The following is a 57,671-nucleotide window of genomic DNA, read 5'->3' as shown; positions in this document are numbered from 1 at the left end:
GGGCCATCGTGTGCTGGACGATCTTGGCCTCGGCGCCGGCCGACTCGACCTTCTCCTTGGCGTCCTGGTCCGTGACGTTGACGACGAGCTTCTTGGCCTTCGCGTCGTAGTACGAGCCCGCGTCGCCCTTGATGTCCGAGGTGAGCTTCGTGGCGAGCTTCGAAGCAGACACGGTGGAGAGCGTCTTGAGGCTCGGCGCGCTGTCCTCGGCGGCATTGGCCGTCGACAGGGTCAGCGATCCGGCGACGAGCGCTGCGACACCCGCGCCCGCGATGACCATCTGGCGCTTCGATATCTTCATGAACTCTGAACCTCCAGTGGGGGGTTGAGGCCGCCCTGCTTTTTTGGGGGAGGCCCCGGAGGAAGTACGGACACGTCCTCCCTTCCGCGAAGGAGTCGCGTCCATGCCAACTCGTACCCATGAGTATTACGAGAACGACTGTTTCCGCACAAGGCCGAGTCGGCGTCACCCTGTGAAAGTCGGGCCCGTTGCAGGTCGACCGTACACATCACAACTCACAACGTCGATCCCTTGTTTGAGCGCAAGGGAGGACAACGGAAGATCATGGCGTCAACTGCCGCAACAAGCGCACTTGTCCGCTTCTGTCCGGCGATTCCTGTTCTATCCGCGGGATTTCGTCCCATTCTTCAAGCGGTGACCGGGGAAACGTCATGCGGGACAAGGGGTCCGGCGTTCTCTCCGTCCGCCGTAGCGCTTTTCCGCGATACGGGGCGGGGCCGCCGCGACAGTTCTCCCGAACGCCCCAACCGGCCGCGAACGTGGGCGACATGGACGGGAACACGGGCCACAGTGCCCGACGGAGAACCCGAACACCCCTTCTCCGCCTCCCTGTTGACCCCTCGCACAGTGTTTCGCACGCGTCGCACGGCGGCATCACAAGGACGGCAGGACACCATGGTCCGCGGGGCGACCCGCACCCGTCCGCCTCCCGGCCGGCACCCGGCAGGAGGTGCACAACCTGCACACCGTCACCACGAATGCCCCACAAGTTCCTTGACCCGGCGCCATATGTTCTGCACCAGTACCGTCACGAAACCGGTTCTGAGCATGTATCCACTTGGCGCAACATCCGCATCATGGACGACCATAGAGATGCGGACTCCCGGGGGGGGAGCTGCTCGACATGACTGCGGACGACCGCGCAGAGGAGAGGAGGCGTCCATGGGATCGGTGCGCAAGGCGAGTGCCTGGCTGGGCCTCGTCGACGACAGCGAAATGCGTTACTACGACGACGACTACGCCGAAGGGCCGGAGCCCGGCGACGCCGCCCAGGAGCCCTGGGTCACTGACCCGCGGATCCGGGTGACGGCCGAGGCCGCTCAGGACCAGGGCACCCGCATCGCGACGGTCACGCCCGACGGCTTCCGCGACGCACGCGGCATCGGTGAGCTGTTCCGGGACGGCGTGCCCGTCATCATCAACCTCACGATGATGGAGTCCGCGGACGCCAAGCGCGTCGTGGACTTCGCGGCAGGACTCACCTTCGGGCTGCGGGGATCGATCGAACGGGTCGCCACACGCGTGTTCCTGCTGACGCCGGACGACTACAAGATCGTCGGCAATGAGAACCGCCGCGCCTCGGAGGGCGGCTTCTTCAACCAGAGCTGACCGGTGCCGGACGGCGAAGTCGCCCCTCCGGCGAAGTCGCCCCTCTCCCCCGGGATTTCGGCGCCGGTGGGCGGCAGGGCCGGGCATGCGCGCTGCGGCGGCGCCGCGTGCCGGACGGCCGGGCGCGTACGGCGTCACGCCCAAGTGCCCTGGATCCGCTGGCAATTGTGAAATTACCGACCGGCGACCGCCTACCGCGGACGAGGGCTTCGGACTTCCGGCTGCCCGAGTGACCCGCCGCCCCCGCGATCACGGACCGGCGATGCGATCACAGCCCGGCGATCATCACCCCCGGCGGTCACGCCGATCACGGGTTGCGGGTTGCGGGTTGCGGGTTGCGGGTTGCGGGTTGCGGGTTGCGGGTTGCGGGTTGCGGGTTGCGGGTTGCGGGTTGCGGGTTGCGGGTTGCGGACCTTCGTCAGGGCCGGGTGGTGCCGCTCGGCAGGAGGCCGCTGCCGCCGCGCCCCGCCTCACGGCCGGTCCCGTGACCGCGTCCGTCGCCCTCTCGCCGGCCACCGCCGCGGCCGTCTCCCTTCGCCTTCGGGCGGCCGTCGCCGTTCGCGTGGCCGTCTCCGTTGGCGTGGCCGCTGCCGTCGCTGTTCCCGGACTCTGCGGAAGCCGCCGGAGAGGCCGTCACGGGCCGCTCCTGGCTGCGGTCGGCCTGGCGCGGGAGCCGTCCGTGCGCGGACGCGGGCACCGGAGCGCGCCGCTCGTCGGTGCCCTGGACGCCGGAAGGTTCCGCATCCAGGCCGCCGTTCCGGCCGCTCTCGCGGTCCTCGCCCGTGCCGTCCGCGGTGGCCTCTTCCGACTCGGCGGCTTCCGACTTGACGGCTTCCGGCTCGGCGGCCTCCGGCTCGGCGGCACGGGCGCCCTGTTCGGCCTCGTCGGCGCAGCTCCCGTTCTCCATCGTGCGCGGCAGCCTCAGCGCGGCCAGCGCGCCGAACAGCAGCAGCACGGCGCTGGCGATCAGCGTGACGTGCATTCCGTGCAGGAACGCCTCGCGCGCCGCCGAGCGGAGCGCGTCCCCGGCCGAGCCGCCGAGCCGCCGGGCGGTTCCGTACGCCTCGCCCAGTGAGTGGCTCGCGTCGACGCTCGCCGCGGCCGAGACCCCCCGCACACCGCGCACGCCGGGCGCGTACGCCGCGTTCATCACGCTGCCGAGCACCGCGATGCCCATGCCGGCTCCCAGCTGGTACGCCGTCTCGCCGATCGCGGCGGCGCCGCCAGAACGGGACGGAGGCGCCTCGTTGAGCATCGACTCGTAACAGCCGAAGAGCGTGGTCTCCAGTCCGAAGCCGAGGAGCACGAACCCGCCGACGAGCAGCCCGGGCCGGTCCTCCTGGCCGAGCCCCGTCAGGCAGAGCACGGCGGCGATGGTGAGCAGGAAGCCGAGTACGACCATGCGCCGCGGTCCCAGCAGCCCCAGCAGCCGGGAGCCCGCGAGCCCGGCGGCGATCGCCGCGAGCGAGAGCGGCAGCAGCCGCAGGCCGGTCTGCAACGGCGAGAGGCCCAGCACCAGTTGGAGGTACTGCGCGGCGATCAGCGCGAGACCCACGAGGGCCAGCACCGTGAGCACGATGCAGCCCACGGACGTACCGAAGGCGCGGCGCGCGACCGTGCGGACGTCGATGAGCGGATACCTGCGGCGCCGCTGCCTGCGTACGAACACCCCGAGCAGCACCGCTCCGGTCAGCAGCGGCACGACCGTGCCCGGGGAGAGCGGTTCGCCCCCGCCGGCGTGCTTGACGCCGAGGATGACGCCGAAGAGGCCGCCCGCGCCCACGAGCGCGCCGAGCACGTCCCACGGGCCTTCGCGGGAACCGGTCGACTCGGGCAGCAGCCAGCGCCCCACGAGGAGCCCGGCGGCCATCAGCGGCAGGTTGACGAGGAAGACCGAACCCCACCAGAAGTGCTCGAGCAGCAGCCCGCCGACGAGCGGGCCGACCGCGGCGCCGACGGCGGCGACGGCGCTCCAGATGCCGATCGCCAGGGCGCGCTCACGGCGGTCGGGGAAGACGTGCCGGAGGATCGAGAGCGTCGCGGGCATGATCATCGCGCCGCCGACGCCCAGCAGGGCACGCGCCCCTATGAGCATGCCCGGTGTCTGTGAGTAGGCGGCCAGGGCCGAGGCGGCCGCGAAGAAGGCGTAGCCGAAGAGCAGCACCCTGCGCCGTCCGACGCGGTCGCCCAGCGTGCCGAAGAGGATCAGCAGGGACGCGCAGACCAGCGGGTAGGCGTCCACGATCCACAGCAGCTGCACGGAGCCGGGCCGCAGCTGCTCGGAGACGGCCGGCACCGCCACGTGCAGCACGGTGGCGTCGATGGCGACCAGCAGAAGGCTCGCGCAGAGGACGACGAGGACGGTCCACCGGCCGGCGCGGGGCACCGCTGCGGAGGCGGTCCGTGCGGCCCCGTGCGCGGGAACGTCCGCCGCCTCTCCGGCCGCGGGCGTGGGCGTCCCGGGCATCTGCGCACCTCCTCTCGCGCTCGCTCCTTCGGTACGTGGGGGGATCTCCGGGGCCGCTCGCAGGCGCTCTCCCGTGAGCGGGGCGGAACGCGGAGCGGCCCGGAAAGAAGGACGAGTGGCCGTCAGGGTACGCGAGTCTGCCAGGCGACCGCGTGGCGCATCTCACCCGGGCTCCGGCCTGCACCGTCGCCGCACCCGCCTCACGCGCCCCAGCGGTGGCGCGAGCGCCCGCCGTACGACGGCCCCCGGGGGGCGGACCGGGCACGCACCGACGAGCCCCGGTGGAGACGGTTACGGTGTGGGCCGAGCCGCGCCGGACGACCGGGGAGCAACGGAGCCGCCGTCAGCTCCCGCTCAACTCCCGGGCACGGCAGGCGAATCCGCCGGGAAAAGAGGAAACGAATTCCGCACCGACCGGCGGTGAACAGAAATTGCTCGGCGATCCGCACGACACCGCGCGGCACGCCATCCGGAATGCGGTGTCTAAACCCCGGATAAGCTGCGGGAATTCACCGTCACAAAGGCCGGGTGAGACACACTCCACATCACATCGTCATCACGAACGCCCGTCACGTGTGCGGTTACCTCACAGAGCCGTTGTAACGTCGACTGGGTGCGTACCGACCGACTACTCGCCCGGCTGGAACAGGAGCCCGAGCGACCGAGCAACCGCGATGTCCCGCGGATGAGCCGAACACGCAAGCTGTTGTTCGGCGTTACTTCGGTGCTCTATGCGGTGATTGTCATCGCCGTCCTGGTCCGGGCAGATCTGGTGCGGCTCGACTGGCAGGTGATGCTCTTCCGGCCCTACAAGCAGTGGCCGCAAGTGCACGAGTTCCTCGACTACTTCGTGGTGCTGGGTCAACGTGGCCCCACGGCCGTGCTCGTCGCGGCCTGGCTGGGCTGGCGCTCCTGGCGGCAGCGCACGCTGCGCCCGCTCCTGGTGCTCGGCGGCGCGCTGCTCGCCCTCAACGCCACCGTCGGCGCCGTGAAAATCGGCCTGGGAAGACTCGGGCCGCACTACGCCACCACCGTCGGATCCGCCGAACTCTTCGCCGGCGGAGACATATTCCCCTCGGGTCACACGGCCAACGCCGTTGTGACCTGGGGGATTCTGGCGTATCTGGCCACCACGCCGCGGGCCCGCAGGGTGCTGTCGGTGGTCGCCGCGAACTTCGCCCTCGGCGTCGGCGCGACCACCGTCTATCTCGGTACGCACTGGGTCAGCGACGTGCTGCTCGGCTGGGCGGCCGGCCTGCTGATCCTGCTCGGGCTGCCGTGGGGCGAGCCCGCCATCGCCTGGGCCGAGGACCGTATCCAGGCATGGAGGGACCGCCGACGCAGCCCGACTCCGGGCCGCCGCCTCGTGCCCTCGCCGCTCTCCCCCGTCACCCGGGGGTCGCTGGTGCCGTCGCGTCGGGGCCTCGCGGCCGAGGAGATGGCCACGGCACAGGACGAGGCCCAGCACGGCGAGACCGCCGTCATCGGCGGCCGCGCCGCCTCGTCCTCGGGTACGGGCATAGGCGCCGCCAGGCTCCACCACCCGCCCGTGCGCCAGCACCCGCTGCGTGCGGAACGGGCGCCGGTCAGCCCTCAGCCGCCCGTCGGCCCGCGCCGTCCCTACTCGGACCGCTCACAGCCGCGTACGGCATATCCCGTACCGCGCAGCAACTAGCCGGGCGGGAGCCTCCGGCCGTCACGGCGGGCCCGAGCGGCACGACCGGATCGACCGGATCGACCGGATCGACCGGCAGGACGCACGACCGGCACGACCGGGCGGATGAGCAGCCGCGAGCCGGACGCGGAGCGGCCCCGGTGCCCCTGAAGGCGGGCACCGGGGCCGCTCGCTTTGCGCCGCCGTGCGGCCTGCGCCTCGCAGGCCTTCCGCAGGCCGGCCGGGATCAGCCCTTCCAGCAGCGCACCACGTTCCCCGTGCTCTTCTCGACGGCGAAGTTCAGCCGCCCGCTCAGATACTCCATGGTGATGATCGCGTCCGGCGGCAGCGACCGCACGCTGGTCCAGCCACGTGCGTACGCGCGTTCCTCGGCCGCTTCCGCCGTGAGCCCGACGTAGCTCTCCGGGTCGTCCTGCGGGGTGTCCTGGGCTGAAGATTCCGGTGCCATGCCGCCACCGTACCGCCGGAAGTCCGGGCCGTATCGTCAGCTGGTCACACTCTTGTCACAGGCATCGCGGCGTCGTTCCCCGTTCACCGTGTCACTCGTACGTGGCCTCTTCGGCGGCCCGTATTCCGCCCTTCGCCCGGTCCGGATTCGTTCGCCGGAATTCGTCCGCGGACCTGGCGCCTGGAATTGCGTGGCACCCCGGAATTCTTCCGTGGGCACTGTGATCCGGTAACGCTGCGGAGCCGTACGGGACTTGTGTGTCGCAACCGCTTGCACAATTCCGGGCGTAACGAGCCTTCCCGCCCCTGCGGAGACGCGGGGAAGAGAGAGCGGCGGGGAAGTGACGCGGGGCACGGAGAACGAGAAGAGGAGAACCAAGGGAAGGGGGAGATGGGCGAAGGGACGGAGACCGCGAAGAAGAGGAAGCGGGTCCTCAACTTCCGCCAAGGGCCCGGTCGAGCCTGTCGCGCAACGCCCTGACCTGGCTGAACAGCCCTTCAGGCGCTCGTACTTCGAAGTCGAATCCGAGCATCAGGATGTACGGAAGGACCACTTCGAGCGACGGGCCTCCGGTGCGCAGCAGACAGCTGTGCTCGTCGACCGCCTCCAGCGTGCCCGTCGAGATCGTGACCACCTCGGCCGCCCGCTCGATCGGTACCCGAAGCAGCACGGTCACCTGCGCCGGGTACACCCTGACGGCCACGCCCTCCGACACCCACGCCGCCAAGTCCTCGGCGGGCGGGCGGCGCGGGGCGAAGCGCGGGCCGTGCGGCGGTGTGAGCGTGATGCGGTCGATCCGGAAGGTGCGCCAGTCCTCGCGCTCGGTGTCCCAGCCGACGAGATACCACCGCCGGTAGGTGCTGACGAGCCGGTGCGGCTCGACGGTGCGCCGGGTGACGGTGCCGTCGTGTGTCTCGTACGAGAAGCGCAGCTGCTGCTGATCGCGGCAGGCGTGCGCGAGTTCGGTGATGACGGACGCCTCGACGGAAGGCCCGTGGTGTGCCCGCGTCATCGGGACGGTGTAGGCGTTCAGCGCGTTGACGCGGCGGCGCAGCCGGTGCGGCAGCACCTGTTCGAGCTTGGCCAGCGCACGCGCGGACGACTCCTCGATGCCCTGCACGCCGTCGCTCGCGGCGCCCCGCAGGCCGACCGCGACGGCCACGGCCTCCTCGTCGTCCAGCAGCAGCGGGGGCAGTTCGGCCCCCGCGCCCAGCTGATAGCCGCCCGCGGTGCCGGTGCTGGAGTGCACGGGGTAGCCGAGGCCGCGGAGCCGGTCGATGTCCCTGCGGACCGTGCGCGTGGTGACGCCGAGCCGCTCGGCCAGCTGCGCGCCGGACCATTCACGCGGGGACTGGAGAAGCGAGAGCAGACGCAGCAGCCGTGCCGAGGTCTCGACCATGAACGTGAGTCTGCCACCCGTCGCGGACACCTTCTGTCCGCGACGGGTGGCAGTAGGGGCAGTTCAGAGACAGCCGTCGTGACCTCGCTCGAAGCGGGGCCCCGGACCGGCCGCCCGGCTCGCTACCAGCGGTACCAGCGCGCCCTCTTCCCGCCGGCACCGGTGCTGCGCAGCAGGAAGCCGAGCAGCCAGATCACCAGAACCGCTATGGCGATCCACCACAGCGCCTTCAGGGCGAAGCCGGCGCCGAAAAGTATCAGCGCGAGAAGCAGTACGAGCAGTACAGGAACCATCGGGACAACACCTCCTGGCGCAACGGGTGGCCCCTTTGCGGGTTTTCACACCGGCTCCGCACAAGTCACACGCACGGACAGGTCGTTGTCGCGCGTGTAGTACGGCCTGACCGAGGTCACCGCACCGCACGGAGCCGTCACACGCTGCGGCGGATAGCTGAAGATCTGCTTCTTGTCCGGTACGTCGTCCAGAATCCGGGCGAGGCGCACCGGCTCCTCCTCCGCGGACGGGCGCACCCACAGGTTCCACACGCGGTCCCCGTACGGCAGGAGTTCGAGGGGCAGCCGGGCGGTGAAGCCGGGGGGCGGGCCGCCTTCGCCCTCCGTACGGTCACCGTCCGTCCGATCGCCGTCCGCTCGATCGCGGTCCGTACGGCCGCCTTCCGTGCGACCGCCTTCCGCGGTCTGGCCGTCGGCGCCGCCGCGTTCATGACCGGGCTCCCGCCCGTATCCGTGCCCGTGCCCGCCCCCGTGTCCGTGGTCGTCGCGGAGCAGCGGCACGCTGACTGGCGCCTCCCCGCCGCCGCGCGGGCGCGCCTCCAGGGTCGCCGTGTCCGAGAGCCGGGCGCCGTAGAGCCTGCCGCGCAGAGCCACTCCGCCGTCCCCGACCTCCAGCGGACCGGCCTCCGCGTGCGGCCAGCGCAGCCATGAACGGACCGTGAGATTCCCGTACTTGGTGGCGTACGGGATGCGCACGCCCAGCCACGTACGTCCCTCACGCGGCACCCGGTCGATGAGGGAACGCAGATCGTGCACGCCCGGCAGCAGCCGCCGCGGTTCGTCGCCGCCGAGGACCAGATAGGCGTCCCAGCGGCCCTCCGGAAGGCTCATGATGCTGGGCAGCACCGCGCGCAGGACGCCCTCCGCCTCGGCAGGGCCCAGCGGCAGCCGCACGGTACCGGACGGGCCTTCGCCACGGCGCAACCGCAGCAGCAGCGCACCGTCGCCCCGCAGCGGCGACGCGGGCGCACCGTCGTCGAGGCGTATGTCGAAGGTCAGCCCGCCCGCGCTGTCGGCTGTGCAGTCGGCGCGGGGGCGAGTACGCACTGCGGTGGCCGGCGACGACGAGGCGTGCGCGGCCCCCGCCGTACGGAGACCTTTCCTCACCGCATCCGTGACGGGGCCCAACGGCCCCTGCGCACCGGTCACATACGCGGTCATGCGCGTCCTCCCTGGAGTACCGGTCTCACGGCCTTGACGGCGTCCTTCGCCGCGTATGCCCCGCCGAGCAGCAGACCGCGGGCCCTGTGCACGGCGCCGCCGGGCCGCTTGGCGAGAGCCCTGAGCAGGTCGTCGTAGCGCGCGCCCACCTTGGACGGGTCGAAGCGGGCCGAGGAGGCCACCGCGGCCTGTCCCATGCGCCGGCGCAGATCGTCGTCGTTCATGAGCCGCAGCAGCGCACCCGAGACCGCCGGTATGTCGTTCGTGGGTGCGAGGAACCCGTCGACGCCGTCGCGGATGATCTCGCCCGGCCCGTGCGGGCAGTCGGTCGCCACGACCGGCAGCCCGCACCGCATCGCTTCGACGATCGTCATGCCGAAGGACTCCAGGCTCGAAGTGACGGCGCCGATCGCGCCCTTGGCCCACTCGGCCTCGATGGGGTGCGCGGGCCCCATGAGGAACACGTGGTTGTAGAGGCCGAGTTCGTCGATGAGGGCACGGAGCCGGTCGCGCTCCCGCCCGTTCCCGTAGATGCGCAGGCCCCAGTCGGGCCGTTCGGCCACGGCCTCGCCGAAGGCGCGTATCAGCACGTCGTACCGCTTGGCGGGCGCGAGCCGTCCGGCTGCGACGACCCACTTCCCCGTGCCGTCCGCGGGCCTGACGTCCGGCACGGGCACGCTGTTGGGCAGCGCCTCGATCCGTACGCCGGGCAGCCGCAGGATCCTGCGGTAGTCGCGGGCGTCCGCCTCGGTGACGGTGGTGACCGCGTCCAGCCGCGGATAGGTGGCACGGAGGATCAGCTTCAGGCGCGCCGGATGTGTGGCGAGCGTGAGGTGCTCCTGGCCCAGCCGTGCCGGGCCGCGGCGGGTCTGGCGGGCTATGTGCGCGTTGAGCCCGGGGCGGGTGCCGATGACGACGTCCGCCGTGGTGCTTCCCAGATGCTCGCCGATACGGCGGTCGGTCAATGCGCTGTACAGCGGATACCGCCCGTCGCCGCGCGGGAACACCCGGGCGGGCAGGGCGTGTTCGGGATCGTCGCCCTCGTAGCCCGGGCTGTGCCGGCGCATGTCGACCAGCGAACGCAGGCGCACCCCCGGCCCCGGGTCGAAGAACGGCGTGTCCCTGTAACGGAACACCGACACGACCTCCACGTCGTGATGTTCGGCAAGCGTCCGCGCCAGATTGAACGTGGTGCGGATGGTTCCCCCCATGCCGTACGCGCTGCTGATCAGAAAAGAGATGTGCATTCTGCACCGACTCCCACGCATATAGAGCGTTCGTTCCCCCAACTCCCCGTCTGTCACCGGTTAGACGGCCTTGTGCCGGTGATGGTTGGACGACCGGTGGATGCCATGGCGGTTTTGTTCCAGAAGAGTTCCGACATCGTGAAGAAAGTTCTGGAACTCCGGTGGGGACAGCGCCGTTTCGCACTCCGCACGTCTCCCCGAGGGCCGGAGCGCCGACGGCGCCCGCCGCCGGACTCCCTCGTCGGCCGCCGCGATTACGCGTCCGCTCACGCGTGACCGGTGCCACGGCTCCCCCGTTGTTCATACGGACAAGAACCGAACGCCCAGGGAGCCCCCGTGTCCCCCATGCTCGATGTCAGCGACGACGTACGCGCCGAGATCGGCGACGATGAAGCCAACCGGCTGCTCACGGGCGACAACGCCCCGGGCGGCTACGACTGCACCTCGTGCCGCGCCCCGGGCGACACGGGCCAAGTCCCCACCAGCACCGTCCTGTTCGTGGGCGACGAGACCGCGGTGCTCGCCTTCGCGCACGCCGCGTGCGTCCCCTCGCAGGTGATCAGGGTCTCGGAGGAGGAGGTGCAGGGCGCCGTCCGTACGATCACCGCCGACGCCGCGGCCGCGGGACAGGCGGCACAGCAGGGACCGATCGCACCGCAGGGACCGATGACGCCGCAGGGTCCGATCGCACCGGGGCCCGCCCCGGCTCCGGCCCCCGCCCCCGCTCCGGCGCCCACGGTCTCGCCCGGACCGGCCGTGACCGTACCGGCACCCGCTCCGGGTCCCGCGCCCGCCCAAGCTCCCGGCCCCGCGACCGGACCCGGCGGCACGACGGCGCCACGCGCCCAGGAGCCCGCCCCGGCATACACCGCGGCGCCCGTACCCCCTTACGCCGCAGCTCCTCCGCACACCCCCCAGACCGCCGCCCCTCTCCAGCAGCCCGTCCAGGTCCCCCCATCCGGGCAGCCCGCGCAACGGTCCCCGGAGCGCGCCGTTCTCGGCGTCACCTGCGGCCAGGTCCTCATCGACGAGACGGTGTACGCGGCGGTCGTCGTCGAACCGACGTCGCGCATCGCCCGGCCCGGCTCGGACGGCCAGGGCGACGACTTCCTGCCGCTCCTGCTGGAGCAGGGCTTCCTCCCCGTCACCGGCCTCACCCGGCCCCCGGAGCCCGTGCCCGGCTGGTCCGTACTCGTCGCGATGGGCCAGCTGCACGCGATCCTGCAACCGCCCTCGGGCGGCTCCGTACAGCAGAACATCTGGTGGCAGGCGCACCAGGCGCTCGGTGTCACCGACGGCTGGCGCGACGCGGCGAACCACAGCAACACCGTGCTCGTATACGCCGCGCCCGTCGGCGCCATCGGGCCGCAGCCCCGCGAGGACCTGCTGCGCGAGGCCCTGGTGCAGGCCGCCGCGCAGGGAGTCCTGCTCGGCGCCGCGATGCCGCTCGCCGGTTCCTGACGGCACGGCACCGTCCACGCCGACGGTGCCCGGCGGTTCGCGCGCACGGACCGGGGCCCGCCCCGCGCCCCCTGCGAACCCCCGCCACCCCCTGCGAACAGGTCATCCGTCGCGCCGCCCCGCATCCGCGGGGCGGCGCCGTCGTTGGCCCAGACGTGCAGCCTTACGAACCTTCACGAGCCCACCGCCCCTACCGCGACCAGGGCAGAGGCCCCGGCCTCGGCATCCCCGCGATGCGCACGGGCCACGAGGCCCCCGCGCCCCACGTCTCCTCGACCCCCATCTACGACGCGCTGTACGCGGAGTACGGCCGGCTCTTCCGCACGCTGCCGGGCGACCGCACCGGTGAGGAGGAGCTGCGCTTCCAGGGCTTCGGCACGGTGCACGGCACGGGCACCGGCAGCTGGGGCGACGACGGCCGGCACCGCGACGACTGGACGCGGGACGCGCTGCCCCGCCGCGGCGGCCATGTACAGGCGGCGCTGCCGCCCGCACCGCGCGACGGCCAGGCGAAGACGTACTGACGGCAACGGGCGGCCGGGCCCGCCGCCCCGCCGCTACCGCTTCTTCCCGCGCTTCTCCCGCACCCGCACCGACATGTGGATCGGCGTCCCCTCGAATCCGAACTCCTCGCGCAGACGCCGCTCCACGAAGCGCCGGTAGCCCGCCTCCAGGAAGCCCGAGGCGAAGAGCACGAAACGGGGCGGCCGGGTGCCGGCCTGCGTACCGAAGAGGATGCGGGGCTGCTTGCCGCCGCGCACGGGATGCGGGTGCGAGGCGACGATCTCGCCGAGGAACGAGTTGAGCTTCCCCGTCGGCACCCGCGTCTCCCAGCCCGCCAGCGCCGTCTCGATGGCGGGCACCAGCTTCTCCATGTGCCGCCCGGTGCGGGCCGAGATGTTCACGCGCGGCGCCCAGCGGACCTGGACCAGGTCCCGCTCGATCTCCCGCTCCAGATAGAAGCGGCGCTCGTCGTCCAGTCCGTCCCACTTGTTGTACGCGATGACGAGCGCACGCCCGGCCTCGACCGCCATGGTGATGATGCGCAGGTCCTGCACGCTGATCGACTCGGTCACGTCGATCAGCACGACCGCGACCTCCGCCTTCTCCAGCGCCGCCGCGGTGCGCAGCGACGCGTAGTAGTCGGCGCCCTCCTGGAGGTGCACGCGACGGCGGATGCCGGCGGTGTCGACGAACATCCAGTTCTTTCCGGCCAGTTCGATGAGTTCGTCGACCGGGTCGCGGGTCGTGCCGGCGATCGCGTCCACGACGACCCGCTCCTGCTTGGCGACCTTGTTCAGCAGCGAGGACTTCCCGACGTTGGGACGGCCGATGAGCGCCACCCGTCGCGGGCCGCCCGGGCCCGTTCCGCCGAAGGTCTGCTCGGGCGCCTCGGGCAGCGCGTCCAGCACGGCGTCGAGCAGGTCGCCCGTGCCGCGCCCGTGCAGCGCCGACACGGGGTGCGGCTCGCCGAGTCCGAGCCCCCACAGGTATGCCGCGTCCGCCTCGCCCGTCGGTCCGTCGACCTTGTTGGCGCAGAGCACCACGGGCTTTCCGGCCTTGCGCAGCATCCGTACGACCGCCTCGTCGGTGTCGGTCGCGCCGACCTGGGCGTCCACCACGAAGACCACGGCGTCCGCCGCCTCGACGGCGAACTCCGCCTGCGCGGCGACCGTGGCCTCCATACCGAGCACGTCCTGCTCCCAGCCGCCGGTGTCCACGACCTTGAAGCGGCGGCCGGCCCAGTCCGCCTCGTACGTCACACGGTCGCGGGTCACCCCGGGACGGTCCTCGACGACGGCCTCGCGACGGCCGAGGATCCGGTTGACCAGGGTCGACTTGCCGACGTTGGGGCGGCCCACGACGGCCAGCACGGGCAGCGGGCCCTGCGAGGCCTCCTCCAGGGCGCCCTCCACCTCCTCGGCGTCGAACCCCTCCTCGGCGGCGAGCTCCATGAACCGGTCGAACTCGGCGTCGCCGAGCTCACCGTGGTCGTGCCCGGGCTCGTACACGCCGTGCTGTCCGTTGTCGTCCATGCGGTCTCGTCCTCGTCGTTCATGTTCAGGTGGTCCGCCGCGATACGGGATCCGCGCCGCGGCTGCTTCAAGTCTGCCGGGACACCGGCCGCCCGGGCCCGCGCCGAGTCGGGCGCACGGCCGTCAGCGTCCCGTGCTCCGGCGGGCCTCCGCCAGGTGGTCCGTGAGCCGGTGCTGGATGCGCACCGTCGCCTCGTCCAGCGCCCCGCGCGTGCGCCGCCCGCTGCCGTCGCCTGCCTCGAACGGGTCGCCGAACACGACGTCGATGCGCCCTCGCAGCGCCGGAAGGGCCTTCACCAGCCGGCCCGGGCGCTCGTTGCTGCCGAGCACGGCGACGGGGACGACGGGCGCCCCCGAGCGTACGGCGAAGTACGCCAGCCCCGAGCGCAGCGAGGCGAAGTCGCCCTCGCCGCGGGTGCCTTCGGGGAAGATGCCCAGCATCCCGCCGCGCTCCAGCACGCCGAGCGCGGCGAGGACCGCGGCGCGGTCGGTGCCGCTGCGGTCGACGGGGATCTGCCCGATGCCGCGCAGGAACGGGCCGAGCGGCCCGATGAACGCCTCCTGCTTGACGAGGAAGTGCACGGGCCGCGGCGATGTGCCGATCAGCATGGGTCCGTCGACGAAGTGCGAGTGGTTGACGGCCAGGATCGCGGGCCCGCTCGGCGGTACGCGCCGGGCGCCCAGCACACGCGGACGCCACAGGCCGTGCATCAGGCCCAGACCGATACGGCGTCCGGCTGCTGCCCCTCGCGCACCGGGGGCGGAGCCGGTCGATGTCACTTGGAGATCTGCCCCGCCTTCTCATCGGCCCCGCCGGCCCCGCCGGCCCCGTCGGGCCCTCGGGACCCGCCGGACTTCGCGTCGGCCGCCTTCTCGACGAGCGTGACGACGCACTCCACGACCTGCTCCAGCGTCAGCTGAGTGGTGTCCACCTCGACCGCGTCGTCGGCCTTCTTCAGCGGTGACGTCTTGCGGCCGCTGTCGGCCGCGTCCCGCTGGATCAGCGCCTCGCGCGTGGCCGACAGGTCGGTGGCGTCCTTGCCCTTCAGCTCTCCGCTCCGCCGGGAGGCCCGCGCCTCCGGCGAGGCCGTGAGGAACACCTTGAGATCCGCGTCGGGAAGCACGGTCGTGCCGATGTCCCGGCCCTCGACCACGATGCCGCCGGCCGCCTCCGCGGCGATGGACCGCTGAAGCGCGGTGATGCGGGACCGCACCTCGGGGACGGCGCTGACGGAGCTGACCGCCGCCGTGACCTCCTTGGTGCGGATGGGCCCCGAGGCGTCCGTGCCGTCGACGGCGATGGTGGGCGCCGCCGGGTCCGTACCGGAGACGATCACGGGCTCGGAGGCGGCGGCCGCCACCGCCGCGGCGTCGTCCACCGGCACGCCGTTGGTCAGCATCCACCAGGTGATCGCCCTGTACTGCGCGCCCGTGTCCAGGTAGCTCAGGCCGAGGGTCTCCGCCACGGCCTTGGAGGTGCTGGACTTGCCCGTGCCGGAGGGGCCGTCGATGGCGACAATCACGTCAGACACGCTGTGGGGGACCTTTCTCGAGCACGGGCAGAGCGGCGGGGGCCGTGCCGTACCGGCCCGGGCACAAGGCTACCGGCTCACCGCCGGGCCCCTTCCCGCCGCCCTCGCGGGCCCGTTGTGCGCGCTCACTGCTGCCGGAGCGACCAGCCTCGCTCACGCAGCGCGGTCTCCAGCACGGAGGCCGCGCCCGGCTCGACCATCAGCTGCACATGGCCGGCCTGCTGTCCCGTCGCGTGCTCGATGCGTACGTCCTCGATGTTGACGCCCACGGCCCCCGCGTCCGCGAAGATCCGGGCCAGCTCCCCAGGCCGGTCGCTGATGAGGACCGCGACGGTCCGGTAGGAGGCCGGTGCCTGGCCGTGCTTGCCGGGCACCCGTGCGCGGCCCGAGTTGCCGCGGCGCAGCACGCTCTCGATGCCCGCGACGCCACCGCCCCGCTTCTCCTCGTCCGCGGAGCCGAGCGCGCGCAGCGCCCGTACGGCCTCGTCGAGGTCCGTCGCCACGTCCGCGAGGATGTCGGCGACCGGCCCGGGGTTGGCGGAGAGGATCTCCACCCACATCGCCGGGTCGGAGGCCGCGATGCGGGTGACGTCGCGGATGCCCTGGCCGCAGAGGCGTACGGCCGTCTCGTCGGCCGCCTCCAGACGCGCCGCGATCATGCTGGAGAGCAGCTGCGGAGTGTGCGAGACGAGGGCGACGGCCCGGTCGTGGGCGTCGGCGTCCATCACGACGGGCACGGCGCCGCACAGCGCGATCAGCTCGAGCGCGAGGTTGAGCACCTCGGTGTCGGTGTCGGCGGTGGGCGTGAGCACCCAGGGCCGGCCCTCGAAGAGGTCGGCGGTCGCGGCCAGCGGTCCGTTCTGTTCTTTGCCCGACATGGGGTGGCTGCCCAGGTATCCGGCGAGGTCGCCGCCGAGCTCCGTGAGCTCGCGCCGCGGCCCGCCCTTGACACTGGCCACGTCGATGCAGCCGCGGGCGAGGCCGCCGCGCTGGACGTCCGCGAGGGTGCGTGCGACGTGCGCCGGCGGTACGGCCACGATCGCGAGGTCGACGCGGCCCTCCGGCTCGGCGTCCGTGCCCGCGCCGAGCGCCGTCGCCGTACGCACCCGCTCCGGGTCGATGTCGCGCAGGTGCACCCGCACCCCGCGCCCGGTCAGGGCGAGCGCGGCGGAAGTGCCGATGAGGCCCGTGCCGACGACGAGAGCTGTACGCATTACTGGGCGATGTCCTTGCGGAGTGCGGCCGCCGCCCCGAGGTAGACGTGGTTGATCTCCGACTTGGGCAGCTCCGACTCGACGTGCGCGAGCACCCGCACCACACGGGGCATGGCGCCTGCGACGTCGAGTTCCTGCGCGCAGATCAGCGGTACGTCCACGATGCCGAGCTTACGTGCGCCGGCCGCCGGGAAGTCGCTGTGCAGATCGGGGGTGGCCGTGAACCAGAGGCTTATCAGGTCCTCCGCGGTGAGGCCGTTGCGCTCCAGCAGGCTGGTCATCAGCGCCGACACCTGCTCGTGCATGTGGCCGGATTCGTCCTGCTCAAGCTGGACGGCTCCCCGCACCGCTCGTACCGCCAACGCCTTCCCCGCTCTCGCTGCTGCTTCGCCACCCGCCGCGGGGCATGCGCCCGTCGCCGTGGCCTGGCCGGCGCCAGCGTAGATCGCCGGGACGGGACGGCGTCCGGGCGGACCGCACACTGAGACGCCGATCCCCGGGCGCAGCCGGATCCGCAGCCGGAGCTACAGCCCGACCTCGTTCATGAGCATCCCGACCTCGGTGTTCGTCATGCGGCGCAGCCAGCCGGACTTCTGGTCGCCGAGCGCGATGGGCCCGAAGCGTGTCCGTACGAGCCGTTCGACGGGGAAGCCGGCCTCGGCGAGCATGCGGCGCACGATGTGCTTGCGCCCCTCGTGCAGGGAGACCTCGACGAGGTAGTTCTTGCCGGTGTTCTCCACGACCCGGAAGTGGTCGGCGCGGGCGTAGCCGTCGTCCAGCCGTACGCCGTCCTTCAGGCGCCGGCCCAGGTCGCGCGGCAGAGGACCCTGGATCGCGGCGAGATAGGTCTTCTTCACGCCGTAGCGGGGGTGGGTGAGGCGGTGGGCCAGCTCACCGTGGTTGGTGAGGAGTATGAGGCCCTCCGTCTCGGTGTCGAGGCGGCCGACGTGGAAGAGGCGGGTGTCCCGGTTCTGCACGTAGTCGCCCAGGCACTGGCGGCCCTCCGGGTCCTCCATCGACGCGACCACGCCCGAGGGCTTGTTGAGCGCGAAGAAGACGTACGACTGGGAGGCGATCGTCAGCCCGTCGACCTTGATCTCGTCCTTGCCGGGATCCACGCGGAGGCCCTGCTCGACGACGATGTCGCCGTTGACCTCGACCCTGGCCTGCTCGATCAGCTCCTCGCACGCGCGCCGCGAGCCCATGCCGGCGCGGGCCAGCACCTTCTGGAGGCGCTCGCCGTCCTGCTCGCCGAAGGTCTTCGGCAGCTTCGTGGCGGCCTTGGTGTGGCGGGCGCGGTTGCGCTCCTCGATCTGCGCCTCGTACTCGCGGGGGCGCGCGGGCGCGGAGGCGTTACGGGCACGTGCCTTGGGGGCGCCGCTGCCGGTGACCTTGCGGGGGCCGCTCTTGGCGGCGTTCTTCGCCGCGACGCTCCTGGCCGCGGCGCCGCGGCCGGTGCCGGTGCCGGTGCCGGTGCCGGTGCCGGTGCCGCTTGCGCTCTTCCCGGTCTGCTTGGGGCCCGCCGCCTTGCGTGCGCCCTTGGGGCCGGGCGCGGATCCTGCCTTGGGACCGGACTTCGGGCCGGACTTGGCGCCGGGCTTCGAGCCGGACTTAGGACCGGATTTCGGGCCGGACTTCGGGCCGGACTTGGCGCCGGAGCTCGGGCCCGGCTTGGAGCCGCCCGCGGCCCGCTCCTCGGAGCCCCTGCCGTAACGGCGCTCCTCGGGGCGCGGACGCTCCGTCCGCTTCTGCCTGCCTCCGCCCCCGCCGGCCGCACGAGGGGAGGACCTGCCGCCCGTGCCCCTGTTATTACGGTTACCGCCGGTGTTGCCGCTGCTTCGCATCAGTGTTCCGTCTGCGTTCTGTCGTGGACCGCGTCGCCGCCGTCATCTGCGTCTACGTCGAACGACGGCACGCCTTCCTGTGAATCCCCCTCCACGGCGTCCGCCTCGGGAAGGAAGGGCGCCAGCTCCGGAAGCTCGTCCAGTCCGCGCAGGCCCAGCCGTTCCAGGAAGTAATGCGTCGTCGTGTACAGGATCGCACCCGTCTCGGGTTCCGCGCCCGCCTCCTCGACCAGCCCCCGTTGCAGGAGCGTACGCATCACGCCGTCGCAGTTGACACCGCGTACGGCCGAGACCCGGGAACGGCTGACGGGCTGGCGGTAGGCGACGACGGCGAGCGTCTCCAGCGCCGCCTGCGTCAGCCGGGCCTGCTGGCCGTCGAGCACGAAGCTCTCCACGGCCTCGGAGAACTCCGCCCGCGTGTAGAAGCGCCAGCCCTCCGCGACCAGCCGCAGCTCGAAGCCCCGGTGCTGACGGTCGTACTCGTCGGCGAGTTCGCGCAGGGCGTCCGAGATCTCACGGCGCCGACGTTGCAGCACCTTCGCCAGATGCTCCTCGGTGGCCGGCTCGTCGACGACCATGAGCACGGCTTCGAGCGCGGGCTTCAGCTCCAGGGCGGCGACGCCCTCGGGGACCTCGGCGCCCTCGTCCGCATCGGCGTCGGTCTCGGGGTCGGGGGCGGTGTCGAGATCGGGACCGGCGTCGGGGGCGCCGTCGGCGTCCGCGCCGGTGCCCGCCTCGCCGTCGGTGCCGCCGCCCGTGTCCCGGGCCGGGGGCTCGGGCGCATCCCCGTCGCGTACCGCCGCGGGCACGGGCCCACGCACCGGCTCGGCCGCCGCGTCCGCCGCCGCCTCCTGGACCTCGTACGTCTCCTCGCTCACGTCCTCAACTCCTCCTCGGGCGCGGCCTCCTGCCGCACCTCCGGCTCGGGCTCGGGCTCCGGCTCGGGCTCGGGCTCCGGCTCGGGCTCGTCGCTCTGCTGTCCGGGCTCCTGGTCGAACTCGTCCGTCACCAGGGGCTCCTTGTCGTCCTCGCCGCTCCAGCGGACGGTGAGCGAACCGAGCGCCTCCTCCTGTTCGAGGGAGACCGCACGTTCGCGGAACAGCTCCAGGAGGGCGAGGAAGCGCGCGACGACGGTCAGGGTGTCCGGGGCGTCCTGCGTGAGCTGCTGGAACGTGACCTCGCCGAACTCCCGCAGCCGGGCCACCACCACTTCGGCCTGTTCGCGCACGCTCACCAGAGGCGCGTGGATGTGCTCGACGTACACCTGCGGCTTCGGCTTCGGGCGCATCGCCTTCACCGCGAGCCGGGCGAAGCCCTCCGGGCCGATGCTGATGGCGACTTCGGGCAGCAGCTCGGCGTGGTGGGGTTCGAGCCCGACCGTACGGGGGTGGCGGTGCGCCTCCTGCGCCATGCGGCCCGCGAAGATCGCGGCGATCTCCTTGTACGCGCGGTACTGGAGCAGCCGCGCGAAGAGCAGGTCGCGCGCCTCCAGCAACGCGAGGTCCGCCTCGTCCTCGACCTCCGCCGCGGGCAGCAGCCGGGCGGCCTTGAGGTCGAGCAACGTCGAGGCGACGACGAGGAATTCGGTTGTCTGGTCGAGATCCCAGTCCGGGCCCATGGCGTGGATGTAGGCCATGAACTCGTCGGTGACCTTGGAGAGCGCGACCTCCGTGACGTCCAGCTTGTGCTTGGAGATCAGCTGGAGGAGCAGGTCGAAGGGGCCCTCGAAGTTGTCGAGCACGACCTTGAACCGCCCGTCGTCGGGCTGCCCTTCACCGTCGCCCTCCTCCGACGCCCGAGCCTCCGGGGCCCGAGTCTCCGGGGGCTGTGCCTGCGGGTCCGGTACGTCCGGGCCCTGTACGTCCGGCGCTTCTGCGTCCGGCAGTTGTACGTCCGGGTTCTGCTCCGGCTCGGGATCCGGCTCGGGCTCCGGATCAGGCTCGGCCTCAACTACGGCCTCGGGCCCGGCCACCGGCTGAGGCCCGGCCACCGGCTGAGGCCCGGGATCCGGTTCGGGATCCGGCTCACGTACGGGCTCCGGTGCCGGAGCAGCAACCTCCGGCTCACCGCCCGTTCCCGCGCGTTCTTCCGGACGTCCCGCGCCGGAAGCCGACGACGACGTGCCCGGCCCCCGCCCCAGTGTGCGGCGGGCGGTGCGGGCTACCGGTTCGGCGTGGTCGTCAGGACTGGGCATCGCGGGGCAGCGTACTGGGGAGGAGCCGGTCAGGGCGTTCCGGCTCACTCATGTGCCCGCGCTTTCGGATGTGGTGGCGCAAAGGTCGGCTCAGCGCCCCCGCAGCCGCCGTACGAGGATGCTCGCGTCCCCGCGGGATTCCAGATCGGCCAGGACCACCGCGACGGCCTCGCGCACGATACGGCCGCGGTCAACCGCCAGCCCGTGCTCACCGCGCAGCACGAGGCGGGCGTGCTCCAGGTCCATCAGCTCCTCGGCGGAGACATAGACGGTGATCTTCTCGTCGTGCCGTTCGCGCCCGCTGGGACGGCGATTGGCGCCGCGGCCGCCGCGCCTGGCCGAACCGCCCGCCTGCTGACGGCCCCTGGGCTCGGCGGTGCGCGAACTCTTCGTCTGCTGCGGCGACTTGGGTGCCGCACCGCCGGCCGGACCCGCCGCCGCGCTGTGGCGGGACGGCATCTCCGCGGACCCCGCGGCACCCGCACCCGCGGCACCCGCACCCGCGCCCGCGGAACCGGCGGAGCCCTGCCCGCCGCCCGTGCGCCCCACGCCGCCCTGCGGAGCGCCCTGGCCCGGCACCGTACGCCGCTGCGCCGCCTGCTTGTCCTGCCCGTCGCCGCCCTCGCGGCCCGTGTGCTCGCCGCCTCCCGAGGCGGGCCCGCCGCCGGACGCCGGGCCGCCGCCCTCGGCACCGGACTCGTCGCCCTCCCCCGCGGCGCTGTGCTCACCCCGGCCGCCGTCGCCGGCTCCCGGTGCCGTGTCCTCCGCCGCGTCGGCGGAACCCGCGTCCTCCGCGGTGTCCGCCTGCGACGCGGCGTCCGGGGACTCCTGATCGCCGGCCGGCGCCGGCACCCGGGTCGTGGACTGCGTGCCCTTGTCGGACGGCTCCTCACCGTTGATGTGGTTCTGGTTCGCGGGGGACGACGGCTGGACCGCTGAGCCCCCGGTCGTACGGAACAGTTCGTCAGCAGCAGGAAGACTCACTCGGCGTGGCACCGGGCGAGCACCTCCCTGGCGAGCTGGCGGTATGCGGCGGCACCTACGGAGTTGGAGGCGTACGTCGTGATGGGCTCGCCCGCGACGGTCGTCTCCGGGAAGCGCACGGTCCGCCCGATGACGGTGTGGTAGACGTTCTCGTCGAACGCCTCGACCACGCGGGCCAGGACCTCGCGGCTGTGCACCGTGCGCGAGTCGTACATCGTCGCCAGGATGCCGTCGAGCTCCAGCTCCGGGTTGAGCCGCTCCTGCACCTTCTCGATCGTCTCGGTCAGCAGGGCGACACCGCGCAGCGCGAAGAACTCGCACTCCAGCGGCACGATCACCTTGTGCGCCGCGGTGAGTGCGTTCACCGTCAGCAGACCGAGCGAGGGCTGGCAGTCGATGACGATGAAGTCGTAGTCGCTCAGCAGGGGTTGGAGCGCGCGCTGAAGCGTCGACTCACGGGCGACCTCGCTCACCAGCTGCACTTCGGCGGCCGAGAGGTCGATGTTGCTCGGCAGCAGGTCCATCCCCGCCACGGCGGTCTTCAGCAGGACCTCGTCCGGAGCCAGGCCGCGCTCCATCAGGAGGTTGTAGACCGTGAGTTCGAGCTCCATCGGATTCACGCCGAGACCGACCGACAGGGCGCCCTGCGGGTCGAAGTCGACGAGCAGCACACGCCGTCCGTACTCCGCGAGCGCCGCACCCAGGTTGATGGCGGAGGTCGTCTTGCCGACGCCGCCCTTCTGGTTGCACATCGCGATGATCTTCGCGGGCCCGGGTTCGCTGACGGGTCCGGGGATCGGGAAGTACGGAAGCGGGCGCCCGGTCGGGCCGATCCGCTCCCGGCGCTGTCTGGCGGCGTCGGGTGCGAGCGTCGCCGCGTACTCGGGGTCCGGTTCGTAGTCCGCGTCCGGGTCGTAGAAGTGCCCTTCGGGCAGCTCGCCGTAGGGGACGCGGTGCGGGTCACTGTAGTCGGCGAGCTCGGCGGACTCGTCGCCCGCCGAGTTGCCGGCCATGGCGTTCACTTGGCGGCCGTCCATGCTCTGTTGGGCTGTTGATGTCGGTGATGCGTTCTGGTGGGAGGCGAAGGTGCGGACAGCTACGGAGCCGACATCCTCGGACCCCGAGGACCCCTGGCCCCGCGCAGGTGCTCCTGGTTGACCACCCCCGGGAGAAAATGTCGACTCATTCACAAGTCGTCCTACCTCCTTGGTGACCAGGAAATTTCTAGACAGGTCAGCGTGACACCATGCCGACGATTGGCGACTCTATGGCGTGTCGGCGGTTCGCAGCAACACAATCCACCGGAGACGGCACGATGTGTCGAGGTGCGAACACTCCGCTGTCAAGGGGCAATGTGCGTCACGGCACCTTCCGGGCGGGGCGGCGCGGGGACGCGCGGAGGCGTGAACTCACCGGAACAAGCCCGCGGTTGAGCCGCCGTCACACCGCCCGGCACCCCTTCTGAAGAGCGTCACCGGCCCCGGACCGCGGCGGCGGTCGCAGAGCCGGTGACACCCGGTGACGCGCCCTGAATGCTGCTCAACGGCAGTTCAGCGGCGTTGACTTGTGCGGTTGACGCCCTGGCCGGCGTCTGAACCGGTGTGAATCAGCCCAGCAGCGTGCCGAGTTCGCGGCTGTCGAGTCCGTGCGCCTCGGCGACAGGCCCGTAGAAGACCTCTCCGTCATGGACGTTGAGGCCCTTGGCGAGCGTGGCGTCCCGACGGAGGGCGTCCCGCCAGCCGCAGTCGGCGAGTTCGACGATGTAGGGAAGCGTGGCGTTCGTCAGCGCGTACGTCGACGTGCTGGGCACGGCGCCGGGCATGTTGGCGACGCAATAGAAGACCGACTCGTGTACCTGGAAGGTCGGTTCGGCGTGCGTCGTCGGGCGCGAGTCCTCGAAGCAGCCGCCCTGGTCGATCGCGATGTCGACAAGCACACTTCCCGGCTTCATGCGGGAGACCAGCTCGTTGCTCACCAGCTTCGGCGCCTTCGCCCCCGGGATCAGCACCGCGCCGACCACCAGGTCCGCCTCCAGCACGGCACGCTCCAGCTCGTACGCGTTGGAGGCGACCGTGCGCACCTTGGTGCCGAAGATCCGGTCGGCCTCGCGGAGCTTGTTGACGTCCTTGTCGAGCAGGGTGACGTGGAAGCCCAGCCCGATGGCGATCTGCGTGGCGTTCCAGCCGGAGACGCCGCCGCCGATGACGACCGCGCGCCCCGCCGGTACGCCCGGGACCCCGCCCGGCAGCACACCGCGCCCGCCGGCCGAGCGCATCAGGTGGTACGCCCCGACCTGGGGCGCGATACGGCCCGCGACCTCCGACATCGGCGCGAGCAGCGGAAGGCTGCGGGCGGCCGTCTCGACGGTCTCGTAGGCGATGGCCGTGGTGCCGGACTCCAGCAGGGCGTCGGTGCACGCCTTGGAGGCCGCGAGGTGGAGATAGGTGAAGAGCGTCTGGTCCTTGCGCAGCCGCCCGTACTCCTCGGCGACCGGCTCCTTGACCTTCAGCAGCATGTCTGCGGTGGCCCAGACCTCGTCGGCGGAGCCCAGGATGGCGGCTCCGGCCGCGACGTACTCCTCGTCCGGGATGGAGGAGCCCGTGCCGGCTCCTCGCTCCACCACGACCTGGTGCCCGTTGCGTACGAGTTCGTGCGCCCCGGCCGGGGTGATGGCCACGCGGAACTCGTTGTTCTTGACCTCGCGGGGGATGCCGACCTTCACGTCGATCACGGTCCTTGACTTCGGGTTGTTTCGGAAGCGCCCGCACCTGTGGGTGCGGGAGGCATCCGTGGCGCACATCCCGATACGGCAGCACACGAGGCACATGACGGATATATGCCGGTTGTCGCCTGGAGGGCCACGGCTCCGCCAGTCTAATGAAGGATCCCGCGCTGTCCAGCCTTACAAACAAGGAATCTTTCGCGTGTTAACTATTGGTTTCTTAGGTCTACTCCAGTCCAACCGTCAGATCATGCGAATTCAGCAGGTCATCGGCGGCCTGACGGTGCCTGCGGCCCTCGCGTACATCGCCGGTCCGGTCGCAGGCGTCGGCCAGCCTGAGCAGCAGCGCCGCCCGCAGCCGCTCGTCCTCCGCCTGGCCCCCGCCCTCGTCCTGTAGCACCTGAAGTGCCTGATGGCAGCAGCGCACCGTCTCCTGCGGACGTCCCGCCAGCTCGTGCACCCTCGCGATCTCGGCCAGCGCGCGGGCGTGTGCGCCGGCGTCGCCCAGCCTGCGGAAGTTCGCGGCCGCCGCGCGCCACTGGCGCAGCGCCTCGCCGTAGCCGCCCGCGCCGGTGTGCACCGCGCCCAGCCGGCCGTGCAGCCGGGCCGCCGCCGCGCGGGCGTCACGGGTCTGGTGGTGGGCGAGCGCGCGGCCGTACCAGTCGGCGGCGCGCTCCGCGTCGCCCATGTCCTCGTAGGTGGAGCCGATGGACTCCAGGGCGCGGGCGGCGGCGGCAGGGTCCTGGCCGCCGCGTCCGCCGTGCGCACCGCCGCGGTCGTCACGGGCGCCACGGTCGTCACGGGCGCCACGGGATCCGCCGCCACCGCGCCCGCTCTCCTCCTCCTCGCGGGCCGCGTCCAGGGCGGCCCGGTAGCGGGTCAGTGCGCGCGGGTGCCTGCCCGAACGGGCGTCCAGATCCCCGAGGTTGAGCAGCGCGGCGGCGCGCTCCCGCTGGAGCCCGGCGCGTTCCGCGACGTCGAGCACCAGCTCGTGCAGCCGGTACAGCTCGGGGGCCGCCTCCTCCGGCGAGCGGTGTGCGTCGAAGGCGCGAGCCAGCGCGGAGATCAGCCGCCGCGCGAGCCCGTCGAGCCTGCCGCCGCCCTCGGCGACGGCGAGCCTGGCCGCGGCGAGTATCGCGGGCCGCCGGGCCTCCAGCCATTCGCGGGCCTCGCGCCGCGAGCCGAAGCGGACCGCGCGCGGCAGGAACGCCACACGCTTGCGGGCCTCGGAGCCCTCCGGCTCGGTGACTGCGTGGCACGCCCTCAGCCGCCGTACGGTCCGCTCCAGCATCCGCGCGCGGGCCAGCACGGTCTCCTCCGGGCCCTCGTGCTCCGCGAGTTGGGCGCGCAGGAGGGGGTCCAGGCAGCGCGGCACCGCGTAACAGCCCTGCGCCAGCGTGCTGTTGCGCAGCAGCCCCAGCCGCAGGAACTCATCCAGGATCTGCCGGGCCGCTGTCACCGGGCAGTTGGCGAGCGACGAGGCGGTGTGCGCGTCGACGAGGCCCTCAGGCGCGAGCGCGAGCATCCGCAGCACCCGCGCCGGCGTCCTCGTCAGGGACCCGGCGACGAGGCCGAAGGCGCGCTCCAGCGGATCGGATCCGCGGGCCTTCCCCAGCTGCTCGGCGGCCTCGGCGACGGACAGCTTCGGGCGGGCGGCCAGCCATCCGCCCGCGAGCACCAGGGCGGCGGGCAGATGTCCGCAGGCCTCGGCGACGAGTTCCGCGCTGCGGGGATCGACGGTCGTGCGGTGCGGGGCCCCGGCCCAGGCGGCGAGCAGCGACACGGCGGCGTCGCGCCCGAGGCCGCCGAGGGTGCACGGCCGTACGTCCGGCACGCCGGTCAGCGGCCCGGAGGCGACGGCCACGACGAGGCAGTCACGGGTGTCGGGAAGCAGGTCGAGCACCTGCTCGGGCAGAGTCACGTCGTCGAGGAGCAGCAGCACTCGGCGGCGGCCCAGTTCGGCGCGGAGGGCCTCGGTGAGTTCGTCCTCGTCCGCGCCCGCGGGTACGGGGTCGGGACCGAGGGCGGCGAGCAGTTCGCGTGCGGTGCGCTCGGTCGGCACGGGGGTGTCGCCGGGCTCGGTGAGCCGGGCCCGCAGTACGCCGTCGCCGTAGTGCCCCGCCGCCTCCCTCACGAACGCCTCGGCGAGCGCGGTGCGTCCGGAGCCGGGCCGCCCGGCGACGAGCAGCACACGGCTGTGCGGGGAGGGCCGTCCGGAGAGGGTGTGCAGTCCGGCCTTCTCCATGTCGGCCCGCATCTGGGCCAGTTCGCTCTCCCGGCCGGTGAAGTGCCCGCCGTCGTGGGCCTCTTGAGGTGCGCCGGCGGAGTGCGGAGCGTCGCCGTGCGGGGAACGGGACGGGTCCTGCGTGCCTGCGGGCTGCACCGCTTGGTCCGTCACGGGCCACGCTCCCGTCCAACTGAGTCCGCGCGTACGAGCCCCGCCGCGACCGCGGCCGGGAACGCACCGAGCGTAGTTCACCCCGGGCGGCGGCACGCGGTACGCGCGCCGCACACGCAGGCACACGCGGGCACAGACGAGCACACGCGGGGCGCACACGGCGGGTTGGGACGAGGCGTCCTGCCGGGCGTGCACGGCGCCGTCCAACGGCCCGCCGTACGCGGCTAGTTGTCGAACGGCCGGGCGGGCCACGGCGCGTCGGCCGGGCGCAGCGAGTCCAGGCCGGGCCCGGAGCGCGCGGCGGTGAGCGCGAGCACACCCACCACGAGGCAGTTGTTGTGCAGCTCCCCCGCGAGCACGCCGCGCACCAGGTCCGCCACGGGCACGCGCGCCAGCTCCATGTCGGCCTCCTCCTCGGAGACTTCGAAGCGTTCGCCCTCGGCCGCCGCGACATCGCGGGCGAGGAAGACGCGTACGGCCTCGTCCGAGCCGCCGGGCGTGGTGTAGACGTCGGCGAGCACCCGCCAGTCCCCCGCCTTGACGTGGGCCTCCTCGTAGAGCTCGCGCTGAGCGGCGCGCAGCGGGTTCTCCCCGGGCACGTCGAGGAGGCCGGCCGGGATCTCCCACAGCTTCTCGCGCACCGGGTGCCGGTACTGGCTGAGCACCAGCACGCGGTCGTCCTCGTCGAGGGCGAGCACGGCCACGGAACCGGGGTGCACCTGGTAGTCGCGGCGGACCACGGAGCCGTCCGGCATCACGACGTCGTCGGTTCGCACGCCGGTCTTCTTGCCCTCGAAGGGCAGCGCGGTCGCGGTGACCTCCCATGCCTCGGGGGCGTCCACGATGGGCTTTCCGTGAGCTGCCGGCAGTGTGTTCTCCGTCATCCCTCAGCCCTCGCCCTGCTGCCGTGCGACGGCCGCCGCGACGAGACCCGCGAAGAGCGGATGGGGGCGCGTGGGCCGCGAGCGCAGCTCGGGGTGTGCCTGGGTGGCGACGAGGTACGGATGGACCTCGCGCGGATACTCCAGGTACTCAACCAGCTTGTTGTCCGGGGAGGTGCCGGAGAAGACCAGTCCGGCCTTCTTCTCCAGCTCCCCGCGGTAGGCGTTGTTGACCTCGTAGCGGTGCCGGTGGCGTTCCTCGACGTACGGTTCGCCGCCGTAGACCTCGCGCACGATGGAGCCCTCCGCGAGCTTGGCGGGATACAGCCCGAGCCGCATCGTGCCGCCCATGTCGCCGTCGCCGGCGACGATGTCGAGCTGCTCGGCCATGGTGGAGACGACCGGATGCGCCGTGCCCTGCTCGAACTCCGTGGAGTTGGCGTCCTCGATGCCCGCCAGATTCCGCGCGGCCTCCACGACGATGCACTGGAGGCCCAGACAGAGGCCGAGGAGCGGGATCCGGTTCTCACGCGCGTATGTGATGGAGGAGAGCTTGCCGTCGACGCCGCGCTCGCCGAAGCCGCCGGGGATGCAGATCGCGTCGCAGTCGCCGAGCTGACCGCGGGCGCCCTCGGGGGTGCGGCAGTCGTCCGAGGTGACCCATTTGACCTTCACGCGGGCGTTGTTGGCGAAACCGCCGGCGCGCAGCGCCTCCGTGACCGAGAGGTAGGCGTCCGGGAGGTCGATGTACTTGCCGACGAGGGCGACCGTCACCTCGTGGTCCGGGTCGTGGACGCGGCGCAGCAGGTCGTCCCACTGCGTCCAGTCCACGTCGCGGAAGGGCAGGTCCAGCTTGCGTACGACATAGGCGTCCAGGCCCTCGGCGTGCACGACCTTCGGGATGTCGTAGATGGACGGGGCGTCCTTGCAGGCGATGACGGCGGGGTCGTCCACGTCGCACATCAGCGAGATCTTGCGCTTGATGGAGCGCGGCACGTCACGGTCGGCGCGCAGCACGATGCCGTCGGGCTGGATGCCGATGCTTCTCAGCGCCGCCACGGAGTGCTGTGTCGGCTTGGTCTTCAGCTCGCCGGACGGGCCGATGTAGGGCAGCAGCGAGATGTGCACCACGAAGACGTTGTCCCTGCCGACCTCGTGGCGCACCTGGCGCACCGCTTCGAGGAAGGGCAGGGACTCGATGTCGCCCACGGTGCCGCCGACTTCGGTGATGACGACGTCGACGTCGTCGGTGGCCATGCGCCGGATGCGGTTCTTGATCTCGTTGGTGATGTGCGGGATGACCTGCACGGTGTCGCCCAGGTAGTCGCCGCGCCGCTCCTTGGCGATGACGGTGGAGTAGATCTGCCCCGTGGTGACGTTCGCGGAGCCGTCGAGATCGACGTCGAGGAAGCGCTCGTAGTGCCCGATGTCCAGATCGGTCTCGGCGCCGTCGTTGGTGACGAACACCTCGCCGTGCTGGAAGGGGTTCATGGTGCCCGGATCGACGTTCAGATACGGGTCCAGCTTCTGCATCGTGACGCGCAGACCACGCGCCTTGAGCAGCGCGCCCAGACTGGAGGCGGTGAGGCCCTTGCCGAGCGAGGAGGCCACACCCCCCGTGACGAAGAGATGCTTGGTCGTCGTGGACCTGGGCGGCAATGCCAAGACGTGCTCCCGTGGTAGCGAGGTGAGGTGCGCACCGGCGCCCTGACCTCGGTACGCAGCGCTGCGCAGCGGATGCTCAGGGATACCGTCGCTGCGGCTCCGGGGGCTTTCCGTGCCGGAGATTCGAGGACGAAATCCGGGAACTCCCGCCCACCGGTCCACGGGCCACCAGGGTATCAGCGACCCTCGGGGGCCGGGTCCCGCCGTAACCGGGACTGCGTCCGGCGTCACAGCTCAGCGGCTTCGGGCGGGCTCCCGCCGTCCCCTACGGTGAGGGCATGGTCGCACCTGGTGAGCGCCTCCGCACACGCTCACCTCATCGGCTCATCCGTCCTGGGGAGAGCGCCGCACGGAGCCCTCCGCTCCGTCGTATCCTGCTCGGACGCTCGATCGGACACATGATTGAGCTGGACGGAAATCCGCAGGTCATCGCACGTCCCAAGGGGCGAGCCACAGTTCGACTGGAGATATACGTGGCTGGGCGCATCGAAGATTACGCACTCATCGGGGACATGCAGACCGCAGCCCTGATCGGCAGGAACGGCTCGGTGGACTGGCTGTGCCTGCCGCGCTTCGATTCCCATGCTGTCTTCGCGAGCCTTCTGGGCACGGGGGAGCACGGCTGCTGGCGGGTGGGGCCCGCCACCGCCGACGGAGCGGAGCCGCCGAAGGCGGACCGCCGCCGGTACCGCGGTGATTCCCTGATTCTCGAATCCGAGTGGGACACCCCGCGCGGCACGGTCCGCGTCATCGACTTCATGCCGCCCCGCGAGCAGCACGCACCGCAGCTGGTGCGGATCGTGGAAGGGGTCAGCGGCCGGGTGCCGATGCGTTCGGCGCTGCGCATGCGCTTCTCGTACGGCTGGGTCGTGCCGTGGGTGCAGCAGATCGAGGGCCGCACGGTCGCGGTCGCGGGGCCGGACTCGGTGTGGCTGGACACCGACGCCGAGACCTACGGCAAGGACCTCACGACATACGCGGACTTCACCGTGGCCCCCGGCGAGCGCGTCGCCTTCACCATCAGCTGGCAGGCGTCGCACAAGAGCCCGCCGGCCGAGCCGGACGCGGAGACGGCGCTGGGCGCGACGGAGGACTTCTGGCGCGAGTGGGTCGACGACTGTACGTACCACGGCCCCTACCGCGAGGCCGTCGTACGGTCGTTGATCACGCTCAAGGCGCTGACGTACGGGCCGACGGGCGGCATCGTCGCCGCACCGACCACGTCGCTGCCCGAGTGCATCGGCGGCATGCGCAACTGGGACTACCGCTTCACATGGCTGCGGGACGCGGCCATCACCCTCTCCTCGCTGCTGCGCACCGGCTACCACCAGGAGGCGCTCGCATGGCGCGAGTGGCTGCTGCGCGCGGTGGCCGGCGATCCGGAGAACCTCCAGATCATGTACGGCATCGCCGGCGAGCGGGAGTTGAGCGAGGCGGAGCTGAACTGGCTTCCCGGGTACGAGAATTCGGTGCCCGTGCGGATCGGCAACCAGGCCGCCGGCCAGCTCCAGCTCGACGTCTACGGCGAGGTCACCGAGGCGCTGCACCTGGCCCACATGACCGGCCTGTCCCGCAACGACTACGCCTCGCTGCTCCAGCTGAAGCTCATCGGCTACCTGGAGGACCACTGGGACGAGCCGGACGAGGGCATCTGGGAAGTACGCGGCCCGCGGCGGCACTTCGTGCACTCCAAGGTGATGGCGTGGGTCGCGGTCGACCGTACGGTCAAGCTGATCGAGTCCGGCGACGTCGACGGTCCGCTGGACCGCTGGCGGGATCTGCGCGACGAGATCCACCGCGACGTGTGCGAGAAGGGCTACGACAAGGAGCGCAACACCTTCACGCAGTCCTACGGCTCGAAGGAGCTGGACGCGTCGCTGCTGCTGATCCCGCAGATGGGCTTCCTGCCGCCGGACGACAAGCGCGTCATCGGGACGATCGAGGCGATCCAGCGGGAGCTGTCCACCGAGGACGGCTTCGTGATGCGCTACCCGACCTCTCAGGTCGACGGCGACAACGTGGACGGACTCCACGGCGAGGAGGGCGCGTTCCTCGCCTGCTCCTTCTGGCTCGCGGACGACCTGGCGATGATCGGCAGGGTCGAGGAGGCACGGAAGCTCTTCGAGCGGCTGCTGTCGCTCCGCAACGACCTGGGACTGCTCGCGGAGGAGTGGGACTCGCGGCTTCAGCGCCAAGTGGGCAACTTCCCGCAGGCGTTCAGCCACGTGCCGCTGATCGACACCGCGCTGCGGCTGACGGCTTCCGGCGCGTACGGGGGCTGAGGCGGCCGTCGGCCGCGCTCACAGCGGCCGGCGGGCACGGCCTCCACGCGGGCCCACGCGGCCCCACTCGGACGCCACCACGCCCGCTGCCCGGCGACAACCGGCAGCGGGCGTGGAGGTGAGGGACGGGGCCTTCCCCTGGGCCTGGCGGCCCGGGGGGACCCCCACAGGCGGGGGGTGGGGGGTGCCCCGTAGGCAGGTTCCCTCAGAACGGGGTCAGCGTGAGCGTCAGTTCGCTGGCCCCGCCGTCTTCGATGTAGGAGGCGAAGCTCGCGACGTCGTCGAATGCGAAGCCGTAAGCCTTGCCGTCCTCGGTGGCCTCGTGCATGGCCTTGACGTATTCGTGCACGACGTCGCCCTTGTAGAACTCCTTGGTGTCCTTGCTGGGCTGCTGGGCGATCGAGGCGAGCGTCGACCGGTTGAACGCGGCGCCCACGATGGCGGCCACCGGACCGGTGGTGCCGTCGTTGGGGGCGGCCAGCTCGCCGTCGCAGAAGAGGATGTCCTTCGTGCTGGGCTTGCTGAAGGAGACCTCGCCGGGACCGGTGAAGGAGAGCTTGTCACCGCTGACCTTGCCGGTGAACTTGCCCGCGTTGGTGGTGACGACCAGCTCCTTGGAGGAGTAGGTCTCCCACACCTTCTCGACGTACGAGTCGAAGAAGTCCTTCGCGAACTTCCCCTCGCCCAGGCCGTGTCCGGGGGCGATGACGCGCTTGTCGTCGATCACCAGGTCGCCGAAGCCCTTGGCCTCCTTGACGGCCTTGAAGATCTGGTCGCGGCCGCCCTCCTTCAGGAAGCCGGTCTTCTGGTCCTTGTCGCCCTTGAGCTGGATGCCCATCGGCACGCTGAACATGTCGACCATGGTGGTGTTGCAGTACATCGCGCCGTCCTTGTAAGTGAACTCGGCGCAGTCGTGCAGCACATCGAAGTTGGGGTCACCCGACACCCAGCCGGCCGGGTAGGCCAGCGCGGCCTTGCCGTCGCCGCCCTCGACCGCCTTGATCTTCAGCTTGTCGCCGCAGGCGACATAGATGCGGCCGGACATCTCGGGGAGCTTGAGCGTCGTCTCCTCGCCCGAGAGCGGGATGGCGTAGTCGGTGAAGCCGTCGCCGCCGTTGTCGCCGGCGGCCACGGTCTTCGCCTCGCCCTCAGGTGTGACGTAGACCTGGTTCTTGCCGTCGCTGCCGACGATGTACACGTTGATCGACTTGCTGTCGAACTCGCCGCTCTTGTTGACGATCTTGAGCGACAGCGGCCCGGCGGCCTTGGACTTCTTGGGTGCCGTGACGCCGCCGGCCTGCGTCACGATCAGTCCCGCCGCCGGCGCGGCGATGGCGGTCGCGGCCGCACCGCGGATGAGAGACCTGCGGCTGATCACTTGGAGGCACCTCCGGTGCTTTCTACGGACACGTAGTCCACGGTCAGGGAACCGCCGGACTTGGTGGCGGCGGTCGGTGTCTTCGATCCGGCGACGCCGTCGGGGAAGGCGCCGCCGATGGCCAGGTTCAGCAGGATGAAGTGGCCGTGGTCCGTGGCGTCGGCCCAGGTCTTCGCGTCCACGTCCGATTCCTTGACGGAGTGGAACTGCTCGCCGTCCACGTACCAGCGCAGCTCCTCCGTACCGCCGCTGCGGTCGAACTCGAGCGCGTACTTGTGGAAGTCGGACTTGCAGCCGCCGGAGCACTCGTGCGACTTGCCGAGGCCGGTGGTCTCCTTGCACGGCCCGCCCTGGCCGGTGCCGCAGTGCAGCGTCCCGTGCGTGGTGTCCTGGCCGTTGACGTTCTCCATGACGTCGAACTCGCCGATACTGGGCCAGTTCTGGTAGTTGCCGCGGAAGGCCTCGCCGAGCGTCCAGAACGCCGGCCAGTAGCCGAGCGCCTCGTCCCCGGAGACGTCGGGGGTCTTCAGGGCCGCCTCGATGCGCATCTTGCCGCCCTTGGGAGCGGTGAAGTCCGTGCGCTTGGTCTCGATGCGGGCGGAGGTCCAGTTCTCACCGTCCTTCTTGGCGGTGATCTTCAGATGTCCGTCGCCGTCGAGCTGGAGGTTCTCCTTGCTGTCGGTGTACTCCTGGATCTCGCCGGTGCCCCAGTTGTCAGCCCCTCCGGGGTAGCTGTGGCCCTTGTCGACGATCCAGTCGTCGCCGGGGGAAGATCCGGCGTCACCGTTGAAGTCGGCGCGGAAGACCTCTTCCATGGCCGCCTTCTTCTGCGACTGTGCTGACTTGCCGCCGTCCTCTCCGGCCTGCGCGTACGGCGCCACGCATGTGCCGATGACGGCCGCCGCCGCTATTCCGGCGAGTGCCCAGCGCCGTCTGTTGCTCTTCAAGAGCATGACTTACGCTCCTCGTTGGTGGGGGGTGAGAGCGCTCTCACGTCACGGGCAGCACACTGCCTATCGAACGCTGATTGGTCAAGACCTAGGCAAAGAAAGAGGGGTTGTCTGTGCACACATTCCGCGGATCCCGTCCGACTCTGGAGGCTGTGGCGGCCCATGCCGGGGTCTCACGGGCGACGGTGTCGCGGGTGGTCAACGGGGGTGCAGGCGTTCGTGCGGAGGTGCGCGAGAAGGTGCGCCACTCCGTCGAGGAGCTGGGCTACGTGCCCAACAACGCGGCCCGTACCCTCGTCACCCGGCGCACCGGAGCTGTCGCCGTCATCATCGCCGAACCCGAGAGCCGGGTCTTCGCCGACCCGTTCTTCGCACAGCAGTTGCGCGGTATCAGCCGCGAACTGGCCGAACACGACACCCAGTTGCTGCTGATGATGCTGGAGCGGGAGAAGGACTACCAGCGCATCGGACGGTATCTGTCGGCCGGGCACGTCGACGGCGCCCTGATGTTCTCGCTGCACGGCGACGACCCGCTGCCGTCCGTCGCCTACCGGACCGGGCTGCCCGCGGTCTTCGGCGGGAGACCCGGCTGGCCGGGCGCCGAGGAGGATCCGGGCCTGCTGTACGTCGACACCGACAACCGGAACGGCGCACGGCAGGCCGTTGCGCATTTGCAGGAGCGAGGACGGCGCACCATAGCCGTGATCAATGGGCCCCTCGACCAGACCTCCGCGCTGGACAGGCTGCACGGCTACTGCGACGCGCTCGGCATCGGCGTGCACGAGGCCGACCCGTCGCTCGTCGCACAGGGCGACTTCACCGCCGAGGGCGGCGAGCGCGCCATGGCCCGGCTGCTCGACTCCGCTCCTCACCTGGACGCGGTCTTCGCGGGCAACGACCTCATGGCCTCGGGAGCGCTGCGTACGCTGCGGGCCCGCGGCCGCCGGGTGCCCCGGGACGTGGCCGTGGTCGGCTACGACGACCTGGAGCCGGCGGCGTGGGCCGAGCCGCCGCTCACGACCGTGCGCCAGGACGTCGAGGGCATGGGCGAGATGATGGCGCGGCTGCTGCTGCGCCGCATCGGGCTCGCCGAGGAGGCTTCGGACGCGGCGCCGCCCGCGCCGGTGGTGACACCGGCCACGCTGGTCGTACGGGAATCGAGCTAGCCGGTCGGGTGGCTGACCGTACGGGCCGTACGGAACGGGCAGGCGCGGAGGCCTGGTTGAGAGGCCGGGCGGTACGCGGGGGCGGCGAGGGGCGCGGAGGCGGCGCGGTGCGCGGGGTCGGTGCGGCGCGCGGAGGCGTGCGCGGGGCTCGTCGGCCGTCGCCACCCGGGGGCCAGGACCGCTGAGGGCAGGCATGCGCGGGACGCCAGCGCCACGGGCGGACGCGCTTCCGTCGGGGCCGGACACCGAGGAGCGGGTCGGCGCCCAGCGGGTCAGGCACGCCCCGGAGAGGTCAACTCGTCGTAGACGCTGAGGACATGGGCCACCGTGGACTCCTCCGTGGGCCATTCGGCAGCGCGGGCCCAGCCCTCCGCGACGAGCCGCTCACGCCGCGAGGGATCCGCCAGCAAGCGGCCGACGGCGGCAGCGAGCGCCCCCGCGTCGCCGTAGGGGACCAACTCGGCGGCCTCGCCGACCAGTTCGGGCACTCCCCCGACCTCCGTGGCGACCAGCGGCACCCCCTGGTGCAGGGCCTCCTGCGCCAGCAGCGGGCGGCTCTCCCAGTGCGAGCTGAGCAGCGCCACATCGGCCCCCGCCAGCAGTTCGAACGCGTCCTCGCGCCGCCCCAGCAGCCGTACCGGCAGCGCCTCGTCGTCGATGCGCCGCTGCAACTCCCCCCGCTGCGGCCCCTCGCCGGCGACCGCCAGCAGCGGCTGAGGGTCGAGATGCCGCCAGGCGCGGGCCGCGCGGAGGGCGGTGGCGTATCCGTGACGCTCGTCGAGGCGGCCCACCGAGAGGATCAACGGGCGTCCCACGGCGCCCACTTCGGCACGCGACTTGTGCTGCCCCCGGCCCTCCACGGCGGCCCGCGGCGTCGTCGGCGCCTCCTCTCCGCCCGGTCCCGGAAGGACGACGGGGGCGAGCCTGGCGTCACGGGCACCGCGCCGCCGGGCCCTGTCCACGAGATCGGTGGTGACCGCGAGCACGACCGACGCGCTGCGCGCCACCCGCCGCTCCATCAGCCGCCGCAGCCGCGCCCGTGCGCCCGTCGCGAGCCCGCGGTGGTGCCAGGTGACGACGAGCGGTACCCGGCGGGCACGCCCCGACAGCGCGAGCGTGGTGAGCGCCAGCAGTCCGGCCCGCACACCGTGCGCGTGCACCAGGTCGGCGTCCGCGCACAGGCGGCGGAGGACGGCCGCGGCCTCCGGTTCGCTGGCGGCGGGCAGCGGCGCGAAGTGGGCGCCCGCGCCCCGGAATCCGTACACCGCCTCGGCTCCGGGCGGCGCGCAGACCGTCACCCGCAGTCCGCGCGCCACGAGCCCCTCGGTGAGCGAGCGCACATGCGCGCCTGTGCCCGCGCTGGCGCCGTCCACGACCTGGACGGCGTGCTGCGGCGACTGGCTGCCGGACGACGGGGACGGCGTGGGGGGAGGGGTCACGGAGGGTCGAGCTCCAAAGCGGTTTCGGGAGTCGGACGGGGGCGGCCGGGATCCGGCGGGGATCGGACGGGCCGGGACGGGAATCGGTTTCAGGCCGGTGCGGAGCCGGGCCGGATACGAGGTCGGATCGAGTACGGAGTCGGGGCGAGTACGGAGTCTGGGCGGTACGAGGTCGGTCGGGCACGGGAAGCCGCACGGCGGGGCCCTGGGGACGGGGCGCACCCGCCGGGGAACGGTCACGGGCCGGGCCCAGCATGCCAGCCGGTGCGGACGGAACGGCACCGCGCCCGGGCGGCCGGTGCGTTACATCGCGCCCGTACGGTACAGCTATCACTCACCCGAGTGACCGCGCCGGGATACCGCCCGGCCGGCCGGGCCCGGGCCTTCGTGGACCGTCCGCGCCCGGGCCGGAGCGGACCGCGCGACCCGGTCCGGAGATCCGGAGATCCCTCCGCGCGCGGGCGGGCGGCTCTTCCGCCGTGCCGGTCAGGAGCCCGTACGCGCCGCCTCCAGCAGCTCCTCGGCGTGCGCGCGCGCCAGTTCGGAGTCCTCCTGCCCCGCCAGCATCCGGGACAGCTCCCGCACCCGGTCCTCCCCCTCCATCGCGTTGACGCCGCTGTGGGTGACGAAGCCGTCGTCGGTCTTCTCCACCACCAGGTGCCGGTCGGCGAAGGCGGCGACCTGCGGAAGGTGCGTGACGACCACGACCTGCGAGGAGCGCGCCAGCCGTGCCAGCCGCCGGCCCACCTCCACCGCGGCCTTGCCGCCCACGCCCGCGTCGACCTCGTCGAAGAGGTACGTCGGCACCGGGTCGGCACCCGCGAAGACCACCTCGACGGCCAGCATCACGCGGGACAGCTCGCCCCCCGAGGCGCCCTTGCCGACGGGACGCGGCTGCGCCCCCGGGTGCGGGGCGAGCAGCAGCTCGACCTCGTCGGTGCCGTGCGGCCCGAACGCGACGCTGCGGCCGTCCAGTTCGAGGCCCTGCGCGCCCGCTGCGGCGTCGCCCCGCTTGAGCGAGAACGAAACGCGGGCGTGCGGCATGGCCAGTTCGGACAGCTCCTCCGTGACGGCGTCCGCGAAGCGCTTGGCCGCGTCCGTACGGGCGTCGGTCAACCGCTGTGCGAGGCCGGTCAGTTCGGTGACGAGGGCGTCGCGCTCGGCCGTGAGTTCGCCGATCCGCTCGTCGTCGCCCTCGAGTTCGGCGAGGCGGGCCGCGCTCTCCTCGGACCAGCCGAGCACGGCGGCGATGTCCTCGCCGTACTTACGGGTCAGCTGGGCGAGGGCGGCGCGACGCTCCTCGACGGCGGCGAGGCGCAGCGGGTCGGCGTCCAAGTCATCGGCGTATCCGGCGAGTTCGCCCGCCACGTCGCCCATCAGGATGGACACCTCGCCGAGCCGGTCGGCGAGCGAGGCGAGCGCGGGGTCGTGGGCGCGCTGCGCCTCCAGGGCCCGGTGCGCGGCGGAGACGAGCGCCGAGGCGTCGACGCTCTCGGGGTCCGCCGGATCGCCCGCGAGCGCCCCGTGCGCGGTGGTGGCGGCGGAGGCGAGGGCTTCGGCGTGGCCGAGGCGTTCGGCCTCCGCGGCGAGTTCGGTGTCCTCCCCCGCGCGGGGCTCCACGGCGGCGATCTCCTCCAGGCCGTAGCGGAGCATGTCGGCCTCCTGCGCACGCTCGCGCGCGAGGGTGGTGATCTCGTCGAGCTCGCCGCTGACGGTACGCAGCCGCTGGTACGCGGTGGTCCACTCGGCGAGCGGCACGGAGACGGCCTCGCCCGCGAACCGGTCGAGCGCCTGCCGCTGCCGCGCCGGGCGCAACAGGCCCTGCTGGTCGCTCTGTCCGTGCACGGCCACGAGGTCGTCGCTCAGCTCGGCCAGCAGCCCCACGGGCGCGGACCGCCCGCCGACGTGCGCACGCGAACGGCCTTCGGCGGAGAGCGTACGGCTGACGAGCAGTGCCCCGTCGTCGAGTTCGGCACCGGCCTCCGCCGCGCGGACCGCCGCCGGGGAGTCCGGCGGCACGACTATCCGCCCCTCGACCACCGCGGCGCTCTCCCCCGCGCGTACGAGGGCGGCGTCGGCCCGTCCGCCGAGCAGCAGCCCGAGGCTGGTGACGACCATGGTCTTGCCCGCTCCGGTCTCACCGGTCACCGCGGTGAAGCCTGGGGACAGTTCGACGACCGCGTCGTCGATGACGCCCAGGGACCTGATCCGCATCTCCTCCAACACGGGTACGACCATACGCAGTCCGCGGGGGTACCCCCACCCCTGGTCCTGCGCCTCACCCCGCCCGGGGACCCGCACCCGCCACCGTCAGCCCGGCGCACCCCGCCAACCCGCCACCGGCAGCGCGAACTTGGCGACCAGCCGGTCCGTGAACGACGCGCGGTGCAGGCGCGCCAGCCGCACCGGCGCCGATCCGCGGCGTACCTCCACCCGCGCCCCCGCGGGCAGTTCGACGCTGCGCCGCCCGTCGCACCACATCACTCCGTGCGGCGTCTGCGGCTGCACCTCCACGGCGAGCACCGAGTCCGGCGCCGTCACGAGGGGCTTCGCGAACAGCGCGTGCGCGCTGATCGGCACCATCAGCAGCGCCTCGACCTCCGGCCATACGACGGGACCGCCGGCGGAGAACGCGTACGCCGTGGAACCCGTGGGCGTCGCGCACACGACGCCGTCGCCGCCGAAGCGGGACACGGGCCGGTTGTCGACCTCGGTGACGACCTCCAGCATCCGCTCGCGGGACGCCTTCTCCACGGACGCCTCGTTGATGGCCCAGTCGTGGTGCAGGATCTGCCCGTCGGTGCGTACGAGCACGTCGAGCGTCATCCGCTCCTCGACCTCGTAGCCGCGGGTGACGACCCGGTGCACGACCTCCTCCAGGTCGTCCCGTTCGGCCTCCGCGAGGAACCCGACCCGCCCCAGGTTGACGCCCATCATCGGCACGCCCGAAGCGCGTGCGAACTCCGCACCGCGCAGCAGCGTCCCGTCGCCGCCGAGCACCACGATCAGCTCGCAGCCCTCCACCGCGTCCTCGGTGGAGGGCACCCTGCGCACCAGGTCGGGCAGCGGCAGGTCGGCGGCCTCGCCCTCCAGCACGCGCACCCCGATGTCCTTGCGCAGCAGGCCCTGTACGACGAGTTCGGCGCTGCGTACGGCAGCCGGGCGGCCCGTGTGCGCGAGGAGGAAGACCGTACGGGCGTCACCGGCTGTCGTCATTTCGGACCCTCCGCCACAGCTCGCTCGACATCGGCCGCGTCGATCCCGGGTGCACCGGCGCGCAGCCACAGAAAGTACTCGACATTCCCGGACGGCCCGGGCAGGGGACTCGCCGTCACCCCGAGCGCGCCGAGGCCGAGCCCGGCGGCCTGATCCGCGACGCCGAGGACGGCCTCCGTGCGCAGCGCGGCGCTGCGCACCACGCCGCCGCTGCCGAGCCGTTCCCTGCCCACCTCGAACTGCGGCTTGACCATCAGCACGAGATCGGCGTCGGGCGCGGAGCAGCGCAGCAGGGCGGGCAGTACGAGGCCCAGCGGGATGAACGACAGGTCGCCCACGACGAGGTCGACGGGGCGGCCGTCCACGTCTTCCGGGGTCAACTCCCGTACGTTCGTACGGTCCTTGACGGTGACGCGTTCGTCGCTGCGCAGGGACCAGGCGAGCTGTCCGTAGCCGACGTCGACGGCGACGACCTCCGACGCTCCGGCGCGCAGCAGCACGTCCGTGAAGCCGCCCGTGGAGGCGCCCGCGTCGAGCGCGCGGCGCCCCTCGGTGCGCAGGCCGAGCGGCACGAACACCGCGAGGGCGCCCGCCAGTTTGTGTCCGCCGCGTGAGACGTACCCGGGGTCGGCGTCGTCGGCCCGTACGACCACGGCGGCGCTGGTCTCCACCTGGGTGGCGGCCTTCGCGGCGACGTTGCCGCCGACGGTGACCCGCCCCGCTGCGATCAGTTGACTGGCGTGCTCGCGCGAACGTGCCAGATTGCGGCGCACCAGCTCCGCGTCGAGTCGGCGTCGGGGCAACGGTCAGCTCCGTGGGTGCTGGGGCCCTGGAACGGGGCGGCCGTGGGCGGGTGCGTGGCCCGGTCCGGGCGCGGGGCCGGAGCCGGGAACGGGCCCTGGAACGGGACCGGTTGGGGAGCGGTCGAGTCCGGCCAGCGCCTCGCGCAGCCCGCGGTGCACGTCCTCGTACACCTCCAGATGACCCGAGACCGCGAGGTGGTCGGCGTCCTCGAGGCGTCTCAACTGCGCGTCCACGGGGGCGTGTCCGGTCGGTTCGACGTGCAGGCCCAGGGGGCGCGGTCCGTCGTCCTCCTCCGAAGGCTCCTCTGCGGGGGTCTCCTCCCCGGGGTGCTCCTCCGCCGGGGCATTCGCCGCCGGGGCATCCCCATCCGCCACCGGGACCTGCTCCCAGGGCGCCTCTTCCACCGGCGCTTCGTCCAGGGGCTCGTCGTCCAACGGGGCTTCGTCCAGGGACTCGGCGTCCAACGGCGTCTCTTCCGCCGGAGTTTCCTCAAGTGGCCCGCCGGATCCGGCCTGCGCCAGGGGCCGGGACTGCGGCAGTGGCCCGGCCTGTGCCGTGGGGTCCGGCCCGTGCCGGTCCGCCGGCTCGGCCGCCGCTCCCGATTCCGCGGTCTGCCGGTGTCCCGCCGGCTCCCCGTGTCCCGTCTGCTCCGCGGAGGCGGCCGGGTCCGCCGCGCTCACTCCGTCCTGCTGTGCCGGCACTGCGCCCGGCATCGGCTCGCTCATGCCCCCGACGCTACCGCTTCCGACCTGCTCTCATGGCGCCGCCCGCAAGCCCGGCGCTCAACCGCCCCGCGCGACGCGCGCACGCTCCCGCGCGGCCGGTACGACCAGCGGCGTCCCCGTCTCCGGATCCTCGATCACCCGGCACGGCATGCCGAAGACCTCCTCCACGAGCGAGGCCGTGACGATGTCGCCCGGGACGCCCTCCGCGACGATCTCGCCGTCGCGCATGACGATCAGGTGCGTGGCGTAGCGCGCCGCGTGGTTGAGGTCGTGCAGCACGGCCACGAGGGTGCGCCCCTCCTCCTCGTGCAGCCGCGCGCACAGGTCCAGCACCTCGATCTGGTGGGCGATGTCGAGGTACGTGGTCGGCTCGTCCAGCAGCAGCAGCGGCGTCTGCTGTGCGAGCGCCATCGCGATCCACACGCGCTGCCGCTGACCGCCGGAGAGTTCGTCGACGTAGCGTTCGCCGAGGTCGTCGACGCCGGTCGCCTCCATCGACTCCCGTACCACCCGCTCGTCCTCCCGCGACCACTGCCGCAGCAGGCTCTGGTGCGGATAGCGACCGCGGGCCACCAGGTCGGCGACGGTGATTCCGTCGGGGGCGACGGAGGACTGCGGCAGCAGTCCGAGAGTGCGCGCCAGCTTCTTCGCGGGCAAGGCGCCGATGTCGGCGCCGTCCAGCAGCACGGAGCCTTCCCTGGGCCGCAGCATGCGGGAGAGGGCGCGCAGCAGCGTGGACTTGCCGCACGCGTTGGGGCCGACGACCACGGTGAAGGAGTTGCCGGGTACGGCGACGCTGAGCTGCTCGGAGACGGTACGCCGGTCGTAGGCGAGGGTGAGGGCGTCTCCGGTCAGCCGCGACGGGGGCGAACCGGGCTCCTGCTTCCCGGGCGCTCCGGCCGGACCCGGACCCTGCTCGGGCCCCTGCTCGGGCACGCGCCCTTTCTCGTACACGTGCCCCTGTTCCTGCTCCTGCGCCTCCGCCTGCGTCCGCTCGCCTTCGTGATCGCGCTCGTGATCGCGCTCGTGATCGCGCTCGTGATCGCGCTCGTGGTCCCCCACGTGGTCGCGCTTCTCGTCGTGCTCCTGCGGGGTCTGCTGCCTCGTCACGGTCGTCGTCCTCGCACTCGCATCCGTCCCTGCATCGCAACTCGCCCCCGTACTCGCCGTGTTCGCATCACCCGCACCGCTGCCGGTGCTGCTTCCGGACCCGGCCCCGGCCCCGGTGCTGCTTCCGGACCCGGCCCCGGCCCCGGTGCTGCTTCCGGACCCGGCCCCGGCCCCGGCGGTGCTTTCGCTCCCGGCCCCGGCCCCGGCGGTGCTTCCGGCCCCGGCGCTGTCCCCGATACCGCTCCCCACCGCGCCGCTCATATCCGTCCCGCCCTGCGCTCCGTCGCCAGCAGCCACACCAGATAGCCGCCGCCCAGTACGCCGGTGACCACGCCGACCGGCAACTCGTGCCCGCCGAAGGCCCGTTGAGCCGCGAAGTCCGCGGAGACCAGCAGCGCGGCCCCCATGCACATCGACGGTACGAGGTTGGGTCCCGGCGCCTTCGTCAGACGCCTCGCCAGCTGCGGTGCCGTGAGCGCCACGAAGGCGACCGGCCCCGCCGCCGCTGCCGCGAGGGCCACCAGCAGCACGGCCGCGCCGAAGAGCACCAGGCGCACCCGCTCCACCCGTACACCCAGGGCGCCCGCGGCGTCGTCGCCCATCTCCATCATCCGCAGCCCGCGTTCGCAGCCGAGCAGCACCACCGGTACGAGCACCGCCATGGCGCCCAGCAGCGGCCCGGAGTCCCCCCAGCCGCGCCCGTCCAGGCTGCCGGTCATCCACAGCACGGCCCGGCCGGCCTCGGTGATCTGGGCCTTGGTGAGCAGATATCCGTTGACGCCGGTGAGCATCGCGGCCACGCCGATGCCCACCAGCACCAGCCGGAAGCCGTGCAACCCGCCGTGCCAGGCCAGCGCGTACACGACGACCCCCGTGACGACGCCGCCGATCACCGCACCGCCCGCGAGCGCCGCGCTGCCGCCGCCCACGATCACGATTCCGGTCAGCGCACCGGCCGCGGCGCCGTGCGTGAAGCCGAGCACGTCGGGGCTGCCGAGGGGATTGCGCACGACGGCCTGGAACACGGCGCCCCCGAGGGCGAGCGCCGCGCCCACGGCGAGCGCGGTCACGGTGCGCGGCAGCCGCAGCTCGTTCACGATGAACGCGTCGGCGGGCGCGCCCTGGCCGGCGAGCGTACGGAGCACGTCGCCCGGCGCCATGGGATATTCGCCGCTGCCTATGGCGAAGACGCCGACGACGAGCGCCAGCACCGCGCACACGCCGCCCGCGAGCACCGCCCGCGGACGGAAGGTGACGGAGTATCCGCCGGCCGTACGTATCACGCTCATGCCCGGGCCACCCTCCGGCGCCGCACGAAGTACAGGAAGAAGGGCCCGCCCAGCACGACGGTCACGATGCCGGCCTGAAGCTCGGCCGGCCGTCCGAGCACCCGCCCCAGCACGTCCGCGCCGAGCATCAGCACCGGCGCCAGCAGCGCACAGTACGGCAGCATCCAGCGCAGGTCGGGCCCCGTCAGGGAGCGCACCATGTGCGGCACCATCAGGCCCACGAAGACGATGGGCCCGCATGCCGCTGTTGCCGCCCCGCACAGCAGCGTGACGGCCACGATGGCGGCGCCGCGGGTGAGTTCGGGACGCGAGCCGAGTGCGCGGGCGGCCTCGTCGCCCAGCGCGAGCGCGTTGAGGGGGCGGGCCAGCGCGAGGGCCACCAGCACGCCCGCCAGCACGAAGGGCAGCGCCTTGAGGTTGGTGTCGTCCTGCGCGCGCGCCAGCGAGCCGACCGTCCAGAAGCGCATGCGGTCCAGCGACGCCGTGTCGAGCAACTGCACCGCGTTTACGTACGAGATGAGCGCCGCGTTCAGCGCCGTACCGGCGAGGGCGAGCCGCGCCGGTGTCGCGCCGCGTCCGCCGCCCACCGCGTACACGGCGACCGAGACGGCCGCGGCGCCCGCGAACGCGAAGCCGATGTAGCCGGTGTAACCGGAGACCCCGAAGAAGGAGATCGCGGTGACGACGGCCGCCGCGGCACCGCCGTTGATGCCCAGCAGCCCCGGATCCGCGAGGGGGTTGCGGGTCAGCGCCTGCATCACGCAGCCCGCGAGGCCCAGCGCGGCGCCGGCGAGCAGCCCGAGCACGGTGCGGGGCAGCCGCATCTCGTGCACCACGGAGTACGCCGGGGAGCCGGGGTCCGAGAGGCCCTGCACCACCTCGTGGAGCGAGAGCTGTTTCGCGCCGACGGCGATGCTCAGGGCCAGTACGAGCACCAACAGGCCCGTGGCGCCGAGCAGTCCGGCGCTGCGGAGCAGGTTGCCGCCGCGCCGGCCTCCGCTTCCGGCGGGCATGCCGTACCGCTCGGAGGCGGCCGTGGCGTCCGCGGTGCCCGCGGCGTCCGCCGGACCGGCGCCCTCGTCCGTGCCCGCGCCTGTGCCGGGCCGCCCGGTCTGCCGGGCCTCCGGGGGCCGTTCGGGATGCGCGGAGTCTGGGGCCGGTGAACTGCCCTGCGCCTGGCGGGACTTGATGAGAGTCACGTACGGCTCCGGTCGGGGACGGGGGCGCGGAGGCCCGGTCCACTGGACAACTGGGACTTTGGTTAGGTTAACCTAACTCGGCATCCGGGCCCACCGCGGTGTCCGGGACCGGTTCCCGAGGCGGAGAACCGCACCTCCGGGAGCCGGACGGCACCTCCGGGAGCCGGTCGGCACCAACTCGCAGCACCGGCAAGGCAAGACCCCGCGGGCCCGGGAAGACCCGGAGACCGAGAAGACGCCGGGAAGCCCGGGAGACCCCGGGCGGACCGGCGTAACCCAGAGCAGCACCCAAACCCCAGAGCAGCACCGAGATCCCAGAGCAGCACCGAGAACAGCCTAGAAGAGAGGGCCCTGTCATGCCCCGTTCGTCCGCGTCGTCTCCCAGCCCCTCCCGCCGTGGTCTGCTGGCCGCAGGCGGTGCCGTGGGACTCGGGGCTCTGCTCACCGCCTGCGGCAGCGGCGGCGGTTCGGGGTCCGGCTCCGGCAAGGGCGGTGGCGCCTGGTCGTTCACCGACGACCGCAAGAAGAAGATCAGTCTCGATGCCGCACCCGAACGCGTCGTCGCGTACGTCGGCACCGCCGCGGCCCTGCACGACTTCGGCGCCGGCGACGTCATCGCCGGCGTCTTCGGCCCGACGAAGAAGAAGGACGGCAGCGCCGACGTGCTGGCGGGAGACCTCGATGTGAAGAAGCTGAAGGTCATCGGCAACGCCTACGGCGAGTTCGACATCGAGAAGTACGCCAAGCTCCGGCCCGACCTGCTCGTGACGAACATGTACATCGACGGCGCCCTCTGGTACGTCCCGGACGAGAGCAAGTCCAAGATCCTCAAACTCGCCCCGAGCCTGGCGCTGCGCACCGCGGAGATCTCCATGCGGGACGCCATCGAGCGCTTCGCCGAGCTGGCCCGCTCCCTCGGCGCCGATCTCAAGGCGAAGCGCGTCACCGACGACAAGGACCGCTTCCAGAAGGCGGCCGAGCGACTGCGCAAGGCCGCCAAGGCGAGCGGCGGCCTGAAGGTGATGGCGGCCTCCGGGGCGCCGGACCTGATGTACGTCTCCGACCCGTCGGCCAACTCGGACCTGCGCTACTTCAAGGAACTGGGCGTCGACATCGTCGTCCCGAAGAAGGTCAGCAAGCAGGGCTTCTTCGAGGAACTGAGCTGGGAGAACGCCGACAAGTACAAGGCCGACCTGATCATCCTGGACAACCGTACGCAGGCGCTCCAGCCTCCGGCGCTGAAGTCCAAGCCGACCTGGTCGGACCTGCCCGCGGTCAAGGCGGACCAGGTCACGACATGGGACGCCGAGCCCCGCTTCTCCTACGCCGGCGCGGCTCCCCTGCTGGAGAACCTCGCCAAGGCGATCGAGGACGCGAAGAAGGTCAGCTGAGCGGCGGCGGGGCGGGCGGGCACGACGGCGCGCCCGCCTCGCCACCGGGCGGCGGACGGGGCGCGGGCGTCGCGTACCCGCCCGCTCGGCTCCGGCCCGCCGTACGCACCCGCCGTCCCGGCATCGGACCGTTCCGGCACCGGACCGTTCCGTCCCTCCCGTCCCGCATCCCGAACACCCCTGTACGGCCCACCCGGGAAGAGAGCCCGCACCATGAGCACCGCAGCCCCTGAAGCCCCGGCCCGCACCCTCCCGTTCGAGTTCTTCGACACCCGCGTGGTACGGACACGGCGGCTGGGCCCGACCATGCTCCGCATCACCTTCGGCGGCGGCTCGCTGCGGCACCTCACCACCGGCGGACGCGACCAGCGCGTGAAACTCTTCCTCCCGCACCCGGGCCAGGACGCCCCGCTCGTACCGACGGACGCGGGCGACGAGTGGTTCACGGCCTGGCGGGCCATGGACCCCGCGGTGCGGGGCATCATGCGCACGTACACCGTGCGCGAGCAGCGCCGCGTCCCCCAGGAGGAACTGGACGTCGACTTCGTGCTGCACGGCATCGGCGATCCGTCCGAGGCGGCACATGCGGATTCGGCGGATTCGGCGGATTCCGCACCGGCGGGCCCGGCGGGCCCCGCCTCCACCTGGGCGGCGAACGCACGCCCTGGCGACCGCGTCACCCTCCTCGGCCCCACCGTGGCCGACAACGGCGGCGTCGACTTCCGTCCCCCGCCCGGCACGGACTGGGTACTGATCAGCGGCGACGAGACGGCGCTGCCCGCGGTGGCGGGCATCCTGGAGTGGCTGCCGCCCGGAACCCAGGCGAAGGTGTGGCTCGAAGTGCCGCACGCCGAGGACATCCAGGAGCTGCCCACGGTCGCCGACGCCGACATCACCTGGCTCGTCAGGGAGAACTCCGCGGCCCACCGCACGGAGCTGCATCTCGCCTCGATCGCCGCGGCCCGCCTCCCGGCCGGCACGCCGTACGCCTGGATCGCGGGCGAGGCGGGGACCGTGAAGACGCTGCGGCGGCACCTCGTACGGGAGCGCGGATTCGACCGCATGCGGGTCAAGTTCACCGGCTACTGGCGGCTGGACGCGACGGAGGAACAGCTCGTCGAGGAGGCCGTGTCGGGCGCGGCGGACACCGCGGACGCCTGAGCGGCCTCGCGCCTCGCGCCCGCCTCGCGCCGGGCGTCACCGCGCGCCGGGCGTCACCGCGCGCCGGGCGTCACCGGATCTCAGCGTCGCTTCGTCAGTGCCCGTACGGTCCGTACGGTCCCCCGCCGTACCCCCCCCGTCCGGACCCGGCTCGTCCGGCCCCAAGCCGTACCGCAGCTGGGCTGGTTGACCCGGCCGGGCTCGTTGGCCCGAGCCGGGCTGGTCGACCCGAGACGGGCCCGTACGATCCCCGGCTCCGCCTCTCAAAGCCCCAGCCGCGCAAGGGCCTTGCCCGACTCCAGTCCGCAACCGCCCTCGTCTCCCGCCGCCGTCCACGCCGCGCCGCACAACGCCCGCAGCCCGTCCAGCACTTCGCCCTCGCCCTCCAGCACGAGTCCGTCCGCGACCGCCCTCGCGGTCCAGCCTCCGCACACGAAGCCGCTCTCCGCGTCGCCGCCGGGCTCCGGGTGCGGCTGCGCCAGTCCGCGCAGGTCCCCGGCCACATAGGCCGGGCGGTGCTCGGGCCGCGCGGCCAGCAGCTGCGCCGCGTCGGTCACCCCCGTCAGCACGAGCATCGAGTCGACGCCGCCCGCGTGCGCGCCCTCGATATCGGTGTCGAGGCGGTCGCCGACGACGAGGGGCCGCCGCGCGCCCGTGCGCAGGATCGTCTCCCGGTGCATCGGAGGACGCGGCTTCCCCGCGATCTGCGGCTCGGGGGCGTCGCGCATCCAGCGCGTCGCCAGCCGTACGACCTCGACGGCCGCGCCGTTGCCCGGCACCACGCCCCTGTCGCCGGGGATCGTCACATCGCCGTTCGAGGCGAACCACGCCGCGCCCCGGCCGACGGCGAGCGCCGCCTCGCCGAGCCTTCCCCACGGCATACCGGGCCCGCCGTATCCCTGGACCACCGCCGCCGGTTCGTCGTCCGCCGAGTCGACGACGCTCATGCCCTGCTCGCGCAGCGCCTCCCGCAGCCCGTCGCCGCCGACGGCCAGCACGCGTGCGCCCGCCGGAAGCTGTTCCGCGATCAGACGTGCCGCGGCCTGCGCCGAGGTGATCACGTCGTCCGCCTCGGCGGGCACGCCCAGTTCGACGAGGTGCGCCGCGACGGCACCGGGTGTGCGCGACGCGTTGTTCGTCACGTACGCCAGCCCCATGCCCGCGGCACGGGCCTCCTCCAGGGACCGGACCGCGTGCGCGACGGCGTCGCCCGCGACGTACACCACACCGTCCAGGTCCAGCAGCGCGGTGTCGTACACCTCCCGCAGCGCCCGGTCGCTCCCGGAAGGCCTCGTGCGCGCAGTGCCGGCCATGGTCTCTCGCTCTCCTCGCAAGGGTTCCCTTTCCTCACCGGCTCCGCCGCCGGCCGCCGGCCGCTTCCCGGTCCGCTCGTCCCGGCACGGCACGGCCCGGCCCGCTCCGCTCCTCCCGATGCCCGGTTCGCCGTCTCCCGTGCCCGGTCAGCCGTCTCCCGATCATCCCCCGCCCCGGCCGTGCGGACCTCACGGCCCCCGGCGGCCGCGGCATAGCATGCGGTGATGACCGATGACGGCCTCCGGCTCAGGCCCTTCCGCGGGCTGCGTTACGCGCCCTGGAAGGTGGGCTCCCTCGCCGCCGTGACCTCGCCGCCGTACGACGTCGTGGTCCGCCCGGACGAGCTGCGGAACCTGGAGACGGCCGACCCGTACAACATCGTCCGGCTCATCCTGCCGCAGGCCCGCGACACGACCGGCAGGCAGGCCAAGGCGGCCGCGACACTGCGCACATGGCGTGCCGAGGGCGTGCTGGCGCAGGATCCGCATCCGGCGCTGTACGTCTACGAGCAGCGCCGCGGGCGGCTTCTCCAGCGGGGCCTCATCGGCGCGCTGCACCTCTCACCGCCCGAGGACGGCGTCGTGCTTCCGCACGAGGACGTCATGGACGACGTCGTGGAGGACCGTGCCGCACTGATGCACGCCACGGGCGCCAACCTGGAGCCGCTGCTGCTCTCCTACCGCGGCGACGGCACCGTGACAGGAGCCGCCGCCGTCGTCGAACGGGCCGTACACCGCACGCCGTTGCTCTCCACCACGACGGAGGACGGCTTCTGCCACCGGCTGTGGGCGCTCACCGATCCGTCCGAACTCGCCGAGATCGACGCCGACTTGGCCCGGCACCGTGCTCTGATCGCCGACGGGCACCACCGCTGGGCGACGTATCTGCGGCTGCGCGGCGAGCACGCGGACGAACACGACGAGCACGACGACGAGCAGGGCGGCGGGGAGGTCGGCGAACACCCCACGCCTCGGGGGGAGTCGGGCCGCGAGCCGGACTCCCCCTGGGACTACGGCCTCGTCCTCCTCGTCGACACCGTCCGCCACCCCCTGCTGGTGCAGCCCATCCACCGGGTGCTCACCGAGCTGCCGCTCCAACAGGCCCTGCATGCCGTCGAATCCAGTGGCGCCTTCCGCGTACGAGCCCTCACCGCACAGTCGTTGCCGCAGGCCCTCCACGTGCTGGACGAGACGCACGGCAACGCCTTCCTCCTCACCGACGGCGCCGGCGCGTTCCATCTCCTCCACGACCCTTCGCCCCGCCTGCTGGAGCAGAGCCTGGGCACCGAACGCCCCGCCGCCTGGCGCCACTTGGACGCCACAGTGCTGCATTCCGTGCTGCTCGACGCGGTGTGGCGCGTGCCCGACCGCCCGGAGCACATCGCCTACATCCACGACGCCGCGGCGGCCGCCGGCAAGGCCGCGCAGACGCACGGCACGGCGGTGCTGATGCGGCCCGTACGGGAGGAGACCGTGCGCGAACTCGCCGAGCAGGGCGTGAAGATGCCGCGCAAGTCCACCTCCTTCGGCCCGAAGCCGGCGACGGGTCTGGTCCTCCGCGTCCTGGAGAACGGCTCCGGCGGCTCCGGCTCCTGAGACTGAGAGACGCCCCACACCTGACCGGTGTCACGACCGGCCCTCGGGCATCCGTCGCCTGGGACGTCTCCGGACATACTCGGACGTACGCAGGGATCCGAAGACCCGACGGGAACAACCGGAAGCCTGCTCTTCCTCCGCCCCACCATGCCCTTGCCTATAACTCCGGAAAAGTTAGGGTAGCCTTACCTACCCGTACGCTTCGTGCGATGCAGACGACGCCCGCGCCAGGGAGGACAGTTCATGCGCAGCAGGTCGCACCTGCTCAACGACCGGACGGCGGAGCACTACCGACGTTCCCTCACCGAAGGCATCGGCCGCGTGGCGGAGAAGATCGCCGGCACCGAGCACCCCTTCACCGGGATCACCCCGTCACAACTCGCCCCGGCCGTAACCGGAATCGATCTGGAGGAACCGCTCGGCGACCCGGCCGCCGCCCTGGACGAGCTCGAGGACATCTACCTCCGGGACGCCGTCTACTTCCACCACCCCCGCTATCTCGCCCACCTCAACTGTCCCGTCGTCATCCCGGCAGTTCTCGGAGAAGCCGTCATCTCGGCCGTCAACTCCTCGATGGACACCTGGGATCAGAGCGCCGGCGGCACCCTCGTCGAGCGCCACCTCATCGCGTGGACGGCCGAGCGGATCGGTCTCGGCACCGCCGCCGACGGCATCTTCACCAGCGGCGGTACGCAGTCCAACCTCCAGGCGCTGCTGCTGGCCCGTGAGGAGGCGTGCCGCCTCGCGCAGAAGAACTCCGCGAAGCCGCTGCGCAAGCCGGAGATCCTGCCCCGCCTGCGCGTCCTCACATCCGAGTGCAGCCACTTCAGCATCGAGAAGGCCGCGACGCTGCTGGGCCTGGGAGCGGAGGCCGTCGTCTCCATGCCCTGCGACGACGACCGCAGGATGCGCCCCTCCGCGCTCGCCGCCGAACTCGAGCGCTGTGAGCGCGAGGACCTCGTGGTGATGGCCGTGGTGGCCACCGCGGGCACCACGGACTTCGGCAGCATCGACCCGCTGCCCGATATCGCCGAGCTGTGCGAGCGCGCCGGTACGTGGATGCACGTGGACGCCGCCTACGGCTGCGGGCTGCTGGTCTCACGCCGCCGTCATCTCCTCGACGGCATCGAGCGCGCCGACTCGGTGACCGTGGACTACCACAAGTCCTTCTTCCAGCCGGTCAGTTCGAGCGCCGTGCTCGTACGCGACCAGGCCGCGCTGCGCCATGTCACGTACCACGCGGACTATCTCAACCCGAGACGGATGGCGGAGAACGCGATCCCCAACCAGGTCGACAAGTCCATCCAGACCACGCGTCGCTTCGACGCGCTGAAGCTGTGGCTGACACTGCGCATCATGGGCGCCGCCGGCGTCGGCGAACTCTTCGACGAGGTGGTGGACAGGGCGTCGGAGGCGTGGCAACTGCTGCGCGACGACCCCCGGTTCGAGGTCGTCACCCGGCCGCAGCTGAGCACCCTCGTCTTCCGCTACCTGCCGCCGCAGCCCGCGAGCGGGACGCTGGCCGACGAGGTCAATCTGCACGCCAGGCAGGCCCTGTTCGCCTCCGGCGAGGCCGTCGTGGCGTCCACGGTCGTCGACGGACGGCACTATCTGAAGTTCACGCTGCTCAATCCGGAGACGTCGATCGACGACATCGCCGCCGTGCTCGACCTCGTCGCCGAGCACGCCGGCCGCCGCCTCACCGCGCGACAGGGCGGTCTCGACTCCCGACGGCCCGGCACGGACCCGGAGCCGGTCCACCCCCGAGCCAGCTGACCGCCGCCTGCCCCCGGAGATCCGGAGACCCATTCACGTGTCCACCGTGTCCACCCCGCAAGACACCGCCCGCATCCACGACTTCGTAGCCGTCGGCCTGGGCCCCTTCAATCTGGGCCTTGCCTGCCTGACGGAGCCCATCGATGAACTCGACGGGCTCTTCCTCGACGACAAGCCGGAGTTCGACTGGCATCCGGGGATGCTGCTCGAAGACAGCACGCTCCAGACGCCGTTCATGTCCGACCTGGTCACCCTGGCCGACCCGACCTCGCGCTTCTCCTTCCTCAACTACCTGAAGGAGATGGGCCGTCTCTACGCCTTCTACATCCGCGAGAGCTTCTATCCCCTGCGCGCCGAGTACAACGACTACTGCCGCTGGGCCGCGGAAAAGCTGGACTCGGTCCGCTTCAACACCCGTGTCACCGGTGTCGAGTTCGACGAGGACGAGCAGCTCTACCTCGTCCGCGCGGACGACCTCGCCTCCGGCGAGCAGCTCACGTACCGCGGCAGGAGGCTCGTGCTGGGCACCGGCACACCGCCCCACATACCCGACTCCTGCCAGGGCCTCGGCGGCGACTTCATCCACAACTCCCGCTATCTGCAACACCGTTCGGAGCTTCAGGACAAGAAGTCCGTAGCCGTCGTCGGCAGCGGCCAGAGCGCGGCCGAGATCTACTACGACCTGCTCCAGGACATCGGGGCCCACGACTACCACCTGACGTGGGTCACCCGCTCCCCGCGCTTCTTCCCCCTCGAATACACCAAGCTGACGCTGGAGATGACGTCGCCGGAGTACGTGGACTACTTCCACGGCCTTCCGCCCGCCACCCGCGACGAGCTGGTCGCCTCGCAGAAGAACCTCTACAAGGGCATCAACACCGAACTGATCGACGCCATCTTCGATCTGCTCTACCAGAAGAGCCTCCGCGGCCCCTGCCCCACGCGGCTGATGACCAACACCGCGCTGACGGACGCCTCTTACGACGAGGCCTCCGGTTCGTACACCCTCGGCCTGCGGCAGGAGGAACAGAAGCAGGACTTCACCCTCACCACCGAGGGGCTCGTCCTCGCCACCGGATACCGCTACAGCACCCCGGAGTTCCTCGCCCCCGTCGCGCACCGCATCGAACACGACGAACAGGGCCGCTTCGCCGTACGGCGCAACTACCGTGTGGACACCGGCGGTTCCGCCGGCGGCGAGATCTACGTACAGAACGCCGAGCTGCACACGCACGGCTTCGTCACGCCCGACCTGGGCATGGCGGCCTACCGCAACTCCTGGATCATCCGGGAGATGCTCGGCCGCGAGCACTACCACGTCGAACGCTCCATCGCCTTCCAGGACTTCAGCGCACCGGCGCCCGACACGGCACCGGCCCCCGCCACAGGGACGGAGGCTCCGCTCTCATGACCGGCTCCCGCAGCACGAACGGCTCCGGCGGCGCCCGTACGGCTGCCGGACGCGACGAGGCCGACGCACTCACCGTCCACACCCGCACCGACGAGCACTTGGGCCGCTTCGCCCTGCGGCCCGTCGACCCGGCGGCCGACGCCGAGTTGCTGCACGGCTGGCTCACCCACCCCAAGTCGTCGTTCTGGCTGATGCAGGAGGCCACGCTCACCGACGTGGAGCGGGAGTTCATGGCCATCGCGGCCTCCGAGCACCAAGACGCCTACCTCGGCTTCCACGAGCACGAGCCGCGCTTCCTCATGGAGCGCTACGACCCCGCCCACGTCGAGCTGAAGGGCCTCTACGAGCCCCAACAGGGTGACGTCGGCATGCACTTCCTGTGCGCACCGTCAGATGCGCCGCTGCACGGCTTCACCCTCGCCGTGATCACCACCGTGATGGACATGCTCTTCGCGGACCCGCACACTCGCCGTGTCGTCGTCGAACCCGACGTGCGCAACACCGCCGTACACGCGCTCAACGAAGCCGTCGGCTTCCGCATCGAACGCACCATCGCCAAGCCCGAGAAGTTCGCCTACCTGAGCATGTGCACCCGCGAGCAGTTCGAAGCCGCCCGTGCCACGCTCCAGCGCCCTGACGCCCCAGGAGGGACGAAGAGCCCATGAACGACCCCGCCGCCCTCTCCCCCCGCGAGGCCGTCGCCCATCTCACGCCGGAACGCTGGGAGTCGGCCAACCGGCTGCTGATACGCAAGGCGCTCGCGGAGTTCGCACACGAACGGCTGCTGACGCCCGCCCCGCTGCCGGACCACGACCCCCAGCAGCACGAGCCGCAGCGGGACGGAGACGCGAGCGCCCCGTACCGCCGCCACTCCGTGCACAGCGACGACGGAGACACCGAATACCGTTTCACAGCACGGAAGTTCGCCCTCGACCACTGGCAGGTCGAGCCGGACACGATCACCCGTCACCGCCACGGCGCCCGACTCCGCCTCGACGCCCTGGAGTTCATCACCGAACTGCGCGGCTCGCTCGGCATCGGCGACGACATCCTCCCCGTCTATCTGGAGGAGATCAGCTCCACCCTCTCCAGCACGGCCTACAAGCTGGCTCGTACGCCCGTGAGCGCCGGCCGCCTCGCACGCTCCGGCTTCCAGGAGATCGAGGCGGGCATGACGGAGGGCCACCCCTGCTTCGTCGCCAACAACGGCCGTCTCGGCTTCGACATCGCCGAGTACCGGGCGTACGCCCCCGAGGCCGCCGCCTCCGTGCGGCTGATCTGGCTCGCGGCCCACCGCGACCACGCCACGTTCACGGCCTCGGCCGACATCGGCTACGACAAGCTGCTGCTCTCGGAACTGTCCGCGCAGTCGCTCCGCCGCTTCTCCGCCGCCATGCAGGAGGAGGGCCTCGATCTGGACGACTACTTCCTGATCCCCGTCCATCCGTGGCAGTGGTGGAACAAGCTGTCCGTCACCTTCGCCGCCGAGGTCGCACGGCGCAATCTCGTCTGCCTCGGCCACGGCGACGACGAGCACGTCCCCCAGCAGTCCATACGTACGTTCTTCAACACCACCCACCCCGGCAAGCACTATGTGAAGACGGCACTGTCCGTGCTCAACATGGGCTTCCTGCGCGGCCTTTCAGCCGAGTACATGAAGGCCACGCCCGCCATCAACGACTGGCTCGCCGACCTCGTCGCCACGGACGACGTGCTGCGCGAGTCGGGCCTGGCGATCCTGCGCGAGTGCGCCGCCGTGGGCTACCACCCCGCCCACTACGAGGCCGCCGCCCCCAAGGGCTCCCCATATCTGAAGATGCTTGCCGCCCTGTGGCGGGAGAGCCCCGTCCCGCTTCTCGCCCCCGGCGAACGCCTGGCGACCATGGCGTCCCTCCTGCACACCGACGCCGACGGCGCCTCCCTGGCCACGGCCCTGATCGAGGGGTCGGGGCTGGACGCGTCGACCTGGCTGCGCAGATACCTCGACGTGTATCTCACGCCGCTGCTGCACTGCTTCTACGAGTACGAACTGGTCTTCATGCCGCACGGCGAGAACGTCATCCTCGTACTGGACGAGGACGGCTCCCCCAAGCGCGCCGTCTTCAAGGACATCGCCGAAGAGATCGCGGTGATGAACCCCGACGCACAGCTCCCGCCCGAGGTCGAACGCATCCGCGCCGACGTCCCCGAAGAGATGAAGATCCTCTCCCTCTTCACCGACGTCTTCGACTGCTTCCTGCGCTTCTTCAACGCGATCCTCGCCGGCAACGGCACCCTCGACGAGGACACCTTCTGGTCCGCCGTCGCGGATTGCGTCCGCGACTACCAGAAGTCGGCACCCCACCTCGCCGAACGCTTCGCCCGCTACGACCTGTTCGCCGACACGTTCACCCTCTCCTGCCTCAACCGTCTCCAGCTGCGCGACAACCAGCAGATGGTCGACCTCCAGGACCCGTCCGGCGCCCTTCAGCTCATCGGCGAGCTCGACAACCCCCTGGCACGCTTCGCCCCATGAGCGTGCCCCACTCCACGGACACAAGCTCCACGGAGCCATGCTCCATGGACACATGAGAAAGGGAGGCGGAGCCCGTGGGCTCCGCCTCCCCTGCGTTCCGCTCGCCGGCCCTGGTCGCTACTCGCCGGCCGGGGCGCCCGCCGGACCTTCATCCTCCGCGGCCCCGTCGCCCGACGCCTCCTCGGCCTCGGCCTCCGGATCCAGCGCGTCGATGAACTCCACCCCGTCCAGCTCCGCCAGCCTGTCCGACGCATCCGTCGCGCCGCTCTGATCGGCCTCCAGCGCCTTGGCGAACCACTCACGCGCCTCGTCGGCACGCCCCACCTCGAGCAACGCGTCCGCATACGCATAACGCAGACGCGCCGTCCACGGCTGCTGCGAACTGGACGCCAGCTCCGGGCTCTGCAACGTCACAACCGCCGCCTCGGCCTGCCCCATGTCACGCCGCGCACCGGCCGCCACGAGCCGCATTTCGACCTGCCCCGCCTTGTCGAGCTTCTGCACCTCGGGCTCGCCCGCCATCGCGAGCGCCTTCTCGGGCCGCCCCATGCCGCGCTCACAGTCCGCCATGACCGGCCACAGATGCTGCAACCCCGTCATGCGCCGCGCCGCACGGAACTCCGCCAGCGCCTCCGCGTACTTCTCCACGGCGTACGCCGCGAACCCCGCCGCCTCCCGCACGGACGGCACCCGAGAGGCCAGCCGCAGCGCAACCCGCGCATAGCCGTAGGCCGCCTGCGGATCCTCATCCAGCAATCTGGCCACCATCACAAGGTTCTTCGCGACGTCCTCGGCAAGCGTCTTCGGCAGGCTCATCAGCTCCTGCCGGACCTCCCTGTCGATCTCGGCGCCCGTGACGTCCTCGTCGATCGGCAACCGCCTCGGCGGCGCCTCCCGGTCCGGCCGCCGATCGTCCCGACGCCCGTCCCTGCGCTCGTCACGCCCCGGACGACGCGAGGGCCCACCACGTCCGTCGTCCCGGCGCCCACGGAAACCACCACCGCGGCGATCCCGGTCGTCCCGTCCCCGGCCGCCACCGCCCTGCCCATACGGACGACGACCGCCTTCGCCGCCACTGCCGCTCCCGCCACGGCCATCGTCCCGGCGAGGCCCGCGCGGCTTGTCATCGCGGCGCCCCTGCCGCGGCCCTTCATGCCTGCCCCTGTCCGGCCGCTGCCCCCCGGAGCGACGCTCGTCCCGGCCCTCGGTCCGGCCGTCGCGCTCGCCCCACCGCGATCCGCCGCCACGCGGCCTTTCACGGTCCTTCCGCTCACCACGCCGGTCGTCACGAGGACCGTCGTCACGCCGGTAACCACCCCGTCCGCGACCACCGTCGTTCTTCGCACGGTCGTCGCGCTTTCCACCGCGCGGCCGGTCGTCGCCGCTCCTCGGCCCGGACTGGCGAGGACTACGCTCCGGCCGGTCGTCCGGCGAATCGGTGGACATCGACGTGACTCCTGTCTGCCGCACAGAGCCTCTTCGGCAAGACCCCGCACACAATTCCGTTCTGGATGACAAAGCATTCTCAACACAAAAAAGCCCGTGGCCCACAGCGCAATGCACGCTGTGGGCCACGGGCCCTTTACTAATAGTTCGGCGGTGTCCTACTCTCCCACACGCTCCCGCATGCAGTACCATCGGCGCAGTAAGGCTTAGCTTCCGGGTTCGGAAAGTAACCGGGCGTTTCCCTCACGCTATG

46 protein-coding genes and 1 rRNA gene (1 of these 47 running past the window's edge) are annotated in these 57,671 nt (G+C 72.0%); 13 read left to right on the top strand and 34 right to left on the bottom strand.

What is annotated here, in order from left to right; all coding sequences use genetic code 11:
* Positions 1-301, bottom strand: partial view of a S1 family peptidase gene (locus tag HCC61_RS28070; protein ID WP_206323116.1) — the beginning only. It extends 764 nt beyond the left edge of the window; 301 of the gene's 1,065 nt are visible here — the first part of the coding sequence; its start codon is at positions 299-301; its stop codon lies beyond the left edge, outside the window.
* 882 nt (positions 302-1,183) lie between these two features.
* Here HCC61_RS28070 and sepF point away from each other — a divergent pair.
* Complete coding sequence (gene sepF / locus HCC61_RS28065; RefSeq protein WP_169140237.1) at positions 1,184-1,630, top strand: cell division protein SepF; 447 nt, start codon at positions 1,184-1,186, stop codon at positions 1,628-1,630.
* 418 nt (positions 1,631-2,048) lie between these two features.
* Here sepF and HCC61_RS28060 read toward each other — a convergent pair whose 3' ends face one another.
* A complete protein-coding gene (locus HCC61_RS28060; RefSeq protein ID WP_206323115.1) occupies positions 2,049-4,097 on the bottom strand; it encodes an MFS transporter in 2,049 nt (682 codons plus the stop codon).
* Between the two features lie 613 nt (positions 4,098-4,710).
* Between HCC61_RS28060 and HCC61_RS28055 the strand changes: the two genes are divergently transcribed.
* The gene (locus HCC61_RS28055; RefSeq protein WP_169140235.1) at positions 4,711-5,772 is read left to right on the top strand and encodes a phosphatase PAP2 family protein; all 1,062 of its coding nucleotides are present in this window, start codon (positions 4,711-4,713) and stop codon (positions 5,770-5,772) included.
* A 226-nt stretch (positions 5,773-5,998) separates the two neighbouring features.
* Here the strand turns inward: HCC61_RS28055 and HCC61_RS28050 are convergent, their stop codons facing one another.
* From HCC61_RS28050 to HCC61_RS28030, 5 genes are all read right to left on the bottom strand, one after another.
* A complete protein-coding gene (locus HCC61_RS28050; protein ID WP_169140233.1) occupies positions 5,999-6,220 on the bottom strand; it encodes a hypothetical protein in 222 nt (73 codons plus the stop codon).
* Between the two features lie 433 nt (positions 6,221-6,653).
* Complete coding sequence (locus tag HCC61_RS28045) at positions 6,654-7,619, bottom strand: YafY family protein (protein ID WP_169140231.1); 966 nt, start codon at positions 7,617-7,619, stop codon at positions 6,654-6,656.
* A 122-nt stretch (positions 7,620-7,741) separates the two neighbouring features.
* Entirely contained in the window at positions 7,742-7,912 is a 171-nt protein-coding gene (locus HCC61_RS28040) for a hydrophobic protein (protein ID WP_169140229.1), read from the bottom strand.
* A 45-nt stretch (positions 7,913-7,957) separates the two neighbouring features.
* On the bottom strand, positions 7,958-9,073 hold the full coding sequence (locus tag HCC61_RS28035) for a hypothetical protein (RefSeq protein ID WP_169140227.1): 1,116 nt from the start codon (positions 9,071-9,073) through the stop codon (positions 7,958-7,960).
* Positions 9,070-10,320 (bottom strand): glycosyltransferase family 4 protein, encoded by a 1,251-nt coding sequence (locus tag HCC61_RS28030; protein ID WP_169140225.1) that lies wholly within the window; start codon positions 10,318-10,320, stop codon positions 9,070-9,072. Before HCC61_RS28030 ends, HCC61_RS28035 begins: the two co-directional genes overlap by 4 nt.
* Positions 10,321-10,665: 345 nt before the next feature.
* Here HCC61_RS28030 and HCC61_RS28025 point away from each other — a divergent pair, with 345 nt between their 5' ends.
* Both HCC61_RS28025 and HCC61_RS28020 read left to right on the top strand, forming a co-directional pair.
* Positions 10,666-11,781: a hypothetical protein gene (locus HCC61_RS28025; protein ID WP_169140223.1), complete on the top strand. Its 1,116-nt coding sequence runs from the start codon at positions 10,666-10,668 to the stop codon at positions 11,779-11,781.
* 233 nt (positions 11,782-12,014) lie between these two features.
* The gene (locus tag HCC61_RS28020; protein WP_169140169.1) at positions 12,015-12,305 is read left to right on the top strand and encodes a hypothetical protein; all 291 of its coding nucleotides are present in this window, start codon (positions 12,015-12,017) and stop codon (positions 12,303-12,305) included.
* A 33-nt stretch (positions 12,306-12,338) separates the two neighbouring features.
* On the opposite strand, the gene der is transcribed toward HCC61_RS28020, so the two are convergent.
* The 14 genes from der to HCC61_RS27950 all read right to left on the bottom strand — a co-directional run bounded on the left by der (position 12,339) and on the right by HCC61_RS27950 (position 29,245).
* A complete protein-coding gene (gene der / locus HCC61_RS28015) occupies positions 12,339-13,817 on the bottom strand; it encodes a ribosome biogenesis GTPase Der (protein WP_169140221.1) in 1,479 nt (492 codons plus the stop codon).
* Between the two features lie 123 nt (positions 13,818-13,940).
* Complete coding sequence (locus HCC61_RS28010; RefSeq protein WP_169140219.1) at positions 13,941-14,597, bottom strand: lysophospholipid acyltransferase family protein; 657 nt, start codon at positions 14,595-14,597, stop codon at positions 13,941-13,943.
* Positions 14,594-15,340, bottom strand: a complete 747-nt coding sequence (gene cmk / locus HCC61_RS28005) for a (d)CMP kinase (protein WP_169140353.1) — start codon at positions 15,338-15,340, stop codon at positions 14,594-14,596. Before cmk ends, HCC61_RS28010 begins: the two co-directional genes overlap by 4 nt.
* Positions 15,341-15,474: 134 nt before the next feature.
* Positions 15,475-16,563: a prephenate dehydrogenase gene (locus tag HCC61_RS28000; protein ID WP_169140217.1), complete on the bottom strand. Its 1,089-nt coding sequence runs from the start codon at positions 16,561-16,563 to the stop codon at positions 15,475-15,477.
* Positions 16,563-16,925, bottom strand: a complete 363-nt coding sequence (gene aroH / locus HCC61_RS27995) for a chorismate mutase (protein ID WP_169140215.1) — start codon at positions 16,923-16,925, stop codon at positions 16,563-16,565. Before aroH ends, HCC61_RS28000 begins: the two co-directional genes overlap by 1 nt.
* A 162-nt stretch (positions 16,926-17,087) precedes the next feature.
* Positions 17,088-18,407, bottom strand: coding sequence for a pseudouridine synthase (locus HCC61_RS27990; protein ID WP_169140213.1), 1,320 nt, complete (start codon positions 18,405-18,407; stop codon positions 17,088-17,090).
* The gene (gene scpB / locus HCC61_RS27985; protein ID WP_206323123.1) at positions 18,407-19,018 is read right to left on the bottom strand and encodes an SMC-Scp complex subunit ScpB; all 612 of its coding nucleotides are present in this window, start codon (positions 19,016-19,018) and stop codon (positions 18,407-18,409) included. Before scpB ends, HCC61_RS27990 begins: the two co-directional genes overlap by 1 nt.
* A gap of 263 nt (positions 19,019-19,281) precedes the next feature.
* Complete coding sequence (locus HCC61_RS27980) at positions 19,282-20,601, bottom strand: ScpA family protein (RefSeq protein ID WP_169140211.1); 1,320 nt, start codon at positions 20,599-20,601, stop codon at positions 19,282-19,284.
* 90 nt (positions 20,602-20,691) lie between these two features.
* Positions 20,692-21,501, bottom strand: a complete 810-nt coding sequence (locus HCC61_RS31595; RefSeq protein WP_346777426.1) for a hypothetical protein — start codon at positions 21,499-21,501, stop codon at positions 20,692-20,694.
* Between the two features lie 80 nt (positions 21,502-21,581).
* Positions 21,582-22,775: a ParA family protein gene (locus HCC61_RS27970; protein ID WP_169140209.1), complete on the bottom strand. Its 1,194-nt coding sequence runs from the start codon at positions 22,773-22,775 to the stop codon at positions 21,582-21,584.
* Positions 22,776-23,191: 416 nt separating this feature from the next.
* Complete coding sequence (gene ald, locus HCC61_RS27965; RefSeq protein WP_169140349.1) at positions 23,192-24,307, bottom strand: alanine dehydrogenase; 1,116 nt, start codon at positions 24,305-24,307, stop codon at positions 23,192-23,194.
* 226 nt (positions 24,308-24,533) lie between these two features.
* Entirely contained in the window at positions 24,534-26,705 is a 2,172-nt protein-coding gene (locus tag HCC61_RS27960; protein WP_169140207.1) for an AAA family ATPase, read from the bottom strand.
* Between the two features lie 224 nt (positions 26,706-26,929).
* The gene (locus HCC61_RS27955) at positions 26,930-27,589 is read right to left on the bottom strand and encodes an NUDIX hydrolase (protein WP_169140205.1); all 660 of its coding nucleotides are present in this window, start codon (positions 27,587-27,589) and stop codon (positions 26,930-26,932) included.
* Between the two features lie 3 nt (positions 27,590-27,592).
* The gene (locus tag HCC61_RS27950) at positions 27,593-29,245 is read right to left on the bottom strand and encodes a CTP synthase (protein WP_169140347.1); all 1,653 of its coding nucleotides are present in this window, start codon (positions 29,243-29,245) and stop codon (positions 27,593-27,595) included.
* A gap of 473 nt (positions 29,246-29,718) precedes the next feature.
* Between HCC61_RS27950 and HCC61_RS27945 the strand changes: the two genes are divergently transcribed.
* Positions 29,719-31,533 (top strand): glycoside hydrolase family 15 protein, encoded by a 1,815-nt coding sequence (locus HCC61_RS27945; RefSeq protein ID WP_169140345.1) that lies wholly within the window; start codon positions 29,719-29,721, stop codon positions 31,531-31,533.
* A gap of 205 nt (positions 31,534-31,738) precedes the next feature.
* Here the strand turns inward: HCC61_RS27945 and HCC61_RS27940 are convergent, their stop codons facing one another.
* Both HCC61_RS27940 and HCC61_RS27935 read right to left on the bottom strand, forming a co-directional pair.
* Positions 31,739-32,911 (bottom strand): beta-1,3-glucanase family protein, encoded by a 1,173-nt coding sequence (locus HCC61_RS27940; RefSeq protein ID WP_169140203.1) that lies wholly within the window; start codon positions 32,909-32,911, stop codon positions 31,739-31,741.
* On the bottom strand, positions 32,908-33,864 hold the full coding sequence (locus HCC61_RS27935; protein ID WP_169140201.1) for a glycoside hydrolase family 16 protein: 957 nt from the start codon (positions 33,862-33,864) through the stop codon (positions 32,908-32,910). Before HCC61_RS27935 ends, HCC61_RS27940 begins: the two co-directional genes overlap by 4 nt.
* Before the next feature lie 149 nt (positions 33,865-34,013).
* On the opposite strand from HCC61_RS27935, the gene HCC61_RS27930 reads away from it, so the two are divergent.
* On the top strand, positions 34,014-35,027 hold the full coding sequence (locus tag HCC61_RS27930) for a LacI family DNA-binding transcriptional regulator (protein ID WP_346777421.1): 1,014 nt from the start codon (positions 34,014-34,016) through the stop codon (positions 35,025-35,027).
* A 272-nt stretch (positions 35,028-35,299) separates the two neighbouring features.
* Here HCC61_RS27930 and HCC61_RS27925 read toward each other — a convergent pair whose 3' ends face one another.
* The 8 genes from HCC61_RS27925 to HCC61_RS27890 form a co-directional block, all read right to left on the bottom strand.
* Complete coding sequence (locus HCC61_RS27925; RefSeq protein ID WP_169140199.1) at positions 35,300-36,466, bottom strand: glycosyltransferase family 4 protein; 1,167 nt, start codon at positions 36,464-36,466, stop codon at positions 35,300-35,302.
* 486 nt (positions 36,467-36,952) lie between these two features.
* Positions 36,953-38,704 (bottom strand): DNA repair protein RecN, encoded by a 1,752-nt coding sequence (gene recN, locus HCC61_RS27920; RefSeq protein ID WP_169140197.1) that lies wholly within the window; start codon positions 38,702-38,704, stop codon positions 36,953-36,955.
* Positions 38,705-38,776: 72 nt separating this feature from the next.
* Positions 38,777-39,682: an NAD kinase gene (locus HCC61_RS27915; RefSeq protein WP_169140195.1), complete on the bottom strand. Its 906-nt coding sequence runs from the start codon at positions 39,680-39,682 to the stop codon at positions 38,777-38,779.
* On the bottom strand, positions 39,679-40,485 hold the full coding sequence (locus tag HCC61_RS27910; RefSeq protein WP_169140193.1) for a TlyA family RNA methyltransferase: 807 nt from the start codon (positions 40,483-40,485) through the stop codon (positions 39,679-39,681). The genes HCC61_RS27915 and HCC61_RS27910 overlap by 4 nt, the downstream gene beginning before the upstream one ends.
* 3 nt (positions 40,486-40,488) lie before the next feature.
* A complete protein-coding gene (locus HCC61_RS27905) occupies positions 40,489-40,860 on the bottom strand; it encodes a hypothetical protein (protein WP_346777425.1) in 372 nt (123 codons plus the stop codon).
* 408 nt (positions 40,861-41,268) lie between these two features.
* A complete protein-coding gene (locus HCC61_RS27900) occupies positions 41,269-42,066 on the bottom strand; it encodes an ABC transporter ATP-binding protein (RefSeq protein WP_206323118.1) in 798 nt (265 codons plus the stop codon).
* A gap of 512 nt (positions 42,067-42,578) precedes the next feature.
* Positions 42,579-43,610: an iron chelate uptake ABC transporter family permease subunit gene (locus HCC61_RS27895; protein WP_169140189.1), complete on the bottom strand. Its 1,032-nt coding sequence runs from the start codon at positions 43,608-43,610 to the stop codon at positions 42,579-42,581.
* A complete protein-coding gene (locus tag HCC61_RS27890) occupies positions 43,607-44,623 on the bottom strand; it encodes an iron chelate uptake ABC transporter family permease subunit (protein WP_169140341.1) in 1,017 nt (338 codons plus the stop codon). Before HCC61_RS27890 ends, HCC61_RS27895 begins: the two co-directional genes overlap by 4 nt.
* 542 nt (positions 44,624-45,165) lie before the next feature.
* Between HCC61_RS27890 and HCC61_RS27885 the strand changes: the two genes are divergently transcribed.
* Both HCC61_RS27885 and HCC61_RS27880 read left to right on the top strand, forming a co-directional pair.
* Positions 45,166-46,200 carry an ABC transporter substrate-binding protein gene (locus tag HCC61_RS27885; protein WP_169140187.1) on the top strand — a complete coding sequence of 345 codons (1,035 nt, stop codon included), beginning with the start codon at positions 45,166-45,168 and terminating at the stop codon, positions 46,198-46,200.
* Between the two features lie 213 nt (positions 46,201-46,413).
* Positions 46,414-47,361, top strand: a complete 948-nt coding sequence (locus HCC61_RS27880) for a siderophore-interacting protein (RefSeq protein ID WP_169140185.1) — start codon at positions 46,414-46,416, stop codon at positions 47,359-47,361.
* Between the two features lie 263 nt (positions 47,362-47,624).
* Here HCC61_RS27880 and HCC61_RS27875 read toward each other — a convergent pair whose 3' ends face one another.
* Positions 47,625-48,674, bottom strand: coding sequence for an HAD hydrolase-like protein (locus HCC61_RS27875; protein WP_169140183.1), 1,050 nt, complete (start codon positions 48,672-48,674; stop codon positions 47,625-47,627).
* 225 nt (positions 48,675-48,899) lie between these two features.
* Here HCC61_RS27875 and HCC61_RS27870 point away from each other — a divergent pair, with 225 nt between their 5' ends.
* The 5 genes from HCC61_RS27870 to HCC61_RS27850 all read left to right on the top strand — a co-directional run bounded on the left by HCC61_RS27870 (position 48,900) and on the right by HCC61_RS27850 (position 55,972).
* On the top strand, positions 48,900-50,270 hold the full coding sequence (locus HCC61_RS27870) for a DUF1015 domain-containing protein (protein WP_169140181.1): 1,371 nt from the start codon (positions 48,900-48,902) through the stop codon (positions 50,268-50,270).
* Between the two features lie 243 nt (positions 50,271-50,513).
* Positions 50,514-52,046, top strand: coding sequence for an aspartate aminotransferase family protein (locus tag HCC61_RS27865; RefSeq protein ID WP_169140180.1), 1,533 nt, complete (start codon positions 50,514-50,516; stop codon positions 52,044-52,046).
* 46 nt (positions 52,047-52,092) lie between these two features.
* Positions 52,093-53,457 (top strand): lysine N(6)-hydroxylase/L-ornithine N(5)-oxygenase family protein, encoded by a 1,365-nt coding sequence (locus tag HCC61_RS27860; protein WP_169140178.1) that lies wholly within the window; start codon positions 52,093-52,095, stop codon positions 53,455-53,457.
* Complete coding sequence (locus HCC61_RS27855) at positions 53,454-54,122, top strand: GNAT family N-acetyltransferase (RefSeq protein ID WP_169140176.1); 669 nt, start codon at positions 53,454-53,456, stop codon at positions 54,120-54,122. Before HCC61_RS27860 ends, HCC61_RS27855 begins: the two co-directional genes overlap by 4 nt.
* Positions 54,119-55,972, top strand: a complete 1,854-nt coding sequence (locus tag HCC61_RS27850; protein WP_169140174.1) for an IucA/IucC family siderophore biosynthesis protein — start codon at positions 54,119-54,121, stop codon at positions 55,970-55,972. Before HCC61_RS27855 ends, HCC61_RS27850 begins: the two co-directional genes overlap by 4 nt.
* A gap of 117 nt (positions 55,973-56,089) precedes the next feature.
* Here the strand turns inward: HCC61_RS27850 and HCC61_RS27845 are convergent, their stop codons facing one another.
* Positions 56,090-56,848, bottom strand: a complete 759-nt coding sequence (locus tag HCC61_RS27845) for a tetratricopeptide repeat protein (RefSeq protein ID WP_169140172.1) — start codon at positions 56,846-56,848, stop codon at positions 56,090-56,092.
* A 715-nt stretch (positions 56,849-57,563) separates the two neighbouring features.
* Positions 57,564-57,671 (bottom strand): 5S ribosomal RNA (rrf, locus tag HCC61_RS27840); the annotation flags it as partial.

The organism is Streptomyces sp. HNM0575 (assembly GCF_012726265.1).
Classification (GTDB): Bacteria; Actinomycetota; Actinomycetes; order Streptomycetales; family Streptomycetaceae; genus Streptomyces.
The sequence above is the reverse complement of the archived record's forward strand: the minus strand, read 5'-3'. Positions and strand labels throughout refer to the sequence as shown.

What these genes read in the sequence shown, in the direction of transcription:
- sepF (WP_169140237.1), top strand. Translation starts at nt 1,184, where the DNA reads ATGGGATCGGTGCGCAAGGCGAGTGCCTGGCTGGGCCTCGTCGACGAC.
- HCC61_RS28060 (WP_206323115.1), bottom strand. Translation starts at nt 4,097, where the DNA reads ATGCCCGGGACGCCCACGCCCGCGGCCGGAGAGGCGGCGGACGTTCCC.
- HCC61_RS28050 (WP_169140233.1), bottom strand. Translation starts at nt 6,220, where the DNA reads ATGGCACCGGAATCTTCAGCCCAGGACACCCCGCAGGACGACCCGGAG.
- HCC61_RS28045 (WP_169140231.1), bottom strand. Translation starts at nt 7,619, where the DNA reads ATGGTCGAGACCTCGGCACGGCTGCTGCGTCTGCTCTCGCTTCTCCAG.
- HCC61_RS28040 (WP_169140229.1), bottom strand. Translation starts at nt 7,912, where the DNA reads ATGGTTCCTGTACTGCTCGTACTGCTTCTCGCGCTGATACTTTTCGGC.
- HCC61_RS28035 (WP_169140227.1), bottom strand. Translation starts at nt 9,073, where the DNA reads ATGACCGCGTATGTGACCGGTGCGCAGGGGCCGTTGGGCCCCGTCACG.
- HCC61_RS28030 (WP_169140225.1), bottom strand. Translation starts at nt 10,320, where the DNA reads ATGCACATCTCTTTTCTGATCAGCAGCGCGTACGGCATGGGGGGAACC.
- HCC61_RS28025 (WP_169140223.1), top strand. Translation starts at nt 10,666, where the DNA reads ATGCTCGATGTCAGCGACGACGTACGCGCCGAGATCGGCGACGATGAA.
- HCC61_RS28020 (WP_169140169.1), top strand. Translation starts at nt 12,015, where the DNA reads ATGCGCACGGGCCACGAGGCCCCCGCGCCCCACGTCTCCTCGACCCCC.
- der (WP_169140221.1), bottom strand. Translation starts at nt 13,817, where the DNA reads ATGGACGACAACGGACAGCACGGCGTGTACGAGCCCGGGCACGACCAC.
- HCC61_RS28000 (WP_169140217.1), bottom strand. Translation starts at nt 16,563, where the DNA reads ATGCGTACAGCTCTCGTCGTCGGCACGGGCCTCATCGGCACTTCCGCC.
- HCC61_RS27990 (WP_169140213.1), bottom strand. Translation starts at nt 18,407, where the DNA reads ATGCGAAGCAGCGGCAACACCGGCGGTAACCGTAATAACAGGGGCACG.
- HCC61_RS27980 (WP_169140211.1), bottom strand. Translation starts at nt 20,601, where the DNA reads ATGCCCAGTCCTGACGACCACGCCGAACCGGTAGCCCGCACCGCCCGC.
- HCC61_RS27955 (WP_169140205.1), bottom strand. Translation starts at nt 27,589, where the DNA reads ATGACGGAGAACACACTGCCGGCAGCTCACGGAAAGCCCATCGTGGAC.
- HCC61_RS27935 (WP_169140201.1), bottom strand. Translation starts at nt 33,864, where the DNA reads ATGCTCTTGAAGAGCAACAGACGGCGCTGGGCACTCGCCGGAATAGCG.
- recN (WP_169140197.1), bottom strand. Translation starts at nt 38,704, where the DNA reads ATGGTCGTACCCGTGTTGGAGGAGATGCGGATCAGGTCCCTGGGCGTC.
- HCC61_RS27915 (WP_169140195.1), bottom strand. Translation starts at nt 39,682, where the DNA reads ATGACGACAGCCGGTGACGCCCGTACGGTCTTCCTCCTCGCGCACACG.
- HCC61_RS27895 (WP_169140189.1), bottom strand. Translation starts at nt 43,610, where the DNA reads ATGAGCGTGATACGTACGGCCGGCGGATACTCCGTCACCTTCCGTCCG.
- HCC61_RS27890 (WP_169140341.1), bottom strand. Translation starts at nt 44,623, where the DNA reads ATGCCCGCCGGAAGCGGAGGCCGGCGCGGCGGCAACCTGCTCCGCAGC.
- HCC61_RS27885 (WP_169140187.1), top strand. Translation starts at nt 45,166, where the DNA reads ATGCCCCGTTCGTCCGCGTCGTCTCCCAGCCCCTCCCGCCGTGGTCTG.
- HCC61_RS27880 (WP_169140185.1), top strand. Translation starts at nt 46,414, where the DNA reads ATGAGCACCGCAGCCCCTGAAGCCCCGGCCCGCACCCTCCCGTTCGAG.
- HCC61_RS27875 (WP_169140183.1), bottom strand. Translation starts at nt 48,674, where the DNA reads ATGGCCGGCACTGCGCGCACGAGGCCTTCCGGGAGCGACCGGGCGCTG.
- HCC61_RS27870 (WP_169140181.1), top strand. Translation starts at nt 48,900, where the DNA reads ATGACCGATGACGGCCTCCGGCTCAGGCCCTTCCGCGGGCTGCGTTAC.
- HCC61_RS27865 (WP_169140180.1), top strand. Translation starts at nt 50,514, where the DNA reads ATGCGCAGCAGGTCGCACCTGCTCAACGACCGGACGGCGGAGCACTAC.
- HCC61_RS27855 (WP_169140176.1), top strand. Translation starts at nt 53,454, where the DNA reads ATGACCGGCTCCCGCAGCACGAACGGCTCCGGCGGCGCCCGTACGGCT.
- HCC61_RS27850 (WP_169140174.1), top strand. Translation starts at nt 54,119, where the DNA reads ATGAACGACCCCGCCGCCCTCTCCCCCCGCGAGGCCGTCGCCCATCTC.